This is a genomic window from Bradyrhizobium sp. 139 (genome assembly GCF_023074175.1).
Classification (GTDB): Bacteria; Pseudomonadota; Alphaproteobacteria; order Rhizobiales; family Xanthobacteraceae; genus Bradyrhizobium.
In genome coordinates, this window is sequence record NZ_JADPKS010000162.1 from 1 (window position 1) to 54,585 (window position 54,585).

The 54,585-nt window shown below is 64.5% G+C and carries 58 protein-coding genes and 1 pseudogene; 34 read left to right on the forward strand and 25 right to left on the reverse strand.

Annotation, left to right across the window (positions count from 1 at the left end; genetic code table 11):
- Window positions 1-128: 128 nt before the first annotated feature.
- From IVA80_RS34345 to IVA80_RS34370, 6 genes are all read right to left on the reverse strand, one after another.
- Complete coding sequence (locus IVA80_RS34345; protein ID WP_247439551.1) at window positions 129-1,082, reverse strand: ribose-phosphate pyrophosphokinase; 954 nt, start codon at window positions 1,080-1,082, stop codon at window positions 129-131.
- A 195-nt stretch (window positions 1,083-1,277) separates the two neighbouring features.
- Complete coding sequence (locus IVA80_RS34350) at window positions 1,278-1,913, reverse strand: hypothetical protein (protein WP_247439552.1); 636 nt, start codon at window positions 1,911-1,913, stop codon at window positions 1,278-1,280.
- A gap of 127 nt (window positions 1,914-2,040) precedes the next feature.
- The gene (gene pgeF / locus IVA80_RS34355; RefSeq protein ID WP_247439553.1) at window positions 2,041-2,808 is read right to left on the reverse strand and encodes a peptidoglycan editing factor PgeF; all 768 of its coding nucleotides are present in this window, start codon (window positions 2,806-2,808) and stop codon (window positions 2,041-2,043) included.
- A complete protein-coding gene (locus IVA80_RS34360) occupies window positions 2,805-3,923 on the reverse strand; it encodes an SAM-dependent methyltransferase (protein ID WP_247439554.1) in 1,119 nt (372 codons plus the stop codon). The genes pgeF and IVA80_RS34360 overlap by 4 nt, the downstream gene beginning before the upstream one ends.
- 21 nt (window positions 3,924-3,944) lie before the next feature.
- Window positions 3,945-4,790: a prolipoprotein diacylglyceryl transferase gene (gene lgt, locus IVA80_RS34365; protein WP_247439555.1), complete on the reverse strand. Its 846-nt coding sequence runs from the start codon at window positions 4,788-4,790 to the stop codon at window positions 3,945-3,947.
- Between the two features lie 8 nt (window positions 4,791-4,798).
- Window positions 4,799-5,536, reverse strand: coding sequence for a dienelactone hydrolase family protein (locus tag IVA80_RS34370; protein WP_247439556.1), 738 nt, complete (start codon window positions 5,534-5,536; stop codon window positions 4,799-4,801).
- Window positions 5,537-5,692: 156 nt separating this feature from the next.
- On the opposite strand from IVA80_RS34370, the gene IVA80_RS34375 reads away from it, so the two are divergent.
- The 4 genes from IVA80_RS34375 to ychF all read left to right on the forward strand — a co-directional run bounded on the left by IVA80_RS34375 (window position 5,693) and on the right by ychF (window position 8,684).
- The gene (locus tag IVA80_RS34375) at window positions 5,693-5,944 is read left to right on the forward strand and encodes an accessory factor UbiK family protein (protein WP_247439557.1); all 252 of its coding nucleotides are present in this window, start codon (window positions 5,693-5,695) and stop codon (window positions 5,942-5,944) included.
- 250 nt (window positions 5,945-6,194) lie between these two features.
- Window positions 6,195-6,917, forward strand: coding sequence for a 50S ribosomal protein L25/general stress protein Ctc (locus IVA80_RS34380; RefSeq protein ID WP_247439558.1), 723 nt, complete (start codon window positions 6,195-6,197; stop codon window positions 6,915-6,917).
- 58 nt (window positions 6,918-6,975) lie between these two features.
- The gene (gene pth / locus IVA80_RS34385) at window positions 6,976-7,581 is read left to right on the forward strand and encodes an aminoacyl-tRNA hydrolase (RefSeq protein WP_247353017.1); all 606 of its coding nucleotides are present in this window, start codon (window positions 6,976-6,978) and stop codon (window positions 7,579-7,581) included.
- Window positions 7,582-7,586: 5 nt separating this feature from the next.
- Complete coding sequence (gene ychF, locus IVA80_RS34390) at window positions 7,587-8,684, forward strand: redox-regulated ATPase YchF (protein ID WP_247439559.1); 1,098 nt, start codon at window positions 7,587-7,589, stop codon at window positions 8,682-8,684.
- 141 nt (window positions 8,685-8,825) lie between these two features.
- On the opposite strand, the gene IVA80_RS34395 is transcribed toward ychF, so the two are convergent.
- The gene (locus tag IVA80_RS34395; protein ID WP_247439560.1) at window positions 8,826-9,122 is read right to left on the reverse strand and encodes a DUF4282 domain-containing protein; all 297 of its coding nucleotides are present in this window, start codon (window positions 9,120-9,122) and stop codon (window positions 8,826-8,828) included.
- Window positions 9,123-9,336: 214 nt separating this feature from the next.
- Between IVA80_RS34395 and IVA80_RS34400 the strand changes: the two genes are divergently transcribed.
- The 3 genes from IVA80_RS34400 (at window position 9,337) to IVA80_RS34410 (ending at window position 10,617) form a co-directional block, all read left to right on the forward strand.
- Window positions 9,337-9,789, forward strand: a complete 453-nt coding sequence (locus IVA80_RS34400) for a MaoC family dehydratase (protein ID WP_247439561.1) — start codon at window positions 9,337-9,339, stop codon at window positions 9,787-9,789.
- On the forward strand, window positions 9,789-10,271 hold the full coding sequence (locus IVA80_RS34405; protein WP_247439562.1) for a MaoC family dehydratase: 483 nt from the start codon (window positions 9,789-9,791) through the stop codon (window positions 10,269-10,271). Before IVA80_RS34400 ends, IVA80_RS34405 begins: the two co-directional genes overlap by 1 nt.
- Before the next feature lie 199 nt (window positions 10,272-10,470).
- A complete protein-coding gene (locus tag IVA80_RS34410) occupies window positions 10,471-10,617 on the forward strand; it encodes a hypothetical protein (protein ID WP_045003736.1) in 147 nt (48 codons plus the stop codon).
- 38 nt (window positions 10,618-10,655) lie between these two features.
- On the opposite strand, the gene IVA80_RS34415 is transcribed toward IVA80_RS34410, so the two are convergent.
- The 4 genes from IVA80_RS34415 to IVA80_RS34430 all read right to left on the reverse strand — a co-directional run bounded on the left by IVA80_RS34415 (window position 10,656) and on the right by IVA80_RS34430 (window position 13,358).
- Window positions 10,656-10,793, reverse strand: a complete 138-nt coding sequence (locus IVA80_RS34415) for a hypothetical protein (protein ID WP_247439563.1) — start codon at window positions 10,791-10,793, stop codon at window positions 10,656-10,658.
- Between the two features lie 190 nt (window positions 10,794-10,983).
- Window positions 10,984-11,406 (reverse strand): hypothetical protein, encoded by a 423-nt coding sequence (locus IVA80_RS34420; RefSeq protein WP_247439564.1) that lies wholly within the window; start codon window positions 11,404-11,406, stop codon window positions 10,984-10,986.
- Between the two features lie 336 nt (window positions 11,407-11,742).
- On the reverse strand, window positions 11,743-12,645 hold the full coding sequence (locus IVA80_RS34425; RefSeq protein WP_247439565.1) for a hypothetical protein: 903 nt from the start codon (window positions 12,643-12,645) through the stop codon (window positions 11,743-11,745).
- A gap of 272 nt (window positions 12,646-12,917) precedes the next feature.
- A complete protein-coding gene (locus IVA80_RS34430) occupies window positions 12,918-13,358 on the reverse strand; it encodes a nuclear transport factor 2 family protein (protein WP_247439566.1) in 441 nt (146 codons plus the stop codon).
- 549 nt (window positions 13,359-13,907) lie between these two features.
- On the opposite strand from IVA80_RS34430, the gene IVA80_RS34435 reads away from it, so the two are divergent.
- Window positions 13,908-14,222 carry a hypothetical protein gene (locus IVA80_RS34435; RefSeq protein WP_247439567.1) on the forward strand — a complete coding sequence of 105 codons (315 nt, stop codon included), beginning with the start codon at window positions 13,908-13,910 and terminating at the stop codon, window positions 14,220-14,222.
- Between the two features lie 94 nt (window positions 14,223-14,316).
- Here the strand turns inward: IVA80_RS34435 and uvrB are convergent, their stop codons facing one another.
- The 4 genes from uvrB to IVA80_RS34455 form a co-directional block, all read right to left on the reverse strand.
- Window positions 14,317-17,283, reverse strand: coding sequence for an excinuclease ABC subunit UvrB (gene uvrB / locus IVA80_RS34440; RefSeq protein WP_247439568.1), 2,967 nt, complete (start codon window positions 17,281-17,283; stop codon window positions 14,317-14,319).
- 103 nt (window positions 17,284-17,386) lie between these two features.
- The gene (locus tag IVA80_RS34445) at window positions 17,387-17,617 is read right to left on the reverse strand and encodes a hypothetical protein (RefSeq protein ID WP_247439569.1); all 231 of its coding nucleotides are present in this window, start codon (window positions 17,615-17,617) and stop codon (window positions 17,387-17,389) included.
- Between the two features lie 109 nt (window positions 17,618-17,726).
- Window positions 17,727-17,954, reverse strand: coding sequence for a hypothetical protein (locus IVA80_RS34450; protein ID WP_247439570.1), 228 nt, complete (start codon window positions 17,952-17,954; stop codon window positions 17,727-17,729).
- Between the two features lie 123 nt (window positions 17,955-18,077).
- Window positions 18,078-18,995, reverse strand: a complete 918-nt coding sequence (locus IVA80_RS34455) for a LysR substrate-binding domain-containing protein (RefSeq protein ID WP_247439605.1) — start codon at window positions 18,993-18,995, stop codon at window positions 18,078-18,080.
- A 312-nt stretch (window positions 18,996-19,307) separates the two neighbouring features.
- On the opposite strand from IVA80_RS34455, the gene IVA80_RS34460 reads away from it, so the two are divergent.
- Both IVA80_RS34460 and IVA80_RS34465 read left to right on the forward strand, forming a co-directional pair.
- On the forward strand, window positions 19,308-20,087 hold the full coding sequence (locus IVA80_RS34460) for a sulfite exporter TauE/SafE family protein (RefSeq protein WP_247439571.1): 780 nt from the start codon (window positions 19,308-19,310) through the stop codon (window positions 20,085-20,087).
- The gene (locus tag IVA80_RS34465) at window positions 20,084-20,314 is read left to right on the forward strand and encodes a hypothetical protein (RefSeq protein ID WP_247439572.1); all 231 of its coding nucleotides are present in this window, start codon (window positions 20,084-20,086) and stop codon (window positions 20,312-20,314) included. Before IVA80_RS34460 ends, IVA80_RS34465 begins: the two co-directional genes overlap by 4 nt.
- A 53-nt stretch (window positions 20,315-20,367) precedes the next feature.
- Here the strand turns inward: IVA80_RS34465 and IVA80_RS34470 are convergent, their stop codons facing one another.
- Together IVA80_RS34470 and IVA80_RS34475 are read right to left on the reverse strand one after the other, a co-directional pair.
- On the reverse strand, window positions 20,368-20,979 hold the full coding sequence (locus IVA80_RS34470) for an SCO family protein (protein ID WP_247439573.1): 612 nt from the start codon (window positions 20,977-20,979) through the stop codon (window positions 20,368-20,370).
- Window positions 20,979-22,094 (reverse strand): MBL fold metallo-hydrolase, encoded by a 1,116-nt coding sequence (locus IVA80_RS34475; RefSeq protein ID WP_247439574.1) that lies wholly within the window; start codon window positions 22,092-22,094, stop codon window positions 20,979-20,981. Before IVA80_RS34475 ends, IVA80_RS34470 begins: the two co-directional genes overlap by 1 nt.
- 148 nt (window positions 22,095-22,242) lie before the next feature.
- Here IVA80_RS34475 and IVA80_RS34480 point away from each other — a divergent pair.
- Window positions 22,243-22,422: pseudogene (locus tag IVA80_RS34480) on the forward strand (thiol:disulfide oxidoreductase); the annotation flags it as partial.
- 117 nt (window positions 22,423-22,539) lie between these two features.
- The gene (locus IVA80_RS34485) at window positions 22,540-23,238 is read left to right on the forward strand and encodes a glutathione S-transferase family protein (protein ID WP_247439575.1); all 699 of its coding nucleotides are present in this window, start codon (window positions 22,540-22,542) and stop codon (window positions 23,236-23,238) included.
- Window positions 23,239-23,372: 134 nt separating this feature from the next.
- On the opposite strand, the gene IVA80_RS34490 is transcribed toward IVA80_RS34485, so the two are convergent.
- The gene (locus tag IVA80_RS34490; protein ID WP_247439576.1) at window positions 23,373-23,591 is read right to left on the reverse strand and encodes a cysteine-rich CWC family protein; all 219 of its coding nucleotides are present in this window, start codon (window positions 23,589-23,591) and stop codon (window positions 23,373-23,375) included.
- Window positions 23,592-23,705: 114 nt separating this feature from the next.
- Between IVA80_RS34490 and IVA80_RS34495 the strand changes: the two genes are divergently transcribed.
- From IVA80_RS34495 to IVA80_RS34505, 3 genes are all read left to right on the forward strand, one after another.
- Entirely contained in the window at window positions 23,706-25,262 is a 1,557-nt protein-coding gene (locus tag IVA80_RS34495) for a DUF1800 family protein (RefSeq protein ID WP_247439577.1), read from the forward strand.
- A gap of 2 nt (window positions 25,263-25,264) precedes the next feature.
- Window positions 25,265-26,482: a DUF1501 domain-containing protein gene (locus IVA80_RS34500; protein ID WP_247439578.1), complete on the forward strand. Its 1,218-nt coding sequence runs from the start codon at window positions 25,265-25,267 to the stop codon at window positions 26,480-26,482.
- Window positions 26,483-26,628: 146 nt separating this feature from the next.
- Window positions 26,629-26,952: an antibiotic biosynthesis monooxygenase gene (locus tag IVA80_RS34505; RefSeq protein WP_247439579.1), complete on the forward strand. Its 324-nt coding sequence runs from the start codon at window positions 26,629-26,631 to the stop codon at window positions 26,950-26,952.
- Between the two features lie 19 nt (window positions 26,953-26,971).
- On the opposite strand, the gene IVA80_RS34510 is transcribed toward IVA80_RS34505, so the two are convergent.
- The 5 genes from IVA80_RS34510 to IVA80_RS34530 all read right to left on the reverse strand — a co-directional run bounded on the left by IVA80_RS34510 (window position 26,972) and on the right by IVA80_RS34530 (window position 30,858).
- Window positions 26,972-27,913 (reverse strand): aldo/keto reductase, encoded by a 942-nt coding sequence (locus IVA80_RS34510; RefSeq protein WP_247439580.1) that lies wholly within the window; start codon window positions 27,911-27,913, stop codon window positions 26,972-26,974.
- A gap of 248 nt (window positions 27,914-28,161) precedes the next feature.
- The gene (locus IVA80_RS34515) at window positions 28,162-28,617 is read right to left on the reverse strand and encodes a GNAT family N-acetyltransferase (protein WP_247439581.1); all 456 of its coding nucleotides are present in this window, start codon (window positions 28,615-28,617) and stop codon (window positions 28,162-28,164) included.
- An 86-nt stretch (window positions 28,618-28,703) separates the two neighbouring features.
- On the reverse strand, window positions 28,704-29,516 hold the full coding sequence (locus tag IVA80_RS34520) for a PAS-domain containing protein (protein ID WP_247439582.1): 813 nt from the start codon (window positions 29,514-29,516) through the stop codon (window positions 28,704-28,706).
- Window positions 29,517-29,876: 360 nt separating this feature from the next.
- Window positions 29,877-30,053: a hypothetical protein gene (locus IVA80_RS34525; RefSeq protein ID WP_247439583.1), complete on the reverse strand. Its 177-nt coding sequence runs from the start codon at window positions 30,051-30,053 to the stop codon at window positions 29,877-29,879.
- Window positions 30,054-30,207: 154 nt separating this feature from the next.
- Complete coding sequence (locus tag IVA80_RS34530) at window positions 30,208-30,858, reverse strand: glutathione S-transferase family protein (protein ID WP_247439584.1); 651 nt, start codon at window positions 30,856-30,858, stop codon at window positions 30,208-30,210.
- A 523-nt stretch (window positions 30,859-31,381) separates the two neighbouring features.
- Between IVA80_RS34530 and IVA80_RS34535 the strand changes: the two genes are divergently transcribed.
- The 7 genes from IVA80_RS34535 to IVA80_RS34565 all read left to right on the forward strand — a co-directional run bounded on the left by IVA80_RS34535 (window position 31,382) and on the right by IVA80_RS34565 (window position 39,540).
- On the forward strand, window positions 31,382-32,584 hold the full coding sequence (locus tag IVA80_RS34535) for a pyridoxal phosphate-dependent aminotransferase (RefSeq protein WP_247439585.1): 1,203 nt from the start codon (window positions 31,382-31,384) through the stop codon (window positions 32,582-32,584).
- A gap of 156 nt (window positions 32,585-32,740) precedes the next feature.
- Window positions 32,741-33,223, forward strand: a complete 483-nt coding sequence (locus IVA80_RS34540) for a DUF992 domain-containing protein (RefSeq protein ID WP_247439586.1) — start codon at window positions 32,741-32,743, stop codon at window positions 33,221-33,223.
- Between the two features lie 153 nt (window positions 33,224-33,376).
- On the forward strand, window positions 33,377-35,425 hold the full coding sequence (locus IVA80_RS34545; RefSeq protein ID WP_247439587.1) for an elongation factor G: 2,049 nt from the start codon (window positions 33,377-33,379) through the stop codon (window positions 35,423-35,425).
- Between the two features lie 341 nt (window positions 35,426-35,766).
- Window positions 35,767-36,039, forward strand: coding sequence for a helix-turn-helix transcriptional regulator (locus IVA80_RS34550; RefSeq protein ID WP_247439588.1), 273 nt, complete (start codon window positions 35,767-35,769; stop codon window positions 36,037-36,039).
- Between the two features lie 89 nt (window positions 36,040-36,128).
- Window positions 36,129-37,871: a SulP family inorganic anion transporter gene (locus IVA80_RS34555; RefSeq protein WP_247439589.1), complete on the forward strand. Its 1,743-nt coding sequence runs from the start codon at window positions 36,129-36,131 to the stop codon at window positions 37,869-37,871.
- 146 nt (window positions 37,872-38,017) lie between these two features.
- Window positions 38,018-38,857: a shikimate dehydrogenase gene (locus IVA80_RS34560; protein WP_247439590.1), complete on the forward strand. Its 840-nt coding sequence runs from the start codon at window positions 38,018-38,020 to the stop codon at window positions 38,855-38,857.
- Window positions 38,858-38,913: 56 nt separating this feature from the next.
- Window positions 38,914-39,540, forward strand: a complete 627-nt coding sequence (locus IVA80_RS34565) for a hypothetical protein (protein ID WP_247439591.1) — start codon at window positions 38,914-38,916, stop codon at window positions 39,538-39,540.
- 129 nt (window positions 39,541-39,669) lie between these two features.
- Here IVA80_RS34565 and IVA80_RS34570 read toward each other — a convergent pair whose 3' ends face one another.
- Window positions 39,670-40,806 carry an alpha-hydroxy acid oxidase gene (locus tag IVA80_RS34570; protein ID WP_247439592.1) on the reverse strand — a complete coding sequence of 379 codons (1,137 nt, stop codon included), beginning with the start codon at window positions 40,804-40,806 and terminating at the stop codon, window positions 39,670-39,672.
- A 115-nt stretch (window positions 40,807-40,921) separates the two neighbouring features.
- Here IVA80_RS34570 and IVA80_RS34575 point away from each other — a divergent pair, with 115 nt between their 5' ends.
- The 12 genes from IVA80_RS34575 (at window position 40,922) to IVA80_RS34630 (ending at window position 53,615) form a co-directional block, all read left to right on the forward strand.
- A complete protein-coding gene (locus IVA80_RS34575; protein ID WP_247439593.1) occupies window positions 40,922-41,089 on the forward strand; it encodes a hypothetical protein in 168 nt (55 codons plus the stop codon).
- A gap of 218 nt (window positions 41,090-41,307) precedes the next feature.
- Entirely contained in the window at window positions 41,308-42,651 is a 1,344-nt protein-coding gene (gene glmM, locus IVA80_RS34580; protein ID WP_247439594.1) for a phosphoglucosamine mutase, read from the forward strand.
- A gap of 425 nt (window positions 42,652-43,076) precedes the next feature.
- Window positions 43,077-44,339, forward strand: a complete 1,263-nt coding sequence (locus IVA80_RS34585) for an MFS transporter (RefSeq protein WP_276008044.1) — start codon at window positions 43,077-43,079, stop codon at window positions 44,337-44,339.
- A 236-nt stretch (window positions 44,340-44,575) separates the two neighbouring features.
- On the forward strand, window positions 44,576-45,406 hold the full coding sequence (locus IVA80_RS34590; protein WP_247439595.1) for an outer membrane beta-barrel protein: 831 nt from the start codon (window positions 44,576-44,578) through the stop codon (window positions 45,404-45,406).
- Window positions 45,407-45,574: 168 nt separating this feature from the next.
- Window positions 45,575-46,435 carry an outer membrane beta-barrel protein gene (locus IVA80_RS34595; RefSeq protein ID WP_247439596.1) on the forward strand — a complete coding sequence of 287 codons (861 nt, stop codon included), beginning with the start codon at window positions 45,575-45,577 and terminating at the stop codon, window positions 46,433-46,435.
- A gap of 72 nt (window positions 46,436-46,507) precedes the next feature.
- A complete protein-coding gene (locus tag IVA80_RS34600; RefSeq protein ID WP_247439597.1) occupies window positions 46,508-47,098 on the forward strand; it encodes a glutathione S-transferase family protein in 591 nt (196 codons plus the stop codon).
- Between the two features lie 16 nt (window positions 47,099-47,114).
- The gene (locus IVA80_RS34605) at window positions 47,115-47,579 is read left to right on the forward strand and encodes a GNAT family N-acetyltransferase (protein ID WP_247439598.1); all 465 of its coding nucleotides are present in this window, start codon (window positions 47,115-47,117) and stop codon (window positions 47,577-47,579) included.
- A gap of 173 nt (window positions 47,580-47,752) precedes the next feature.
- Window positions 47,753-47,944 carry a hypothetical protein gene (locus IVA80_RS34610; protein ID WP_247439599.1) on the forward strand — a complete coding sequence of 64 codons (192 nt, stop codon included), beginning with the start codon at window positions 47,753-47,755 and terminating at the stop codon, window positions 47,942-47,944.
- A 79-nt stretch (window positions 47,945-48,023) separates the two neighbouring features.
- The gene (locus IVA80_RS34615; RefSeq protein ID WP_247439600.1) at window positions 48,024-49,196 is read left to right on the forward strand and encodes a phosphoserine transaminase; all 1,173 of its coding nucleotides are present in this window, start codon (window positions 48,024-48,026) and stop codon (window positions 49,194-49,196) included.
- 127 nt (window positions 49,197-49,323) lie between these two features.
- The gene (gene serA, locus IVA80_RS34620; RefSeq protein WP_247439601.1) at window positions 49,324-50,913 is read left to right on the forward strand and encodes a phosphoglycerate dehydrogenase; all 1,590 of its coding nucleotides are present in this window, start codon (window positions 49,324-49,326) and stop codon (window positions 50,911-50,913) included.
- Between the two features lie 290 nt (window positions 50,914-51,203).
- Complete coding sequence (locus tag IVA80_RS34625; protein ID WP_247439602.1) at window positions 51,204-52,376, forward strand: acetyl-CoA C-acyltransferase; 1,173 nt, start codon at window positions 51,204-51,206, stop codon at window positions 52,374-52,376.
- 366 nt (window positions 52,377-52,742) lie between these two features.
- Complete coding sequence (locus IVA80_RS34630) at window positions 52,743-53,615, forward strand: catalase (RefSeq protein ID WP_247439607.1); 873 nt, start codon at window positions 52,743-52,745, stop codon at window positions 53,613-53,615.
- 24 nt (window positions 53,616-53,639) lie between these two features.
- On the opposite strand, the gene IVA80_RS34635 is transcribed toward IVA80_RS34630, so the two are convergent.
- On the reverse strand, window positions 53,640-54,572 hold the full coding sequence (locus tag IVA80_RS34635; RefSeq protein ID WP_247439603.1) for an AraC family transcriptional regulator: 933 nt from the start codon (window positions 54,570-54,572) through the stop codon (window positions 53,640-53,642).
- Window positions 54,573-54,585: the final 13 nt, after the last annotated feature.

Sequence of the window (54,585 nt, forward strand, 5' to 3'; positions counted from 1 at the left end):
GTGCTCTCGATCGATGCTTGCATCAAACTCTCCGATGGTTCGAGTGTGGAAACCCAAACCTATCGGAAAGAGCCCGCTCACCGCCCCATGGAATCTACGGTCCCCGGTTGGGGCGAGGTAAGAGAAAATCAGTCGAACAGGCTGGACACCGACTCTTCCGCCGCCGTGCGCGCGATCGCGTTCGAGATCAGGCTGGCGATTGGAAGCGTACGGATGTTCGGAGCCTTGGTCACCGCATCCGTCGGCAGGATCGAGTCGGTGATCACGAGCTCTTTCAGCTTCGAGCCCGCGATGCGAGCAGCCGCGCCACCGGAGAGCACGCCGTGGGTGATATAGGCGTAGACGTCCTTGGCGCCCTTGGCGATCAGCGCGTCGGCTGCGTTCACCAGCGTGCCGCCGGAGTCCACGATATCGTCGATCAGGATGCAGGTGTAGCCGGCGACGTCGCCGATCACGTTCATGACCTCGGACTCGCCCGCCCTCTCGCGGCGCTTGTCGACAATCGCGAGCGGGGTGTTGATGCGCTTGGCAAGGCCACGCGCGCGCGCCACGCCGCCGACGTCAGGCGAGATCACCATCGTCTTGGAGAGGTCGAACTTGTCCTTGATGTCGCGCACCATCAGTGGCGCCGCGTAGAGATTGTCGGTCGGGATGTCGAAGAATCCCTGGATCTGGCCGGCATGCAGGTCGAGCGTCATGACGCGGTCGACGCCGGCCTGCGTGATCAGGTTGGCGACGAGCTTGGCCGAGATCGGCGTGCGCGAACCCGATTTGCGGTCCTGCCGGGCGTAGCCGAAATAGGGCAGCACCGCGGTGATGCGGCGCGCCGAGGAGCGGCGCAGCGCGTCGGTGATGATCAGCAATTCCATCAGATGGTCGTTTGCGGGGAACGAGGTCGACTGGATGACGAAGGCATCCGAGCCACGGACGTTCTCCTGGATCTCGACGAAGATCTCCATGTCGGCGAAGCGCCGTACCACCGCCTTGGTCAGCGGCAGGTCGAGGCCTTGCGCGATGGCCAGCGCGAGTGCCGGATTGGAGTTGCCGGCGACAAGCTTGATGGAGCCGTTCTTGGCCGACATGGACGCTTCCTCCCGCGCTTTGCTGGATACGACGTTCAACATCAGAGAATACCCACTGGAAGCACGGTTACGACGGGCGAGGAAATATCAGGCCGGGGGCTGCACTGGCAACCCGGGATGCTACGTTTTCCCTTCGAAAATCCCGAGTCGGGCCAACGGTTTGGCCGCAACTTCCCAAATATCTGGGGCCGTGGTTTAGTGGGGGTTATCGTCGGCATAGCCGAGCGCCGAGGCGGGCATTTCGGCGGCCGGAGCCTCCGGAATCACGCTGGCCACCGCCGGTCCCCGCAAGCCGGGAACAGCGCTCGGCGCGTCCGGCGCTCCGTTGATCATGTTGGAAAGTCCGCTGAATCCGGCCTGGGCAATCTTCCGCAGCACGAGGTCGTCGGCGGCCGACCAAGGATCTCGGGCAGCATCGCGGCCGCCCTTGGCTGCGGTCAGTTCCTCGCCGGAGAGGCGCAACGCCCGCTGCTGGTTGGCGTCGTAGACGTCCCAAACCCAGGCGATCACGGTCTTGCCGCGCACGATCTGGGCGGAGAGATAGCTGCGCACGCGATAGGCGGCGGTCCCCTCGCGGGAGACGACGGACAGGCTGCGCAACTTGGATTCGCTGTCGAGCACGCCGACCATGCGGTCGAACACCTGCGGCGGCGGCCCGTCGATCGATTCGAAGGCCACCGTCGCCCCGGAGCCGGCACTCGGCGCCATCGCATAGGAATTGTTCGCAGCACCCCCGCCGGCGCAGCCGCCAAGCGCGGTCGCCACCGCCAGCAGCATGATCGCCAGCACGCGCGAGCCCGCGCGGCGCGAGATGGATGACGCTTCCCTCATTATGGCGGGCAGCGATATCGTTAAAACGCATTAACGTCTAGGGCGGGGGCGCCACAAACAGATCTGTCAGCTTCGCGTCGCCCCGGAATGACAGCGTGTTGCCGTTGTGTTCATGCTTCCGACGTGTTCACGCTTCGAGCGCGATCGCGTGAATGTGGCGGCCGTAATCCGGCTCCTTGCGGTGTACCGAGCGGCGATAGCTGAAGAAGCGCTCGTCGGCGTAGGTATCCAGACCAAGATCATCGATCATCAGGATGCCGGCGACTTCCAGCCGCATCCGGAGGTAAGCGGCGAGGTCGAACATCGCGTGTCCCACACGCACCGACGGGATGAAGAACACGGCGTTGTCCGCGTCGGCCTCGATGAAGCGCGCCACGAACTCGTTGCCGACCTCATAGCTGTCCTGGCGGATCAAGGGGCCGATCGCGGCAATGATGCCGCTGCGCCTGGCGCCGAGCTTCTCCATCGCCGAGATCGTGGACTCCAGGACGCCGGTCAGCGCACCCTTCCAGCCGGCATGGGCGCCGCCGATCACGCCCGCGTCGGGGTCGACGAACAGCACCGGCCCGCAATCCGCGGTGGAGACGCCGAGCGCGATGCCGGGCGTCCTGGTGACGAGCGCATCGCCCTTCGGCCGCGGCCCGCTCGGCCACGGAGCGTCGGCCACGAGCACGTCGGGCGAATGGATCTGATGCAGGCTGAGAAAGCGTTCCGGTGCGACGCCGACATGCTCGGCCATGCGGCGGCGGTTCTCCGCGACAAGGGCCTGATCGTCGTTGGAGCCGAGCCCGCCGTTGAGCGCCGAATAAATCCCGCCTGAAACACCGCCCTCGCGGGTGAAGAAGGCATGGCGCAGGCCGGGCACGGCGGACAGCAGCGACGAAGCAAGCGTCATGAGGCGCCTCCGGCCTGTTCGAGATCGCTGAGGCCCGCAACCCTCGTCAGCCGCGGCTCGGAGATGCCGAGCACCTTGAACATCGAGCCCATGCCGCTACGTCCGGTATCGGTCAGGCGCCTGAGCGCGATCGAAATGTCGGTGGCGACATCAGGCGTCGCCTTCTGCATCAGCGCGGCGGCACGGGTGTCGATGCCGATGCGCTTGAGGAAATCTCCTTGCGTCACCGGGCCGTGCACGCGGGCGCCGACATCCTCGGCCGCGCGCGCCAGCGCCTGGAAGTCGACATGGGCGGTGACGTCGGCCTGGCCCGGCGCCTTCAGGGGATCGGTGAAAGTGTGGCGCGCGATCGCCTGGAAGGTGTCGCCGGCATCGCTGCGCAGATGGCCGTAATCGATGATCAGCGCCGCGCCGTCCTGGTCGCGAACGCGCGTGGCGAGCTTCATGATCTCGGAATCGGGCCGCCATTCGAACACGGCGCCGACGGGCGCCGCGCGCACCAAAGGCGGCAGCAGCACGTCGTAGCGCGGCGTCGGCTCGGCAGCCGCGCCGAAGACGAGCTTTCCATTGCCGTCGAACTCGATCACGCGCTCGTGCCAGCCGCTCTCGCGCTTCACCATCTGGTGGATCGGCAGCACGTCGAAATATTCGTTGGCGAGGATGATGCTCGGTCCCTCGGGCACGTCGTCGATGCTGTCGTGCCAGGCGAGGTTGCGCATGCCCGACAGCGTCGCATTCTGCCGCTCGCGCAGCACCGGATTGACCTCGACCATGTGGATATGAAGCGCCTGATACAGCGGCGGCAGCACGCGCAGCGCACGCAGCGCATCCGCCATCATGGTGCCGCGGCCGGGGCCGAGCTCGATCAGCCGCAGGAATTGCGGTGAGCCCATCTGTTTCCACACCGAGGCGGTCCACAGCCCCAGCAGTTCGCCGAACATCTGGCTGACCTCGGGCGCAGTGGTGAAGTCGCCTTCTCGTCCCAGGGGATCGCGCGAAACGTAATAGCCATAGCGCGGGTGCATCAGGCACAGTTCCATGTACCGCCAGACCGGCATGGGGCCCGAGGATTTGATCAGCGCCTTGATCGCGTTGAGTAACGGCTGGTCGGTCACGGCCTATCTTCTCAAAAGGAATTAACGAATAGCCCCTGCGGGCTCGGGCGCACCGCGCCTGATAGCCAATACGATAAGTATGCCGCCGACAATAAGCATCGGGATCGACAACAGCATGCCCATGGTTAATCCGCCCCAGAGGTAACCGAGCTGGACGTCGGGCTCGCGGAAGTGTTCGCCGGCAATCCGCGTCAGGCCGTAGATCAGGATGAAGGCGCCGAGGATCATGCCGGGCCGCTTCAGGGCGCCGAAGCGGATCATGATCGCAAGCACCGTGAACAGCAAAATGCCTTCCATTCCGGCCTCGTAGAGCTGGCTCGGATGGCGCGGCAGCTGCGAGGGATCGTTGGGGAAGATCATCGCCCAGGGCAGGGCGGGGTCGGTGGCGCGGCCCCACAATTCGCCATTGATGAAATTGGCGATGCGCCCGAGCAGCAGCCCGACCGGGGCGACTGCGGTGGTGATGTCGCCGAGCGACAGGATCGGGATGCGGTTGCGATAGGCAAACCACATCACCGCGACGACGCAGCCGAGAAAGCCGCCATGGAAGGACATGCCGCCCTCCCACAATTTGAGGATCGCGGCAGGATGCTCGATGAAGAAGGGCAGATTGTAGAACAGCACGTAGCCGGTGCGGCCGCCGAGGATGATGCCGAGCGTAACCCAGAGGATGAAGTCGTCGATCTGGAGCAGCGAGATCGGCGCGGGCCCGCCCCATAGCCGCTCGTTCTTCAGGAGCGAGCGCGCATAAAGCCAGCCGAACACGATGCCGCAGATATAGGCCAGGGCATACCAGCGGATCGCGAACGGACCGATCTCGAGTGCGATCGGCTTGAACGCGGGAAAGTCGATGAGCAGAAAGAGCATCAGGCCTTCTATGTCTGGACGAGATTGCGGCGATAGAGCGCCAGCAAGCGCTCCCAATGCCGCTCGGCGGCGTCGCGGTCATAGACCGGGCGCTTGGGGAAGGCGAAGCCGTGATGCGTGCCGGGATAGATCTCGACCTCGGCTTTCGCGCCGCTCATGCCCTGCTTGACCTTCTCGATGATCTCGGTGGGCGCGTAGATATCGGTCTCGGCGCAGGCGAAATAGAGCTCGGCCTTGGTCTTGCCGGCGGCGAGATGCGGGCTGTCGTCCTGCTCGGTCGCAAGCTGGGTGCCGTAGATCGAGGCAGCGGCCTTGACGCGATCAGGGAAATGCGTGGCGGCGTTGACGGCGTAGCGGCCGCTCATGCAATAGCCGACCGTGCCGATGATTTTAGTGTTCGCGGCGGTCTGGCCTTCGGCGTAGGTGAGCAGCGCCCTCGTGTCGTCCATGATCATGGGAATCGTGAGCGAGCCCATCAGCTGGAACATGCGCTTGCGCTCCGGCGCGTTCGGATCGGCCGGCAGCGCGCCGAGCTCCATCACGCCGGAGCGATAATAGAGGTTCGGCAGCATCACGTAATAGCCCGAAGTCGCGAGCCGGCGCGCCATGTCGCGCAGCTCTTCGCGGATCGCCGGCGCATCCATGTAGAACAGGATGACCGGAAACGGCCCGCCGCGTTCGGGGTGGGTGATGAAGGTTGCGGTGTGGCCGTCCTTGGTGGGAATCGCGATCTGCTGGTCGATCATCTCTTATCGCCTTGTGATTCTTCTTATGCAGGGACGTTGAATACGATTGCAAGGAAACCGGGGCATGACAAGGATACCGCTGCTCGGCCCTTGATCCCGCCTCTTCGGATTGCCATTGTCTCCTGCGAGTTCGCGCAAAGTTTATCGGAGGCCGAAATGACCCAGACCAACAACCGGTTTTTCGACGAGATCGGCCGCCTGATGAACGACGCCGCCGGTGCCGCCCAGGGCGTCAAGCGCGAGTTCGACACGGTGATGCGCACCCAGGCCGAGAAATTCCTGCGCGACATGGACCTGGTCAAGCGCGAGGAGTTCGAGGCGGTCAAGGATATGGCCCGCCTCGCCCGTGAGGAGAACGAGGCCCTGAAGGCGCGCATCGCGGCGCTGGAGACCAAGCTGGGCGGGTAACACCGGTCCCGTAGCCGGATGGACCGCCGCGCAATCCGAGAGCTGCGCCCCTGGACCAACCCGGATTGCGCGGGCGCTCCATTCGGGCTGCCCGGAACCGCCCGGCAGCCCATTCTCCTTGTCATTTCCGCGTCTTCCGGGTAAAAGCCCGCCACGTCCGCGGCCCCCGCACCCCTGGAGGCTTGCTGCGGCGACAGCCATGGGCCGCGTTGCGGCCCATTAACTTTTGCAAAAACAAGGACTTAACGTTATGGCGACCGTCAAGGAATTGAAGGCGACCGCACGTCCGAAGAGCGGCAAGGGGGCCGCCCGGGCTGAGCGTCGCGCCGGCAGAGTGCCCGGAGTAATCTACGGCAACAACCAGCCCCCGCTGACGATCTCGATTGAAGATCGTGAACTGCGCCAGCGCATCCTCGCCGGCCGGTTCCTGACCACGCTGGTCGACATCGATCTCGAGGGCAAGAAGCACCGCGTGATTCCGCGCGACTACCACCTCGATCCGGTCAAGGACTTCCCGATCCATGTCGATTTCATGCGTCTCGGTGAAGGCGCCACCATCCGCATCAGCGTGTCGCTGCATGTCGTGAAGGCGGAATCGTCCCCGGGCGTGAAGCGCGGCGGCACCGTCAACATCGTGGCCCACGCGATCGAGCTCGAATGCGGCGTCGAGAGCATTCCGCAATACATCGAGGCCGACGTCGGCTCGCTCGAAATCGGTCACTCGCTGCATCTGTCGGACGTCAAGCTGCCGCCCGGCGTGAAGGCGCTGGCCCGCGAGGACGCGACCCTCGTCACCATCGTGCCGCCGTCCGGCTACGCCGAAGAGCAGAAGGCTGCGGCTGCGGCTCCGGGCGCTGCTGCGGCTGCTCCGGCGGCTGGTGCTGCTGCGCCGGCTGCGGGTGCTGCTGCTCCGGCAGCGGCTGCCAAGGCTCCCGCTGCCAAGGCTCCCGCCGGCGGCGACAAGAAGAAGTAATCTCTCAAAGCCGGCGCGCGGTCTCTGATCGCGCGCCGAGCGAGGGGCGCGCCGCGTCATGCGACTGTTTGTTGGGCTCGGCAATCCCGGCCCGAAATTCGCACGTAACCGGCACAATGTCGGCTTCATGGCCGTCGACGAGATCGCGCGGCGTCACGGTTTCGCGCCATGGCGCCGCAGGTTTCAGGGCGAGACCTCGGAAGGCACGCTCGGTACTGAGCGCGTGATCCTGCTCAAGCCGGCGACTTACATGAACGATTCCGGCCGCAGCGTTCAGGAAGCGGCAAGCTTCTTCAAGATAGCACCGGGCGACGTCACCGTATTCCATGACGAGCTCGAACTGCCGCCGGGCAAGGTGCGGGTGAAGGTCGGCGGCGGCATCGCCGGCCACAACGGCCTGCGCTCGATCTCGGCGCATATCGGCAACGAGTACCGCCGGGTGCGGCTCGGCATCGGTCATCCCGGCGTCAAGGAATTGGTGCACGGCCACGTGCTGTCGGACTTCGCCAAGGCCGACAACGACTGGGTGGCGACGCTCTGCGACGCGGTGGCCGAGCACGCGGCATTGGTTGCCAAAGGCACGGACGCGACCTTCGCCAACAGGGTGCATCTTGCCATGCAGGCGAAGGGATTTTTGACCAAGGACGACAACGGCAAGGAATAACGCTCGTGGGATTTAAATGCGGGATCGTCGGGTTGCCCAATGTCGGCAAGTCGACCTTGTTCAATGCGCTGACCGAGACGGCCGCTGCGCAGGCGGCGAACTATCCGTTCTGCACGATCGAGCCGAATGTCGGCGAGGTCGCGGTGCCGGATCCGCGGCTCGACAAGCTGTCGGCGATCGCCAGATCGGCGCAGATCATCCCGACCCGGCTGACCTTCGTCGACATCGCCGGCCTCGTGCGCGGTGCGTCCAAGGGTGAAGGCCTCGGCAATCAATTTCTGGCCACCATCCGCGAGGTCGACGCCGTCGCGCATGTCGTGCGCTGCTTTGAAGACTCCGACATCACCCATGTCGAAGGCAAGATCGCCCCGCTCGCCGATATCGAGACCATCGAGACCGAGCTGATGCTCGCCGACCTCGACAGCCTCGAGAAGCGCGTCGACAATCTCACGAAGAAAGCCAAGGGCAACGACAAGGACGCCAAGGAGCAGCTCGATCTCGTCAACCGCACGCTGGTGCTGCTGCGCGAGGGCAAGCCCGCGCGCCTCGTCGAGCGCAAGGCGGAGGAGGAGCGCGCCTTCTCCATGCTCGGCCTGCTGTCGTCCAAGCCGGTGCTCTATGTCTGCAACGTCGAGGAAGGCTCCGCCGCCACCGGCAACGGCTTCTCCAAGGCCGTCGAAGAACAAGCTGCCAGGGAAGGCGCCGTTGCCGTCGTCATCTCCGCCAAGATCGAATCCGAGATCGCCACCATTTCACGCGAAGAACGCGCCGACTTCCTGGAGACGCTGGGTCTCGAAGAAGCCGGCCTCGATCGCCTGATCCGCGCCGGCTACACCCTGCTCGACCTCATCACCTATTTCACGGTGGGCCCGAAAGAGGCCCGCGCCTGGACCATCTATCGCGGCACCAAGGCGCCGGGGGCGGCCGGCGTGATCCACACCGACTTCGAGAAGGGTTTCATCCGCGCCGAGACCATCGCGTATGACGACTATATCGCGCTGAACGGCGAAGCCGGCGCCCGCGATGCAGGCAAGCTGCGGCTCGAAGGCAAGGAATACGTCGTCGCCGATGGCGATGTGATGCATTTCCGGTTTAATACGTAAGTTGAAGTTGTCATTCCGGGGCGCGCGCAGCGCTGTAGGGTAGGCAAAGCGAAGCGTGCCCACCACGTCTCCTCATCTCGTGGAAAGATGGTGGGCACGGCGCTTTGCGCCTTTGTCCACCCTACGGCGCCGGCGCCCGGCTCACCGCGTCCCGCCGCCCTGGTCCCGTATCGCGCCGAGATGCTCGTTGATGCGGAAGATGATCAGGATCAGCTCCGCGATGATGCGCGAGAACACAATGCCGACGACGACGCTCGCGATCGACGACAGCAGCACCAGGAAGCCGCCGAACGGGCTGATCGCCATCGCCGCGAGGCCGGAGAAGATGCCGGAGAGGCCGAACAGGCAGATCAGCGCAATCACCAGCCAGTAGAAGGTCTTGATGATCGTCGGCGTGATGAAGCGGTCCCATTGAAACAGGTCGCTGAATGAAAACATTGCTCTCCCCAAGTCAAATCCGGCCAAGCCAAGTCGGGCCAAGTCAAAATCGGGCCTTGTCAAATCGGGCCTTGCAAGTGGATCCTGGCCCTCGGTTGATCCGACTCAAGACCAACGCCGGCGCGTCGAATGTAGCACGAGCCATGCGGGCCGGCGGGTTGAGATTGCTGCAAAGTGCGGCCACAATCTGTCATTCCCTCAAAGCTTTCCAAAGATGACCCTGACCTTCGAAGATTTCCCGCCCGGCCGGTTCGGAACATTCGGCCCGCGCCACGTCACCCGCGACGAGATTTTGGCCTTCGCCGCCGAGTTCGATCCGCAGCCGATGCACCTCGACGAGGAGGCGGCGGCTAGTAGCATGCTGCGCGGCCTTTCGGGCTCGGGCTGGCATCTCTGCTCGCTGATGATGCGGATGATGGCCGATGGCTTCATCACCAGCGCCGCTTCGCTCGGCTCGCCCGGCGTCGACGAGGTGCGCTGGCTCTTGCCGCTCAGGCCCGGCGACGACCTCATGCTCGACGTCGATGTCGTGGAGGCGCGCAGCTCGAAGAGCCGGCCGGAACTCGGCATCGTCAAGTTCAAATGCACCGTGCGCAACGCGGCGGGTCAGGCGCTGTGCGAGATGACGTCGCCGATCCTGATCGAGCGGCGCGAGGGGGCGCTCTGATGCGGTTCTTCGAGGACATTGAGATCGGCCATCGCCGCGAGATCGGCGCCTACATTTTCACCGCGGAGTCCATCAAGGCGTTCGCTGCAAAGTTCGACCCCCAGCGTTTTCACCTCGACGAGGAGGAAGGCAAGAACTCGCTGTTCGGCGGGCTCGCGGCCTCGGGCTGGCATGTCGGCTCGGCCTGCATGAGCCTGCTTGTCGCGGATGGCCAGCGTCTGGCGCGTGAGGCCGCCTCGCGCGGCGAGGAGGCCGCTGTGTGGGGTCCGTCGCCGGGCTTTCGCGACCTGCGCTGGATCAGGCCGGTGCTCGCCGGCGACGCCGTCGCTTACGTCAACGAGGTCATCGACAAGCGTGCCTCCGGTTCACGTCCCGGCTGGGGGATTTTGACGGCCCGCACCACCGGCACCAATCAGCGCGGCGAGGACGTCTACGCCATCACCGCCAGCGCCTTCGTGCCGATGCGCACGAAGAGCGGTTAGACCCGTTTCAAGATGAACAGCCGAAATAAGCACGCAAGTGTTGCCCGCGCGCTATGGACGCGATTCGGGGTGGCTGCCATAAGCCTGCTCAACATGGTTGACCGGCGAAGCAGTTGGCGGAACCATCGAGTTGCTAACCAATTATGAACCTGTCGCTGTCTATTTGAACGAACTGGGCAGAGGACAGGGGACGAGGACCATGGCAGACCGCGGCGCACTCAAGCTGGTCGGATTTATCTTCGCTACCGCGACCTTGGCCGTGATGCTGGTCGCTGGCATGGTGGTGAAGGGCTATGCCGATGGTGGCTACACCCTGGAAGCCTCGACGATCGACGCGAGCCGGTAAGAGTTCGTTAACTCTTCGGGCCGGCGTCCGGCTTCCACTCAGCGGCTATAGACCAAAGCCAGCACCGCAATCGCGACAGCCAGTAGTCCAACGAAGCGCAGCATGATCGTGCCGAACTGGCTCGGCGCTGGTCGCAGCGGTATCGGGTCCGTATTGTCGGGCCGAATGCTTTCCATATGAAATGTCCCCCGGCCCAGCCGTAATACCGACGGGCGCTGGGCATTGGTCGGTGCGAGGGCACAGAAAGTTCAAAGTAGGGTTCTTCATCTCTCCCCGTAAGGACGGGGCGAGGGAGAACAGATCCCCAGAATCGAAACCGCCGCGCCCCTTTCGGAACGCGGCGGCGGGTGATGGCTGTGTTTGCGATCAGCTGTTGCGCAGGCCGTCGGCGGCGCGCTTCCACTGCGAGACGTTGTCGGCGATCATGCGGGTGGACTTCATCGCGGCCTGGCTGAGCTGGGCATAGCCGGAGATCTCGCGCTGGACGCGCTGGCCTTCGGCGTGGAGCAGGTCGCGCAGGCTCTCGAGCTCGGAGATCAGATTCTCGATCTCGGCAAGGGAGGTGCCGGCGACGCGCTGGATCAGCGAGTTGACGTTGGTGACGGTGGCTTCCGCGCTCGAGTCGAGCGGCGGCGCGTCGGTGGTCGTCGATGCCGGCCGGCGCAGATAGGCGATGTCGTTGCGGACGAAGTCGCGGATGCCGGCTTCGACTTCGGTCACTGCGGCGAGGTTGGTGTCGACCGTCTCGGTCTCGGTGGTTTCGGTCTTTTCCGGACGCATGGCGTTCATCGTTATTCCCCTGTTCGCGTTGAGCGCAGCGCGAGTGTCCCCCGCACGACGACGTCTATCAGTCGACTAGGGCGCCGGATTTTGGCCGCAACTTGGCCGAGGTGCGGCAAGGGCGGACCATTCGGGGGTTTTGCCGTGGCGTATGGTTACGAGAGTCTGAATGCTGCTGTAGCGCGGCGTGGTCGGTGCCGGACTACCTCGCCTCGCTTGCGGGGAGAGGGTGGGGTGAGGGGGACTCTCCGCGAGGACGGAGTGAATTGGACTCGCGGAGGCTCCCCCTCACCTGCCGCGCTCCGCGCGTCGACCTCTCCGCGCAAGCGGGGCGAGGTAAGCAACTCACCAGCTCTTCTTGAAGCCCGCCGTCAGGCTCTTGTTGATCACGCCTTGCGAGGTCTCGCCGACCGAGCCGGAGACCGTGACGTTGTCGAACAGCTTTTGCTCGGCGCCGACCTTGCGCAGCCATCTGTCGTCGGTGGTCGACAGCGTCTGGCCGGCGGTGATGCTGGTGCCGGTGTCGGTGATGGTGACCTTCGCGATCTGGTCGGTCTCGTAATTGCGCGTGATGTGACCGCCGATGCCGGGCACCGCGGTCGTGCCCTGCTGGTTGACGCTGTAGCCGTTCTGGAGCGTCAGCGAAGTGTCGTTCGACAGCGGCATCGACTTGATCAGCGACGCCCCGATCTTGCTCTGCTCGGCGCCGGGATCGACGCGGGCTTCCACCGCGGTCTTGTCCCAGATCGAGCCGGCGCCCGGCGCGGTCGCCGCCGCCCAGGCGCTGCCGGAGGATTGCGGCAGGCTGCCGCCATTGGCGGCCTTCTGCGCCAGCAGCTCGGACATCGTCCGCGGCTCGCTGGTCACGGTCATGTCGGCGCCGATGCGAGCGTCCCAGAACGAGAATACGGACTGCTTCACCGTCACTGCGGAAGAGCCGTTCCCATGGACGTTCGACGACCAGTTCAGGCCGTCCTTGGCCGCGGCCTGCGCGCGCTTCTTGGCGGCCATGACGTCGTTGCCAGTGCCGGCGTCGATCGCGAGCTGGCTCCAGTCAAGCTTGTCGACGTCGATACCCCTCAGCACGTCGGGATCGTTGACGTCGGGGGTCTCGGCGGCCTCGGCCTTGTCGTCAGGCGCCGCCGCGGGCGGGACGATCTGCGCCGAGACCGTCAGCACCGAGCCCAAGATGAATGCGGCCGCCAGCAGCGCCAGCCTGGTCCAGCCAAAACCTGTCGAGAATTTCATCGTCCTGCCCGCGAGCCCTGGCGCATGCTTGCTGCCACTATAGTGCGGCTATCCGTGATGACCATGCGCCATTCGGTCCGCACCATAAATGCTGATCTACCGTTGCGAAATTGTGGCGGCTCGCCTCGAAGACAAACCAACGGGCCGCGCGAAAGGCGCGCGCCCGATGACTAGCTTCTCCACGATGGCATCCGGCGGGGCTGGAGGCCAGGATGCGCGGCGTGCGAGCATCGATCATCGGTCCCGAACTGCGGGGCCCGTTGGTGTCCCTCTCAGCCGACGCGGGTCATCCTCGGCAGATGAATGGCGCGGCCGAGTGCTTGTTCGACGAGGTCAAAAGTGTCGACCAGCACGCGCATGCTGATGAGCTTGCCCGCCCTGAACTGGGCGAACTGCGCCACCCGCAGCGCGATCGGCTTGTCCGAGTCCAACGCCGTCAATGAATAGCGCAGCATCGAGGCGGCGGAATCGACGCCAAGCATGATGCTCTCGCGGTTAAAGCGGCGGACACGGAAGTTGTCGGCGAGCTGGCGGATGACGTCGAGCACGGCGTCCTTGCCCAGGCGCGCGCCGAGGAACGGAAACATGTCGATCGGGCCGTAGATCGCCCATTCGACGTCCTCGTCGATGAGGGCCTCGATATCCTCGAAATGCCGGTCGTTGATCGCGCGGTGCAACGCGCGCGAGAAACGCCAGAGGCTGTGCTCTGTCATTTTGGGCAGTCCTGAAGCTGGCTTGCAAAAAAACCGAAAACAACCCCATGCACCGTACCGTAAGGTGCCCAAAGGGTTGCCCAACTCATTTGTGTGCGAACAAATACGCGATTTCGGTCAAAACGCAATTCACGATTGCGCAATGCACAATTGAGCGCAGTTTGTGAGATTTACAATAGGACCCCGTAATTTCCCGGTCCGAATTCGACCTCTCCCCGCCGGCGACAAGGCAATCGCATATGCCAGCTGGGAGCTTGCCGGACGTGCTCGGCCTGCATGGTTCGAGACGCCCGCTTTGGCGGGCTCCCCACCATGAGGGTCTGATCTCTCGCCGAGAAACGCGACCTCATCCTGAGGGCCTGCCGTAGGCGGGCGTCTCGAAGGATGGCACTAGGCGTGCTGCCCGCCCGTTTCTCGTCAAATGCATTTGCGATAGGCCTGCCGCTTGCGGGGCGAGGTGAACACCGGCGCCGTGACCGCGTGACCCATCTCACATCACCCCCGCCCGGCGCGGCTATCGTCATCCGCATGTTCTCAGGCAGACGTGCCATGGCCGTGATCGCCGCCGCAAGAAAGTCCCGCCTGCACAACGCGCTCGAACGCATCGCGCTGACCGCGACCCTCCAGAGCTTCCCGACCTTCGTCGCCTTCGCCTCGCTCGCCCACGCGCTGCTCGCGGTGGCGTTCGGCCCGAGCTTGCCTTCCTTCTTCAAGACCGTTTACGAGCCAAAGTTCTTCGAGGCCCATTTGTCGCTTTCCGACAAGATCACGGCATGGCGCACCCAACCGGTCGCCTCGCTCCAGTTCGTGACGATCGTGCTGCTGCTGTCGGTGATGGCGGTGGTGACGGCGAGCCTGGGGTGAGGGGATGCCCCTCTCTCCGCTCGTCATTCCGGGGCGCCGCAAAGCGGCGAGCCCGGAATCATGGCACGACTGGCGCGCATGAGGCTGCGCCGCCCTACCTCTTCTTCCATCCACCCCGCCGTCCCGGCTGCCCACCCGTCGACTTCGGCGCCGGGCCGAACTCCGGGCCTGACTGCCGCGAGTCCGTCGGCTGGATGATCCGGCTCTCGCCGCCGAACGGCTTTGACGGCAGCGTCTGGTTGGCGCGGTAGGGCAGCGATTCCGGGCCGTGCATCTCGTCGAGATGTGGCTTGTGGACCTTCGAGCCGCCAGAGCCGCCGCTGGCTTTCAGCGCGGAGCCCACGGTCTTTTTCTTCATGGCGCTGACCGGCAAATTGGCGGCGTCGCCGTATTTCTTCGCGCCGGCATAGGCGCCGGCCTTGCCCTGTACCGTGCGCTGCTTGGCGGTGGGGTCGTCGACCACCGCGAGCTCGGTGGCGCGCAGGCGCTTGACTTCGTCGCGCAGGCGGGCGGCTTCCTCGAAGTTCAAATCGGCCGCGGCCTCGCGCATCCGCGTTTCGAGATCGCCGAGCACGGCTTCAAAGTTGTGGCCGATCGAGATGATGTCGTCGGTCATGTCGTGGCCGCCGATTTCGACCAGCACGTGGTCGCGCTCGTAGACGGAGTTCATGATGTCGCCGATCGACTTCTTGATGCTCTCCGGCGTGATGCCGTGCGCGGTGTTGTACTCGACCTGCTTTTCGCGGCGGCGGTCGGTTTCGGCGATGGCTCGCTCCATCGATCCCGTCACTTGGTCGGCATAGAGGATCACCTTGCCGTCGACGTTGCGCGCGGCGCGGCCGATGGTCTGGATCAGCGAGGTCTCGCTGCGCAGAAAACCTTCCTTGTCGGCGTCCAGAATTGCGACCAGCGCGCATTCGGGAATGTCGAGACCTTCGCGCAGCAGGTTGATGCCGACCAGCGCGTCGAATGCGCCGAGCCTGAGATCGCGGATGATCTCGATGCGCTCGATGGTGTCGATATCACTGTGCATGTAGCGCACGCGAATGCCCTGCTCATGCAGATACTCGGTGAGGTCCTCCGCCATGCGCTTGGTCAGCACCGTGATCAGCGAGCGGTAGCCGGCCTGCGCAGTGGCGCGGACCTCGCCGACGAGATCGTCGACCTGGGTGCGGGCCGGGCGAATATCGACGGGAGGATCGATCAGGCCGGTCGGGCGGATCACCTGCTCGACGAATACGCCGCCGCTCTCGTTCAGCTCCCAGCCGCTCGGCGTGGCCGACACCGCGACCGTCTGCGGCCGCATCATATTCCATTCCTCGAAGCGCAGCGGGCGGTTGTCCATGCAGGAGGGCAGGCGGAAGCCGTATTCGGCCAGCGTCGCCTTGCGGCGGAAGTCGCCTTTGAACATGGCGCCGACCTGGGGCACGGTGACGTGGCTCTCGTCGGCGAACACCAGTGCGTTGTCGGGCACGTATTCGAACAATGTCGGCGGCGGCTCGCCGGGCCGGCGTCCCGTGAGATAGCGCGAATAGTTCTCGATGCCGGCGCAGCTTCCGGTCGCCTCCATCATCTCGAGGTCGAAGGTGGTGCGTTGCTCCAGCCGTTGCGCTTCCAGCAGGCGGCCCTGGTCGTGGAGCTGGTCGAGCCGCTGCTTCAGTTCCGACTTGATCGACTTGATCGCCTGCACCAGCGTCGGGCGCGGCGTCACATAGTGCGAGTTGGCGTACATCTTGATGAATTCGAGCTCGTCCTGCTTGTGGCCGGTGAGCGGATCGAACTCCTCGATGTTCTCGATGGTGTCGCCGAACAGGTTCACGCGCCAGGCGCGGTCCTCATAGTGCGCCGGGAAGATGTCGATGACGTCGCCGCGCACGCGAAACGTGCCGCGGGTGAAATCGGCCTGGGTGCGCTTGTACTGCAGCGCGACGAGATCGGCGATGAGCTGGCGCTGGTCGATGCGCTCGCCCTTCTTCAGCGCGAATGTCATCGCGGTGTAGGTCTCGACCGAGCCGATACCGTAGATGCAGGACACCGAGGCGACGATGATGACGTCATCGCGCTCGAGCAGCGCGCGCGTCGCCGAGTGGCGCATGCGGTCGATCTGCTCGTTGATCGAGGAGTCTTTTTCTATGTAGGTGTCCGTGCGCGGAACATACGCTTCCGGCTGGTAGTAGTCGTAATAGCTGACAAAATACTCGACCGCGTTGTCGGGGAAGAAATTCTTGAACTCGCCATAGAGCTGCGCGGCGAGCGTCTTGTTCGGCGCCAGGATCAGCGCCGGACGCTGCGTCTTCTCGATGACCTGCGCCATCGTGTAGGTCTTGCCCGAGCCGGTGACGCCTAACAGCACCTGTGTGCGGTCGTTGCGCTGAATGCCTTCGACGAGCTCGGCGATCGCGGTCGGCTGGTCGCCCTTGGGCTGGTATTCCGACTTCAGCTCGAAGCGTACGCCGCCTTCGGACTTTTCCGGGCGCGGCGGCCGGTGCGGCGTCCACACCTGCACCGAGCCGTCGCCCCTGCGGAACTCGGGCCGGCCCTCGCGGATCAGCGACTCCAGCGCATCCGCGGTCGCCTTGACGCCAAGCGCCTCCAACTTGCTGCGGGGCGGACGCGCCAGCGCTTCCGCATCGTCCTCTTCAGTTGGGAGGCCAAGCTGACGCGCCAGTTCCGGATCGAGCGTCGGGATCGTCGCCGAGGTTCCGTAATTGGCCTGCGGCGCCTCGTCGAAGCCGCCGTCCTCGACCGGTGTGCGGGTGGCCGGCGGCTGCGGATGAGGCCGCAACGGCATCGGCCGCGCGGCGTCCTGCGGAAACTCCTTGGGCGTCGAGGCGCGCGCGCGATGCGCGGCGGCTTCGCCCCCGGACCGGCGGTCGCGCGAATTGTCCGGCGGCGGCTGCAGCCCGGTGCCCGAGCCAAGCCCGGCATCGCCGCGATTGATCGCAGGATTGAGCAGCTCGGCCAGCGCCGGCCCGATCGGCTGCACGTCAGGCCGATGTGCTTTCGAGTTGGGAGCCTTGGATTTCGGGGATTTCGCGGGGGGAGCAGGTTTCTTCGCCATGCCCTGAATATGGGACGACTCCGCCCCTCAGAAAAGGGCGAATGCTCGGCTATGCTCAGGCTGCTGACAGCAGGTTGGCAGCAGGGCAGCAGCAGATTTGCTCTCAAGCCGTCGGCATTGGTCCTTCGTCGTCCTCGGCCACCAGACGCGGCTCGAGGATGTCGAGATGGATCCCGCCGCAATCGGTGCAGCGCATGGTCCAGTACTCGCATCCGGCACGGCCGCCGATCACGCGGAGGACCGTGAGCTCGCCGTCGCATTCGGGGCAGTTCGACAGCACGTTGCGGGCGTAGATCCTCGGCCGCGGTGCCTCTTCGATTTCGATGACTGACATGACCGGTTCCCCCTTTTGCGCCGCCTGTCTTTATTGTTTATTGCTTGCGCATGATCTTTTCGGAAAACCGCTTCACGCTTTTCCGGGTCATGCTGTCAATCCCGCTCGCTTATTCGTCATCGCTCCCGTCGGTCCGCCGGCGGAAGCGATCGATGTGGTGCTTGGCATCGGCAATCGCAGCGTCGGGATCGGGCCAGGCGAAGCCGACTTCCATGGCCGGAAACAGCACGCCGTCGATGGCAACCGGGCTGAAATCGGCGCGCCGGATGCGGGCATGCCAGAGGCCCTTGCCGGCCTCGAAGGATTCGATGTCAAAACCGTCGTAGAGGGTCGTCATTGCAGTCCCCGAATGTCTCGTAAGTGTCTTGTCGGAGGGGCAGGGGACCACGTTTGCCGGGTTCAGTATGTGAAACCGTTCACAAGAGGACGGCTTTTTTGCCCAAGGCCTCGTTGAAGGGCGTCAGTTCCGTAGCGAGGCGCGGCTGCTCCGCTTCACCGGCCGGGCGGCAGGCTCGGATGCCGCGCGCATGATCCAGCGCCGGAACGCGGCGAAGTCGCGCTGCTCGGTTTGAAAACCGCGATAGAGCAGGTACCAGCGCATGCCCTTGGGCACCGAGAGATCGAACGGCGCGACCAGCCGGCCGGCGACGAGGTCATCGTCGATATAGGGCCGGATGCCCATGGCGATGCCGAGCCCGTCGGCGGCGGCCTGGAGCGCTTGGCCGTAGAACTGGAACTCCGGCCCGCGCGCGTTGATCCGGGGGAGGGCGGCGGCCTTCAGCCAGATCGGCCAGTCCTCAGTTGAATGCGTGACGCGGATCAGGCTCGGGCCCTTGAGATCGGCCGGGCGCTTCAGGCCGGAGGCAAGGCGGGGCACGCAGACCGGCGTGAGGTCTCCTGCGAACAGCGGCTCGGCGACCAGCCCCGGCCAGTCGCCGATGCCTAGCTTGATGCCGCAACTCCAGTCTTCGCCGAACGGGACCTCGGCGCCGCCGGTGGTGAAGCGCACCTCGATGTCGGGCTCCTCGTTGCGAAACTCCGACAGCCGCGGGATTAGCCAGCGCATTGCAAAGGTGTGGCCGACGCCGATGGTAAGCACGCGAACGCCGGAGGGCGCGGTCACCTGCGCGGTGAGGCTTGCCAGCGCATCGAAGATCGGCGTCAGCCCGCTCTGATAGGCGCGACCTGCTTGGGTCAGTATCAGGCGGTTGGCCTTGCGCTCGAACAGTGCGACGCCGAGCCGCTCTTCGAGCAGATGAACCATGCGGCTGACGGCAGCCGCCGACACGCTCAGCTCGAGCCCGGCCGCGGCAAAGCTGCCGGTCCGCGCCGCCGCCTCGAATGCCTTGATGCCGTTGAGAAACAGCAGCCGCCGCAAATGATCGACCCTCAGGAAAGCTGATGCCAGAGCAAGATAACTCAGTTTGCGCAAGGCGAGCAAGCCGGGCACAAGAATAGGCGTAATTCATGCTGATTTGTCGAGCAGAGGCGGTGCTCTTCGCCTCTCGCCGCGCGCGGGGAGAGGCCGGAATCCAAGCGCAGCTTGGATTCCGGGTGAGGGGGACTCTCCGCGAGTCCGACTGCCACCTCCCTCGCGGAGACTCCCCCTCACCCCGCCCTCTCCCCGCAAGCGGGGCGAGGGAGTGAAGCGGCTTGCGTCCCTGACGTGCCCACCACCGGAGACCCCCTCGTGACATCAATCATGATCGCTGCCCTTGGATTGCTGATGGTCGGCACCGCGTTCCTGTCGGGGCTGTTCGGCATGGCGGGCGGGCTGATCCTGATCGGCGTGCTGCTGGCCTTGATGCCGCTGCCGACGGCGATGGTGCTGCATGCGATCACGCAGATGGCCTCGAACGGCTGGCGCGCCTTGCTGTGGCGGGCGCATATCCGCTGGCGACCGGTTGCGAACTATTTGATCGGCTGCGCGGTCGCGCTCGCGGCCTGGTCGCTCACCCGCTACGTGCCGGACAAGCCGGTCGCGCTGCTGTTGCTCGGCATCACCCCGTTCATGGCGCGGCTCCTGCCCGCCAACATCAAGCCCAACCCTGACAGCGTCTGGCAGGGCAGCGTCTACGGCTCGATCTGTATGGGTTTGATGCTGATGACCGGCGTGTCGGGGCCGCTGCTCGACACCTTCTTTCTCGGCGGCGAGTTCGGCCGGCGCGAGAAGGTAGCGACCAAAGCGATGTGCCAGTTCGTCAGCCATTTCACCAAGCTCATTTATTTCGGCGGCGTCATCGACCAGGCGGCGACGCTCGATCCCGTGCTCGCCGGCGTTGCGATCGCAGCCTCGATGTTCGGCACCACGCTGGCGCGGCGCATCCTCGAAGCCATGACCGACCAGCAATTCGTGGCCTGGTCGATGAAGCTGATCACCACCATCGCGTGCTACTACATCGCCTATGGTGGCTGGCTGCTGGTCCGCACGCCGGTGCTGGCCGCCTTCGAGAAGGGAGGTTTGCAATGAGCGAGACTGCCGATCCGCTGGTGCTGGACTTCGTCGAATGGGTCGCGCGCGAGCCGCGCGCCTATGCCGAGGTGATCGCGACCTGGAAGACGTCCTGCCCGCGCCTCACCATCTGGGAAGACGCTGCCGATCACGGCTATGTCGCGCGCGAGACGCTGCCTGGTCTCGGCCTGATCATCGCGGTGACGGAAGGCGGCGAGAGGCTATTGCGAACGCACGGGCGGTGAGATGCAGAAGACGGAGATCCGTCACCTCATGGCGAGGGCCGTGTCGTGACGGCTTATCGCTGCGGCGCCGCGAGCCGCGGCCGGATAATTTCGAGCATGCGTTCGGCCGATGTGCCCGGTGGGAAAAATCCGAGATATTTTCCGTCGCGATCCATCAGGTAGATATAGGCGGTGTGATCGACGGTGTAGTTGGCGTCGCCCTTGCCGGTCGCAACTTTGGCAAAATAGACCTTGTAGGCATCTGCCGCCTCTCGGATCGCATCGAGACCGCCCGTCAGCCCGATCAGACGCGGATGGAACAGCGTCACGTAGTCAGCCAGATGCTCTGCCGTGTCACGCTCGGGATCTACCGTGATGAAGAGCGGTTGCACTTTCTCGGCGTCGGCTCCCAGTAAGTCCAGCGTCTGTCCGATCGCCATCAAGTCGGTCGGACAGACGTCGGGACAATAAGTGAAGCCGAAATAGACCAGCATCAGCTCGCCACGGAAGTCGCGGTCGGTGCGTGCCTTTCCGGTATGATCGGTGAGTGCGAACGGGCCGCCGACCGGCTCCCTGTTCCACATCAGAATGTCCATGGTCTCCGCGGCTGACCGCGCAGCAGCATGGCCCGCCCAAGCCGATGTGAGCGCCAGCCACAGGCCGAACCAGCGGCCGGCGCGTGACATCACAGACCAAAGCTGAGGCGGCTGCCCGTCGTCGTTACCACCGCCTTTTCGGGCATCTGCGCGCTTGCTTCCTGCACGAAATTGAGCCCGCTGCAATGCATGGGCACGACGACATCAGGGTTGAGTGCCTTGATCTCGCCGACGACCTGCGCGAGGTAGTCCTTCGGTGCCGGCCCGAGATGGAAGCCGCCGACGATGGCATGCACCTTCTGGATGCCGGAGACCTCCTGCGCCTGCTTCACCGAATTGACGATGCCGACATGGCCGCAGGACGAGATAACGACGAGGCCGAGATCCCTGACGTTGAAGCAGGTGGCGTGCTCGTGGATGTGTTCGTCAGGCACGATCTTGCCGTCCATCTCCGCCGGCAGGTAGTGCCCAACACTACAGCCAAGCCCGTCCTTCATGCCGAATTCGACCAGCGTGTTCGGCAGCACGCGCTCCGAGCTGCGGCGGGTGATCTTGCCTGTCGTGAAGGCGTGGCCTGCGATCACCGTCGGTGTTTCGCATAGCACGGTCGTCACCTTCTGCGCCGCGAGCTGACGGCGGTCGAGCGTTCCGAAATCGGAAAACTGTCCCTGCGTCGGTGTCGGATTGACGCGATGGCAAAAATTGTCTTCGCCGCCGGCGTAGAGCTTGACCTCGGACGGCAGCTTGTCGCGGAACTTGTCGAGGAAGCCATTGAGGCCGCCGAAATGATCGTAATGTCCGTGGCTGACGATCAGCGCGTCGAGCTTGCCGGGCTCGACGCCGATCAGCGCCATGTTGTTCAGCAGCACCTCGGGTGTATAGCCATAGTCCAACATCAGCGTGCGCTGATTGCCGCCGCCCTGCGACTCCAGCCACAGCGACAGGCCCCATTCATTGTGCAGCGATTTGCGGAAATCGGCCGATCGCGCCGCGGGTGCAATGGCGACGCCGTTGATCTGCTTGGGACGGAAAAACAGGTCGTAGCTGGAATCGACCAGCACCCGGATTGACAGCTTGTCGACCGTCGGCACCTCGATCGGCGCCGCGCTCGCGATCTCGACACAAGTGAAGGCGTTGGTCACGGCCGCGCCGGCCAGTGCCGCGGAGCTCAGAAGAAAGTCGCGTCGCGCAATGCTGCTCATCACAAACTCCCCAATGGTTCTTGAAAATGGCGGGAGCTTAGGTCCGATATGCGAGAGGCACAACGAGCGAAGCAACATTGCTCCGGGAAATTGTCATATCACCGCGGCGTGATGCCGGTCGATTGACAGGCGCAGTGAATGGCGCGATGTTCAGAACATCGACGACTTCCCGCATCTGAAACGCTGGTTAGAGGGCATCCGCGTCCGCCCCGCTACGGAGCGCGCCTATGCGCTGGCGAAAGAGGTCAACCCGAATTTCGGCAAGCCCGCGATCCGCACCGACGAGGAGCGCAAGATCCTGTTCGGGCAGACGGCGTCGGTGGTGCGGTAGAACTGTCCCCACATCATCATTGCGAGCGTGAGCGAAGCACTCCAGAATGTTGCTGCGGCGGCAGACTGGATTGCCTCGCTGCGCTCGCAATGACGGAGCATGTGGAGAGGCCTTGCCATGTCACTCAAACTCTACGAACTCGTCGGCACCGACGCCGCGCGCCCGTTCAGCCCGTATTGCTGGCGCACGCGGATGGCGCTGGCGCACAAGGGGCTGACGGCGGAATCGCTGCCCTGGCGCTTCACCGAGAAAGGGGCCATCGCGCCGCACGGCTCGGAGAAGGTCCCGGTGCTGCTGCATCACGACAAGCCCGTCGTCGATTCCTGGGCGATCGCGAATTATCTCGAAGACAATTTTCCGGATCGCCCGTCGCTGTTCGGCGGCGAGGGCGGCCGCGCCATGGCGCGCATGCTCAACGCGTGGGGCGACATTGCCATCGTCGGCGGTATCTTTCCGCTGATCATCGCGGACATCCCCAAAAATCTCGCCGAGGTCGACGCTGAATATTTCCGCAAGTCGCGCGAGGCGCGTTTCGGCGGCAAGACGTTGGAAGAGATCATGGCGAGCCGCGACGCCGGCGTGATCGCGTTCCGCAAGTCGCTCGAGATAATGCGGCAGACTCTGAAGAAGCAACCCTTCATTGGCGGCAGCGCGCCGAACTATGCCGACTACGTCGTGTTCGGCGGCTTCCAATGGGCGCGCGTGGTCAGCCCGTTCAAGCTGCTGGAAGCGATTGACCCGGTTTATGCCTGGCGCGAAAAGCTGCTGGATGCGTTCGACGGCATGTCGCGGAAATCGCCGGGGCATCCCGTCTAAGCTTCGTAGCCTGGTTGGAGCTTCGTAGGGTGGGCAAAGGCGCAACGCGCCGTGCCCACCATCTCCCTACACATGCAATGAAAATGGTGGGCACGCTTCGCTTTGCCCACCCTACGATACTGCCGTATCCCGGATTACGCCTGCGCTTCATCCGCACTGTGCGCGGCTTCGGCCGCCGCCTTGCGCAGGCACGCCCGGCACAGACAATCCTCGCCCTTGACCGGCATCGGCAGCCGCGCGGTCTCCTCCGCGCACCAGCACGATCCCGATAGGTCGCAACCGAACTCGGCGCCGCAGCGGGAGCAGGCGAGGCGGCGCGGTTCCTGCACGGGAATTTCTTGCGGATTTGTCATGATTTGCGCAAAAGCTGTGCTGTCATTTTCATGCCGGGTTCATCTCCCGCTGCGGTATATTATGCCTCGCGCACGGACTCGGAAAGCGGTTGGCAACGCGCGAAGGACACATCGATGGCCCGCGATTCGCAAGCCGCCCTCGTCGCGCTCAACCGGTTCGGCTTCGGGGCCCGCGGCGGGGCGTCCGGCGATTTCATCAATGCAGCGTCAGACCTGCGCGGCTTCGTCAAGGCGGAACTCGCCCGCCCCAATGGCGTGCTGCTGGAGGCGCCGGGGCTGCAATCCACGTCGCAGCTCGGGCAGGCCGTATTCGCCTATCAGGATCAGGTCAAGCAGGCGCGCGAGGCTGCGAAGGCCGCTGCGCCCGCTGAGGCGCCGCAGCAGGCGCCGGCCGATCAGAAGCCGGGGCTGCGCCGCAATCTCTCGCTGAATGCGGTCGCAACCGAGATCGCCGGCCAGATGGCGGAGGCCAAGCCCGCTGACAACGCGGCGAAACCCGAGAGCATGCAGCCAAACATCGCCGCGTCCCCTGCCGCAAAACCCGCGCCGCAGCCGCTCAACGTCATCCAGAAGACCTTTCGCGCCGAAGCGCTGGCGCGGTTGCAGCGCGCGACACTGGTCGAGTGCGGCTTCACCGAGCGGCTCGTCGTGTTCTGGTCCAACCATTTCTGCATCTCCGCGAGCAAGGGCGAGCTGGCGCGGATCTGGGCCGGCGCGTTCGAGCGCGAGGCGATCAGGCCGCATGTGCTCGGGCGCTTCGCCGACATGCTGAAGGCGGTCGAGCAGCACCCGGCGATGCTGTTCTTTCTCGACAATCAGCAATCGCGCGGACCGGACTCGCGCGCGGGCCAAAACCGCAAGCGCGGGCTGAACGAAAACCTCGCGCGCGAGATCATGGAGCTGCATACGCTCGGCGTCGGCGGCGGCTATACGCAGGAGGACGTCACTTCGCTCGCGCGCATCATCACGGGGTGGACCTTTGCCGGCCGGCAGGGCCAGCTCGGGGTGCCCGGCTCGTTCGTGTTCAACACCAATGCACACCAGCCCGGACCGCAAATGCTGCTCGGCAAGACCTATGAGCCGACCGGACTTGCGCAGGGCGAGGCCGCGCTCGCGGACATCGCGCGCCATCCCTCGACGGCGAATTTCATCGCGACCAAATTCGTCCGCCACTTCGTTGCCGACGATCCGCCGCCGGCGCTCGTTGCGCGCTTGCGCGACGTCTTCGTCAAGACCGACGGCGACCTCAAGGCACTTGCGACCGCGCTTGTCGACTCCGACGACGCCTGGCGAGCGCCGCTGACCAAGATGCGCTCGCCGTATGAGTTCCTGGTCGCAAGCGGCCGGCTGCTCGCGCGCGTGCCGGAGGATCCCGGCGCCTATCTCAACAGTCTCAATCTGCTCGGCCAGCCCTTGTGGACGCCGGCCGGCCCCAACGGCTTTCCGGACACCAACGCGGCCTGGGCCGCGCCGGAAGGCATCAAGCTCCGGCTCGACGTCGCAGCGCAGATGGGGGCGCGGCTCGGCAACAATATCGACCCGCTCGACCTCTTGGAATTCGCCGCAGCGGATGCGGCCTCGATCGAGACGCGGCGGACCATCGAGCGCGCGGAGTCGCGCCAGCAGGCGCTGGCGCTGCTGTTGATGTCGCCGGAAATACAGAGGAGATGATGATGATCGACTGCGTCGAGAACCGGCTCCTCACTTCGCGGCGCGGCCTGCTGCTCGGCGGCGCGTCGTTCGCGGCCTGGGCCTATTTGCCGAAATTCGCGCGTGCGGCGGACGGGCGCGATCCGCAATTGATCGTGGTGATTCTGCGCGGCGCGCTCGACGGGCTCTCGACCGTAGCGCCGGTCGGCGACCCCGACTATGCCGGCCTGCACGGATCGATCGCGCTCACCGCGGATGGTGCGCATCCCGCGATCATGCTCGACTCTTTCTTTGCGCTGCATCCGGCGATGCCGGAATTCGCGCGCATGTATCGCGATCGGCATGCCGCGGTCATCCATGCCGTGGCGACGCCCTACCGCGACCGTTCGCATTTCGACGGCCAGGACGTGCTCGAAAGCGGCTATGCCGGGCCCGGGCGCGTGCAGTCCGGCTGGCTTAACCGCGCGCTCGAAGCGCTGCCGCGCGGCGAGCGCGTGTCGAGCGGTCTTGCGGTCGGTCCCACCACGCCGCTGGTGCTGCGCGGCAATGCTCCGACCGTCGGCTGGGCGCCGGTCGCGCTGCCGCAGGCCGACGACGACACCGCGATGCGGCTGGTCGATCTCTATCGTCACCGCGATCCCGTGCTGGCATCAGTGCTGTCGCAAGGCCTGCAACTCGAGAAGGCTGCGAGCGGCGAGGACATGAAGCGGAAGGGAGGCAATGCGGTCGCGCAGATGCGCCAAGTCGCGCGCGGCGCCGCAAAACTGATGGCGGCCGATGACGGCCCGCGCATCGCCGCGCTCGCTTTCGACGGATGGGACACCCATGCCAATGAAGGCGGCCCGGTCGGTCGCCTCGCGTTCCTGCTCGGAGGCCTCGATGGCGCGCTCGCCGAATTCGAAAGCGGCCTCGGCGAGCGCTGGCGCGACACCGCAATCGTCGTCGCCACCGAGTTCGGCCGCACCGCGCGCATCAACGGCACCGACGGCACCGATCACGGCACGGCCACCATCGCACTGCTTGCCGGCGGCGCGGTGAAAGGCGGCCGCGTCATCTCCGACTGGCCCGGTCTCAAGCTCGCCAACCTCCACGAGGCCCGCGACCTCAAGCCCACCACCGGTCTGCGCTCGGTGATCAAGGGAGTGCTGCAAGGCCAGTTCGGCCTGTCCGATCGCGTGCTGGCGGAGACGGTGTTCCCGGACAGCGCGGGAGCACGGCCGATGAAGGGGCTGGTTGGTTAGCCAAAAACGGCCGTCATTCTCGGGCGCGCCTCTTGGCGCGAGCCCGGAATCCATACTCCCGATCGGGGTTATGGATTCCGGGCCTGCGCCTTGCGGCGCATCCCGGAATGACGAGATAATCCTCGGAACATCAGGAGACCACCCGCATGTACATCGCCATGAACCGCTTTCGCGTCGCCAAAGGCTCTGAAGCCGCCTTCGAGCAGGTCTGGCTCTCGCGCGATACCCATCTGGACAAGGTGCCTGGCTTCGTCGAGTTCCATCTGCTGCGGGGGCCCGAGCTCGAGGATCACACGCTCTATGCCTCGCACACGATCTGGGCGAATCATGCGGCGTTCGAGGCGTGGACCAAGTCGGACGCGTTTCGCGCGGCGCATCAGCGGGCGGGCGACAACAAGCCGCTTTATCTGGGCCATCCCCAGTTCGAAGGTTTTGAGGTGATGCAGACCGTCGGCCGCGGCGCGAAGTAACGCGCCCGCCCCTTCAGCGTCAGCCATTTGTGATCTTGTCGATCTCCGCCATCTCTTCCGCGCTGAGCTTCCACGCGATCGCCTTGACGTTCTCCTCGATCTGCTCGACGCGGGTAGCGCCGGCGATCACGCTCGATACCTGCGGGCGCGCGGCGAGCCAGGAGAAGGCGAGCTCGAGCATGCTGTGCCCGCGCGCCTTTGCGAAGGCTTGCAGCTTCTCGACGATTGCCTCGTTGCGCGGCGTGACGTAGCGGTCGCGTAGCCGCGGAGTTTGGCCGAAGCGGGTGTCGCCGGGGGCGGCCTCGCCCTTCTTGTATTTGCCGGTCAAAAGTCCGCTGGCGAGCGGGAAGAACGGCAACAGGCCGAGCTTGTATTCCGTTGCTGCCGGCAACAAATCCTTTTCGATGTCGCGCACGACGAGGGAATATTCGTCCTGGCAGGAGATAAAGCGGCTGACATTGATCGCGCGTGCGACGTACTCCGCCTCAGTGACCCGCCAGGCCGGAAAGTTCGAATTGCCGATGTAGCGGACCTTGCCCTGCCGGACGAGATCGTCGAGCGCGCGCAAGCTCTCCTCGATCGGCGTCAGTGGGTCATAATCGTGCTGCTGGTAGAGATCGATGTAATCGGTCTTCAGCCGCTTCAGGCTCGCTTCCACGGCGTCCATGATGTAGCGGCGCGAGGCGCCCTGCTTGGTTCCGTCCTCCGCCATCGGCTTGGAGTATTTCGTCGCCAGCACGATGTGCTTGCGGCGTTCGCCGAGCACGGCGCCGAGCACATTTTCCGAGCCGCCCATGTTCGAATAGATGTCGGCGGTGTCGAACAGCGTGATGCCGAGGTCGAGCGCGCGATGGATCACCTTGCGCGAGGTCTCCAGATCCGTACGCTGGCCGAAATTGTTGCAGCCGAGTCCGACCGCAGAAACGCGGAGGCTGGAGGCGCCGAGATTGCGAATTTCCATGGGAGATCCTGTCGGATGAGCAGCGGTGCATTGTGACCGCCGTGCGCTCTACCGGCAAGCCGCTCGCCGCGTTGCAGCCATGCAGGCAAAAAAATGCGGCCCCTGTCAGACGCGGCGACTGACGGGGACCGCTTTGGGGCGCTTGATCGGTGACGGGGGGCCTGATCAGACGCAGGTGCAGAATAGTCCCGCTATGTTACGCGCGGGTGACAGGCAAAGTTATCCACAGGTCCCCGCGGTCGCGAGGATCAGAAGATCCTGCGATAGACGATGAAGCCGGAGCGCTCGGCGACCTTGTCGTACAGGCGCTGCGCCGTGACGTTGGTCTCGTGCGTCTGCCAGTAGACCCGCGGCGATCCCGCCAGTTTCGCGCGCTCATACACGCCGTGGATCAGCGCCGAGCCGACGCCCTTGCCGCGTGCGGCCTCAGTCGTGAACAGGTCCTGCAAATAGCAGGACGGCTCGATCGCCGTGGTGCTGCGGTGGAAGAGATAGTGCGTAAGCCCGAGCAGGCGACCGTCGCTCTCGGCGACCAGCGCATGCACCGGTTCATAGGCATCGAAGAAGCGCTGCCACGTCATCCGCGTGATCTCGGGGGCGAGCGCGGTCGGGCCGGAGCGCCCGTAGAAGGCGTTATAGCCATCCCACAACGGCAGCCATTGATCGTAGTCCTGCTTCGTGACGGAGCGAATGGTGAGCGACATGTGAATTTCCGCGATCTCGGAGTACGCAAGGCGATGAAGGATCCTTCATAGTGATGATCGCACTGCCGATCAATCGCGCTGTCGCATCACTGCGCGACGCGCAAGGACCGGATCAGCCTGCGGTTCGCGGGATCGCGCAGCGAGAGGTAGTAGTCGGCACGCGCCGGTGCGTCGGTGTGGCGCACGAGGTCGGTCACGGGCGTGTAGCTCAGCATGCGTCCGCCGTCGGGCAGCGCGGCGCAGACGAAGCGCAGCACCTCGCCGTTGCGCAAGGCGATGTTGATCGGCGTGGCATCGCCGATCCGCACCATCTCCATCCGCTGCGCGATGAAGGTGCCGAGCTCATCCTCGGGCAGCTCGAACGCGCCGGTGTCGCGGCCGTGATACATCAGCGCGATGAAGGGCGGCTTGCCGTCGGCCACTTCGTCCGGCAGCGCAAAATAGTCGCGAAATGCGCGGTTGATGAATTCGGCACGCGTCTCGGCGTCGAGCAACACGATGCCGATATCGACCTGGTCGAGCGCGGCCGATAACCGCGCGGCGGTGGCGTGGCTCCGGCGCTCGTCGGCAAATGAGCCGAGCAGCCGCTCGCGCATCAGGCCGGTGATGGCGGCGGTGCCGGCGGCCGTCATCGCGAGCAGCCCGAGCCGGACCAGATCTGCCGTCGCATAGAATGGCCCGCCGCGGTGGTTGAGGAAGAACAGCGCTGCCCCGATCACCCCGATCGCCGCACTGGTATTGGCGGAAGCGAAGCCTGACAGTGCGCCGGCCAACGCCACGATGCAGACGAGCAGCGGCGCAGGCGAGGGAACAGAGACATAATTACCGAGCAGGATCGCCAGCAGCGCAATCGCTGCCGTCAGCACCGGACCAGAGATCGCACGCCATCCGAACGGCATGGGCTGTCTCGTCCCTTCCTGAACGAGGTAAGGCCGCAACACTGACTCATCGTTGCGCTGGTGCGGTGCGAATTAGTGCGGGACGCTTAAGGGGAGGTTGTGACGGCGCGCAAAGATTTTGGACGATTTTAAGCCAAATGCGCGTGCCTGAGGCGCTGTTGCAGCGTTGGTGCGTTCAGAGTCGAGGTCCCCGAGCTCTTGCGCACGCCGCTGAAAATCAACAGCGATGCTGCGACCAGGATGGCCGCAGTCAGGGTGATTGCAACGACTACCACAGGTGATTTCATCGATGTCCTGTCGCGATGCCGATCGGCGCGGGTCACGCGGCGCCTTGAAGGCGGGTCCAGGATGAAACGGGAATCAGACCGGCAGGCCCATCGCCATGGTCGCCTTGGTCGACAGCACCGTCAGGGTGACGATCAGGCACAGCGAGAGCGCGGCGACGGCGAGCGAGGCCGCGACCGCGTTGGTCAGCCGGGAAGACGAAACGGTAGCGGATTGGCCTTGAAAGCCTGCCGTGCCGGACGCCCGAATCATGGTCTAAATCCTTCAACGCGCGAGCGAATCACTCACGACATCGAACAATTTCACGGTTTCAACCGGCAATATTGCGGCGGCTTTCGCAGCGAAGATGGCGAGATTGCGGCACAGGCTGCCCTTATGCCCGCTATTCGCCAGAGCGGACGCTCCGTCAGGCGCTCGCGGCGATGCTGGCGGGCTCCTCGATGTCGGCCGGCCGCCAATCCATCGCCACGAAACCGGGTGCAGCTTCCACGCGCCTCAGCCAGTCCCGGATCGCCGGGAAGGTCGAGAGATCGAAGTCGCAGCGGTCGGCGAGGTGGGTGTAGCCGTACAGCGCGATGTCGGCGACCGTGAGCTGGCGGGCGGCGAAATAGGCGTTGGTCTTGAGGTGGTTCTCCATCACCTGGAGCGCGCCATAGCCGCGCTCCATCCAGTCTTCCAGGGAGTGGGTCTGAAGATCGCGGCCGCCCTTGACCAGCGACAGCCAGAAATAGGCGGCGCCAATGTTCGGCTCGAGCGCGTGCTGCTCGAAGAACATCCATTGCAGCGCTTCGGCGCGATCGATGCGGTTCTCCGGCGCGAGCGGCGTGCCGACAGCGACGTACCAGAGGATGGCGTTGGACTCGGCGAGATAGCGGTCGTCGCCGACCTCGAGCAACGGCACCTGGCCCGACGGGTTCTTGGTCAGAAAGTCCGGCGTGCGGCTCTCGCCGCGCAGAATGTCCACCTCGACCGCTTCGTAAGGCTCGTTCAGCAGCGCCAGCGCAAGGCGGACTTTGTAGCTGTTGCCGGAGCGTTGCATCGAATAGAGCTTGTACATTCTGGGAGTTTGTTCCGAGGACGGGAAGGCGCGGCGCCCGTTGCCCCGCACCGCGGCTAAACAATGATGCCGATGCGAATCCGCCGCAAGGGCCGCGCTATAGAAAAACTCAAAAACCCTACCGCACTGCAATGCCGCGGAAGATCATTTTCGTGCGACCGCACAACTCAGTTCACGCTTGCGTCAGCACGCGGACGCATCGCGCCGCGCGATCGTGCGCAATGGCGGCCGCGTAGATGTTGGGCCTTGGGACGCTAACCGGGACAAGCAAGGGCATGACGAGTCCTGTGGGGCCGACGGGCAAAATTGCTCCGAGGACAGACCTTGCCGGATATGAGGGATTCCGGCGGCAAAGTTACGGAAAATTGCGGGAAAGCGCGCCTTGCGACGCTCCTGCTCCGTAAACTTTTTTGAGATCGGGCCGAAGTTTCTTGCGGCGCAGCGGCGCACGTTTTAGGGTGGCTTATTCCCACAATCGGAGTCGTGAGGCCAAAGGGTTCACGACGCTTGTCAGGAGATGACGATGTCCTTCCTTGCCGCTGCGCTCGACCGTGTGAAGCCGTCCGCGACCATCGCGGTCACGGATAAAGCACGTGCGCTGAAAGCGGCGGGCCGCAACGTCATCGGCCTCGGCGCCGGCGAGCCCGACTTCGACACGCCCGCCAACATCAAGCTGGCGGCGATCCATGCCATCGAAGCCGGCAAAACCAAATACACGGCCGTCGACGGTATTCCCGAGTTGAAGGAAGCCATCATCGGCAAGTTTCAGCGCGAGAACGGCGTGGTCTACAAGCCGAACCAGATCATTGTCGGCACCGGCGGCAAGCAGGTGCTCTATAACGCGCTGATGGCGACCATCAATCCGGGCGACGAGGTGATCATCCCCGCGCCGTACTGGGTCAGCTATCCCGAGATGGTGGCGCTCGCCGGCGGCGAGCCGGTGCCGGTGGTCTGCACCGCCGCGACCGGCTTCAAGCTCCAGGCCGAGGCGCTCGAGCGCGCGATCACGCCGAAGACCAAATGGGTGATCCTGTGCTCGCCGTCGAATCCGACCGGCGCTGCTTACACCAAGGCCGAGCTGAAGGCGCTCACCGATGTGCTGGTCAAGCATCCGCATGTCTGGGTGATGACCGACGACATGTACGAGCACCTCGTCTATGACGACTTCCAGTTCACCACGGTCGCGCAGGTCGAGCCGAAACTCTACGACCGCACGCTCACCGTGAACGGCGTGTCGAAAGCCTATTGCATGACCGGCTGGCGCATCGGCTATGCCGGTGGCCCGGCGCAGCTCATCAAGGCGATGTCGACGATCCAGTCGCAGTCGACCTCGAACCCGTCGTCGATTGCGCAGTGGGCCGCGGTGGAAGCGCTGAACGGTCCGCAGGACTTCATCCCCGCCAACAACAAGGTATTCAAGGAGCGCCGCGACCTCGTGGTCTCCATGCTCAACCAGGCCAAGGGTATCGAATGCCCGCGTCCCGAGGGCGCCTTCTACGTCTATCCGTCCTGCGCCGGCACCATCGGCAAGACCGCGCCGTCGGGCAAAGTGATCGACAATGACGAGACGTTCGTCACCGAGTTGTTGGAGACCGAAGGCGTTGCCGTGGTGCAGGGTTCGGCCTTCGGCCTCGGACCTGCGTTCCGCATCTCCTATGCGACCAAGACCTCGGACCTCGAAGACGCCTGCAAGCGCATCCAGCGCTTCTGCGGCAATCTCCGCTGAGCTCGCAGAAATGATGTGACATCAAGGGGCTCGCGCAATGCGGCCCCTTTTTTCAGGCCTGCGCGATCTGGCGCCACCGGAACTGTTGTGGCATAGACCATCGCGCGCGTGTGCCGCGCCTCCATGCTGCATCACATTCTTCGCCGGGGATATTTCATGCGTCGCTCACTCCTCCTCGCCGGGCTTGCCGCCGCCAGCCTTGTTGCCTCGGTCGCGAACAGCAGTGCGCAGCAGCAGCGGATGGCGCGGGTCGGCGTGCTCGAATGCCGCGGCGGCGCCAGCGTCGGCTTCATCGTGGGATCGGTGACCCATCTCGGCTGCGTATTGCGCGCCGACGGCTTGCCGGATGACCGCTATGTCGCGACCATCCGCAAAGTCGGTCTCGACATCGGCATCACCCAGGAGACGGCTCTGGCGTGGGGCGTGTTCGCGCCTGTCGACCGTCTCGGCCCCGGCGACCTCTCGGGCAATTATGCGGGCGCGCAGGGCAGCGCCTCGATCGGCGTCGGTTTAGGCGGCAACGTACTGGTCGGCGGCTCTAACAATTCGATCGCGCTCCAGCCGCTCAGCGTGCAGGGCCAGATCGGCCTCAACGTCGCTGCGGGTCTGGAGAGCCTGGAACTCCGTCCGGGCCGTTAACAAGTTCGCGTGTGCGGATCGCGTCGCTCCGACGCGATTCCGGCAACGACGCACCGCAGCGACGTTTGATGCTTGCCAAATCTCGGGGACGGGCAGAGCATCGGCGCTTGCCGACCCAATCATGGGCCGAGCTCCACATCAAGGAGGCGGCGAATGGGACAAGACGTCAGAAGTCCCCGAGGTCCACGGTGCATCGCATTGGTGGGCCCTTTCCAAAGCGGTAAAACCACACTTCTCGAAGCAATTCTGGCGCGAACGGGCGCAATCCCGCGCGCCGGCAGCGTCGACGCCGGAACCTCCGTCGGCGACGCCACGCCCGAGGCCCGTCAGCACAAGATGACCGTCGCGCTGACTGCCGCCACCACGAGTTTCATGGGCGACAGCTACACGTTTCTCGATTGTCCCGGCTCCGTCGAGTTCGCCCACGACATGCGCGCTGCGCTGCCTGCGGTCGACGCCGCAATCGTGGTCTGCGAGGCCGACGAGAAGAAGCTGCCGCAGCTTCAAATCATCCTGCGCGAGCTGGAGGAGCTGAAGATCCCGCGTTTCCTGTTCCTCAACAAGATCGACCGTGCCAACAAGCGCATCCGCGACACGCTCGCAACGCTTCAGCCCGCCTCGCGCGTGCCGCTGGTGCTGCGCCAGATCCCGATCTGGAACGACGAGCTGATCGAAGGCTTTGTCGATCTCGCGCTGGAGCGCGCCTTCGTCTACCGCGAGCACAAGGCCTCCGAGGTGATCGCGCTCGAAGGCGGCGATCTCGATCGCGAGAAGGAGGCCCGCTTCTCGATGCTGGAGAAGCTCGCCGATCACGACGATGCGCTGATGGAGCAACTGCTCGAGGACATCCAGCCGCCGCGCGATGCCGTGTTCGACGATCTCGCGCGCGAATTGCGCGAGGGGCAGATCTGCCCCGTGCTGCTGGGTGCCGCCGCGCGCGAAAACGGCGTGCTGCGCCTGATGAAGGCTCTGCGCCACGAGGCGCCGGGCATCGAGGAAACTGCAAAGCGTCTCGGCGTGCCTGCCAGCAAGGACGCGCTCGGCTACGTCTTCAAGACGTTGCATTCGCAGCACGGCGGAAAGCTGTCGCTGACGCGATTGCTCGCCGGCCATCTCGACGACGGGGCCACGCTGCAATCCGCCTCCGGTGGGAGCGGCCGCATCTCCGGCATTCTCGCCGTCAACGGAGCCTATGATACCAAGCGTGCCGCGGCCGAAACCGGCGACACGGTCGCGCTAGCCAAGCTCGACCCGATCAGGACCGGCGACACGGTCTCGAGCGGCAAGACCCCCCCGGCTGCGCTGCCCGCTCTCGATCCGACGCCGCCGGTGCTCGCGATCTCGGTTGCCGCCACCGATCGCAAGGACGACGTCAAGCTCGGCCAGGCGCTTGCCCGGCTGCACGAGGAGGATGCTTCGCTCGGCATCGTGATGAACGCCCAGACCCACGATACCGTGCTGTGGGGCCAGGGCGAGATGCATCTGCGCGTGGCGAGCGAGCGGCTGCGCGACCGCTTCGGTATCAAGATCACCTCGCATCCACCCGCGATCGGCTACCAGGAGACCATCCGCAAGCCGATCGTTCAGCGCGGCCGACACAAGAAGCAGTCCGGTGGCCACGGCCAGTTCGGCGATGTCGTGCTCGACATCAGGCCGCTGTCGCGCGGCGAGGGATTCAAGTTCGCCGAAAAGGTCGTGGGCGGCGCGGTGCCGCGCAACTATATCGGCGCGGTGGAGGAGGGCGTCGTCGACGGATTGACGCGCGGTCCGCTCGGTTTTCCCGTCACCGATGTGCAGGTGACGCTGACCGACGGCTCCTATCACAGTGTCGACTCCTCCGACCTCGCCTTCCGCACGGCGGCGCGGGTCGGACTCAACGAAGGCCTGCCGCAATGCCAGTCCGTTTTGCTGGAGCCGATCCACGTGGTCGAGATCGTCTGCCCGACCGATGCCACCGCCAAGATCAACGCGATCCTGTCGGCGCGGCGCGGCCAGATCCTCGGCTTCGACACACGTGACGGCTGGAGCGGCTGGGACTGCGTCCGCGCCATGATGCCGGAAGCGGAGATCGGCGAGCTGATCGTCGAGCTGCGCTCGGCCACGGCAGGAGCCGGCAGCTTCACCCGTCAGTTCGACCACATGGCCGAGGTGACCGGCCGCGCTGCTGACCAGATCATTGCCGCGCATCAGCACGCGGCCTGATCCGTAAGGCTGGCACCAGCCTCTTCTCTCCCCGTTCTTACGGGGAGAGGGTGGGGTGAGGGGCTATCTCCATGAATGCGGACTGATTTGTGAGTCGAATACGTTCGACATGCTTACGAGTCGGATGTGGATTCGCTCATAGCAATAGCGTGCCTTGCCCCTCACCCGGATGGCACTGGACGATGCCTCGCATCGCGATGCTATCCGACCCCTCCGTTGAAGCACGGGGAGAGATCAAGACACGTCGTCACGCAACGCTTGCGTTTGCCTTCGAATGATGCATTCTACATCATTGTATATGTCTGAAATATCATTCATAAGTTCTGATACGTGAGGCCAAGGTGATCACGTCGTTCCAGATGCGGGCAGCCCGGGCGCTGCTCGGCATTGACCAGAGGACCTTGGCGGAACTCGCAGGCGTTTCGCTGCCGACCATTCAGCGGATGGAGGCGAGCACCGGCAACGTTCGCGGCGTGGTCGAGACCTTGATGAAGGTGGTCGAAGCCTTTGATCGGGCCGGCGTCGAACTGATCGGCGAACAGGCGCGCAGCGAAGGCGGCGGACGTGGGGTTCGGCTGAAGGAGCCGGGGCCACCGCGTCGGGTGGGAGCGTGATCCCGCAATGATCATGCTCGGGAGCAGGCTTAACTAACGCACCGTCGCGCCGAAGAACGGCCGCACGATGCATCGGAGCGTTGTGGGGCATGAGCATCACAGGCGAACACGCAGGCAAGCTGCACCAGCTTCGTCGGCCGACCTTTGCCGAACTTTATCTGCCGAAGCTCGTGACCGTCTGGCGCGAGGGCTATGGGCTTGCGGATTTCCGCGCCGATGTGTTCGCGGGCCTCACTGTTGCGATCGTCGCGCTGCCGCTGTCGATGGCGATCGCGATCGCCTCGGGCGTGACGCCCGACCGCGGCCTCTACACCGCCGTCGTCGGCGGCTTCATTGTGTCACTGCTCGGCGGCAGCCGGTTCCAGATCGGCGGCCCGGCCGGCGCCTTCATTGTGCTGGTTGCGGCGACCGCCGACCGTCACGGGATTGACGGCGTGATCCTCGCCACGCTGATGGCGGGCCTGTTCCTGATCGCCGCGGGCTTCCTGCGGATCGGCACCTACATCAAGTTCATTCCGTATCCGGTGACGGTCGGCTTCACCGCCGGCATCGCTGTCATCATCTTCGCAAGCCAGCTCCGCGATCTCGGCGGGATCACACTGGCGGCAAAGGAGCCCAGCGAGTTCGTCGCGAAACTCGTCGCGCTGGCCGGGGGCCTGCACACCGTCAATCCGTCCGCCGTCGCGGTCGCGATCGTCAGCATTGCCATCATCGCCGGCCTGCGGCGCTGGCGGCCGTCCTGGCCCGGCATCCTGATCGCGGTCGTGTTTGCTGCGGTCGCCACTGCCGTGCTGTCGCTGCCGGTCGAGACCATCGGTTCGCGCTTCGGCGGCATTCCGCGCGAATTGCCCTCGCCGGCCTTGCCTGCGTTCTCGCTTGCGAAGGCGACGGCTGTGCTGCCGGATGCGATCTCGTTCGCGCTGCTGGCCGCGATCGAATCGCTGCTGTCGGCGGTGGTGGCCGACGGCATGACCGGACGCCGTCACCGCTCCAATTGCGAGTTGGTGGCGCAAGGAGCGGCCAATATCGGCTCGGCGCTGTTCGGCGGCATCTGCGTCACCGGCCTGATCGCGCGCACCGCCACCAACATCCGCGCCGGCGGGCGCGGGCCGCTCGCCGGCATGCTGCATTCCGTTTTTCTGCTGCTGTTCATGCTGATCGCGGCGCCGCTCGCCAGCTACATCCCGCTGGCTGCGCTCGCCGCCGTGCTCGTGGTCGTTGCCTGGACGATGGCGGAGAAGCACGAGTTCGCGACGCTGCTGCGCTCGTCCTGGGGCGATGCCGTCGTGCTGCTCGCGACCTTCCTGCTCACCATCTTCCGCGACCTGACCGAAGGCATCCTGGTCGGCTTCGCGCTCGGCGCGGTGCTGTTCATCCACCGCATGGCGGAGATGACGGGCATCGAGGAGCGCTCCCTCCTGGTGGCCGCCGATCGTCCCGATGACGGCAATGGCGCGCGCGTTCCCTACGATCCCGCTCTCGCAGTCGATCGCGACGTACTGGTCTATCGCATCACCGGCGCGTTCTTCTTCGGCGCCGCGTCCGCAATCGGAGGCGTGCTCGACGGCATCGCCGGCCAGCGCAAGGGTCTTGTGGTCGATTTCGCCGCGGTGCCGTTCCTGGATTCGACCGCGGCCAACGTGCTCGGCCGCGTCGCCGCAAAAGCCCACCGCCAGGGCATCAGGCTGTTCATCACCGGGGCATCGGCCGCCGTCCGCCGCGCGCTGCTCACCCATGGCGTCACTCCGCCGCGCGCCCGCTATCGCGAGACCATCGCGCGGGCGGTCGCCGACATCAAGGGCGGCGCCATCAATGACGCGGGCACGACCTAGCGTCGCTCTCCAGCCGCGTGATTTGACCGGCACTGTCGCAGCGATCTGGTTTGCTGCGGTCGTGGCTGCGGCGATGCGGCGCCCGCGCGCTTGACAGAGCCGACGGGACGCGAAATGGATCGCCTCCGATACGCCCCGAGGCAAAGATGACCGCGCCCAAATCTCCCGCAGCCTGTTTGATCGGATGGCCGGCCGCGCATTCGCGCTCGCCGTTGATCCATCATTATTGGCTCCGCACGCTCGGGATCGAGGGAGGCTATGTCATCGAGGCGGTTCCGCCCGACGATCTGCGCGACTTCGTGCTGCGGCTGTCGCTGCGTGGCTTCGTCGGTGCCAACGTCACCATCCCGCACAAGGAAGGCGTGCTGGCGCTGTCGACGCCCGATGCGCACGCAAAGGCGGTCGGCGCCGCCAATACGCTGTGGTTCGCCGACGGCGAACTGCGTTCGACCAACACCGACGTCGAGGGCTTTATCAATAATCTCGACGCCAGCGCGCCCGGCTGGGACGACGCCGAAGAGGCGCTGGTGCTCGGGGCCGGCGGCTCCTCGCGTGCGGTCGTGTTCGGCCTGCTCGAGCGCGGTGTCAGTCGCGTGCATCTGGCCAACCGCACGATTGCACGGGCAGAGACACTGGCGGGACAGTTCGGGCCGAACGTGCAGCCCGTTACGTGGGACGCGATCAACGACGTCCTGCCGCGGGCAAAACTTCTCGTGAATACGACCTCGCTCGGCATGGACGGCCAGCCTTCACTCGATGTTGATGTGGCGCGATTGCCGCAAGCTTCCGTCGTCGCCGATCTCGTCTATGTCCCCCTGGTCACGCCGCTGCTTGCGGCGGCGCAGGCGCGTGGGTTGAGGACCGCCGACGGCCTCGGCATGCTCTTGCATCAGGCGGTGCGCGGCTTCGAGCTGTGGTTCGGCCAGCGGCCGGAGGTCACGGCGGAACTGCGCGCGCTGGTCGAGGCCGATCTCACAAAGACTTGAGAGAATAGCGCGCGATCTCCGGAGTTCTATGTCCGTGGGACAATCTGGAGACCGTCATGCCTCTACAACCTGTAACTTTCGCACGCCCGCTCCTCGCCGTCGCGATGGTGGCCCTCTCAACCTACTGCGCGATCGCGCAAAAGGCGCCAGTGCCGACGCGCGTGCGCGGCACCATCGAGAGCGTCGATGGCGACACCATGCAGGTCAAATCGCGCAGCGGGGAGGATGTCAAGCTTCACATTGCCTCCGACCTGCGCGTGGCCGGCATCACCAGGATTTCGCTTGCGGACATCAAGGTCGGCTCCTTCGTCGGCGCGACCACCGTGCCGGGACCGGACGGCGGCCAGAACGCGGTCGAGGTGCATGTGTTTCCGGAAAGCATGCGCGGCACCGGCGAGGGCTCGCGGCCCTATGACCTGAAACCAAATTCCACCATGACCAATGCCACGGTGTCCGAGAGCGTGGTCGGCAATGACGGTCACACGCTGCTGGTGAAGTACAAGGACGGCGAGAAGAAGGTATTCGTCTCCGACACGACGCCGGTCGTCACTTACGTGCCCGGCGAGAAGTCCGACCTCAAGGCCGGCGCCAAGGTCATCGCTTTCGTCAAGCAGCTGGGCGACGGTTCGCTCGAAGCCGATCGGGTCAGCGTCGGCCGCGACGGCCTGACACCGCCGATGTGAGGGCGAGCAAATTTAGCGCGCAGTTGAATTTGTGGGGTGGGCAAAGGCGCGCTTGCGCCGTGCCCACCACGTTTCAACAATCGGGAAAGAAGCGGTGGGCACGCTTCGCTTTGCCCACCCTACGGCAGTTCACACCGCGATGATATGATCGCCGATCTCGTCGATCCTGTTGACACCGCACAGGCCCATGGTCGTGAGCAGCTCTTTCTGGATGATGTCGATCGCCTTGGCGACGCCGGCCTGGCCGCCGGCACCCAGGCCATAGGCGTAGGCGCGGCCGATCATGCAGGATTTTGCGCCGAGCGCGAGCGCGCGCATCACGTCCTGGCCGGAGCGGATGCCGCCGTCGAACATGATCTCCATCTTCTCACCGACCGCGTCGGCGATCTCAGGCAGCACCTCGATCGAAGACGGTGCGCCGTCGAGCTGACGGCCGCCATGGTTGGAGACCACGATCGCCTGCGCGCCGGCTTTCGCGGCGAGCTCGGCGTCCTCGACGTCGAGAATGCCCTTCAGGATCAGCTTGCCCGGCCAGATGCTGCGGATCCAGTCGATGTCGTTCCAGTTCAGCGAGGTGTCGAATTGCGAGTTGATCCAGGTCGACAGCGACGTGATATCGTCGCTGACCTTCAGATGACCGGCGAGATTGCCGAAGGTGCGGCGCTTGCCTTGCAGCACGCCGGAGACCCAGGCGGGCTTGCTGGCGAAATCCAGGAGCTTCGACAGCGACCATTCCGGCGGCACCGTCATGCCGTTCTTGATGTCGGCGTGGCGCTGGCCGATCACCTGGAGATCGACGGTAAGCACGAGCGCGCTGCACTTCGCCGCCATCGCGCGCTGGATCAATTCCTTGATGAAGCCGCGGTCCTTCATCACGTAGAGCTGGAACCAGAAAGGCTTCTCGACATTGGCCGCGATGTCCTCGATCGAGCAGATCGACATCGTCGACTGCGTGAAGGGGATACCGGCGGCCTGCGCGGCGCGGCAGGCATGGATCTCGCCATCGCCATGCTGCATGCCCAGCAGGCCGACGGGGGCGAGCATCAGCGGCATGGTCGAGGGCTCGCTGAGGATCGTGGTCGAGCTGTCGCGTCTGGAGACGTCGACCAGGATGCGCTGGCGGAACTTGATCGCCTGCATGTCCTCGCGGTTGGCGCGCAGCGTCTCCTCGGCGTAGGAGCCGCGGTCGCAATAGTCGAAGAACGCCTTCGGCACGCGGCGCTGATGCAGCGTGCGAAGATCGTCGATACAGGTGATGTGCTTCATGAACGTTTCCCGGCCCGTCTTCTATCGGAAGTCTTGCATCAGAAGTCTTGCATCGGAAGATCGAGAGGTCATCTAGCATGGTTGGATGCACAGCCAAATCGTTTGAGAGGGCGCCATGACCAGACGGCACAGCGAGCCGACGCCGGAAGAGATCAAGGAGAAGCAGGATCTCGATGAAGCGCTGGAGGAGGGCCTGGAAGAGACCTTCCCGGGCTCCGATCCCGTCAACGTCACCCAGCCGCCGCCGAGCCTCGGCGACGGCCATGTGAAGCGCTCCGGCTAGAGGCGGGTTCCGTCCCGTTCCGCCAAACCAACCGGAAATATAACGTTAACAGCAAGTTACCGGGGAGCGTGTTCCCGGTTCCGTAATGATTCATCATATTTTTTGAAGCCAAATTAGCCGCGATGGCTCTATAAGAGCTCAGCAAATCAGGGATGCGGGGCCTGTTGGGGCACCCGGAAGTTGTTGTGGGGATTCCTGGTTGTTGCGTGGGGGACGATATGAGCCGCAAATATTTCGGGACGGACGGGATTCGGGGCCGCGCCAACGGACTGATCACGCCGGAGCTCGCGCTCAAGGTCGGCCAGGCCGCAGGCCTTGCGTTTCAGCGCGGTGACCACCGCCACCGGGTCGTGATCGGCAAGGACACGCGCCTGTCCGGCTACATGATCGAATACGCGATGGTCGCGGGCTTCACCTCGGTCGGTATGGATGTGCTGCTGGTCGGCCCGATGCCGACGCCGGCGGTCGCGATGCTGACCAAGTCGATGCGCGCCGATCTCGGCGTGATGATCTCGGCCTCGCACAATCTGTTCGAGGACAACGGCATCAAGCTGTTCGGCCCACAGGGCTTCAAGCTCTCCGACGACGTCGAGAAGCAGATCGAGCAGCTGCTCGACGAATCCCTGGACAAGCGTCTCGCACAGAGTGCGAGCTTGGGCCGTGCCCGCCGCATCGACGGCGTGCACGACCGCTACATCGAATTCGCCAAGCGCACGCTGCCGCGCGACCTGTCGCTGGACGGCCTGCGCGTCGTGGTCGATTGCGCCAACGGCGCCGCCTACAAGGTGGTGCCGGAAGCGCTGTGGGAGTTGGGCGCCGACGTCGTGCCGATCGGCGTCGAGCCCGACGGTTTCAACATCAACAAGGAATGCGGCTCGACCTCGCCGGAAGCGCTGTCGAAGAAGGTGCGCGAGATGCGCGCCGACATCGGCATTGCGCTCGACGGCGACGCCGACCGCGTCATCCTGGTCGACGAGCGCGGCCATCTTGTCGATGGCGACCAGCTGCTCGCGGTGATCGCGCAGAGCTGGAAGGAAGACGGGCGGCTGTCGCGGCCGGGCATCGTCGCCACCGTGATGTCCAATCTCGGGCTCGAGCGCTTCCTGAAAGCGCAGGGTCTCGATCTCGTGCGCACGCCGGTGGGCGACCGCTACGTGCTCGAGCAGATGCTGAATGGCGGCTATAATCTCGGCGGCGAGCAGTCCGGCCACATCATCCTGTCCGACTACGCCACCACCGGCGACGGTTTTGTTGCCGCACTGCAAGTGCTGGCCGTGGTGCAGAAGCTGCGTCGGCCGGTGTCGGAAGTCTGCCACCGCTTCGATCCGCTGCCGCAGATCCTCAAGAACGTCCGCCACAAGGGCGGCAAGCCGCTCGACGATACCGACGTCAAATCGGCGATCTCCGACGGCGAGCAGCGGCTCAACGGCCACGGCCGCCTCCTGATCCGCTCCTCCGGCACCGAGCCGGTGATCCGCGTCATGGCCGAGGGCGAGGACCGCATCCTGGTCGAGGATGTCGTCGACACCATCGTCTCCGCGCTCGGACAGGCGGCGGCTTGAGGCGAAAATTCCTTCTCCCCTTGTGGGAGAAGGTGGCGCGAAGCGCCGGATGAGGGGTTCTATCCCCGACTACAACTGCTAGAGCGATTCGCGGAGAGATACCCCTCACCCGTCTCGCCGCTGCGCGGCGATCCACCCTCTCCCACAAGGCTAAGGCATGCACACATCTTTCGGTCGTTGGTCAGCACCAATAGAAAGCGCGAGTCTTTTCAATGATAACTGACCGACCGCTCCTTGGGCGGTTCCGAAACCCGGGGTCATCTAAGTCCCTGTATTAGATTCCATTTTTGAGATGTGTGCATGCCTTAGCCCACAAGGGGAGAGGGGCACACGCGCATCCCAGCCATCGACGATTGGCGGTGGTTCGGCCGCCGCTTGCATCGTAACCAGCAGGTCGCGGCAATCTGCCGCGCCGGGATGCTGCATTGAATAAGCCTGTCGTCGTCTCCGAGGAAACGCTGACCGAGCCGGTCGTCGTCAGCGACGTGGCGCCCGCCGCCAAGACAGCTGCGAAGACAGCCGCGGGGCCGGCTTATGTCGTGCTTGCCGGCATCAGCGTCTCGCACTTCCTCAACGATACCATGCAGTCGCTGATCGCCTCGGTGTATCCGATCCTGAAGGATACCTACGCACTCGACTTCGCGCAGATCGGCATGATCACGCTGGCGTTCCAGTTCACGGCCTCGCTGCTCCAGCCGGTCGTCGGGCACTACACCGACAAGAAGGCGCAGCCCTATTCGCTCGCGATCGGCATGGCCTCGACCTTCTTCGGCCTGCTGCTGCTCAGCGCCGCACACCAATATCTCGTCATCCTCGTCGCCGCCGCGCTGGTCGGCCTCGGCTCGGCGGTGTTTCACCCGGAGTCGGCGCGCATCGCGCGGCTTGCCTCGGGCGGCCGCTACGGTTTTGCGCAATCGGTGTTCCAGCTCGGCGGCAGCTTCGGCACCTCGATGGGGCCATTGCTGGCCGCGCTCATCGTGGTGCCGTTCGGGCAGGGCAGTATCGCCTGGTTCTCCTCGATCGCCTTCCTCGCGATTCTCATCCTCTGGCGCATCGGCCGCTGGTACGAGCCGCAGATCAAGGCGAAGAAGACGGTGGCGGCTCAGGCCCATCCCGACGCGCCGAGTTCGCGCCGCGTCGCGGTCGCGCTTGCCGTGCTGGTGGCGCTGCTGTTCTCAAAGCAGCTCTACGTCTCGAGCCTGTCGAGCTACTACATCTTCTATCTGATCGATCGTTTCGGCGTGTCGACCCAGGCCGCCCAGATCTATCTCTTCATCTTCCTCGCGGCGAACGCTGTCGGCGCGTTTCTCGGTGGTCCCTTGGGCGATCGCTTCGGCCGCAAGATCGTGATCTGGATCTCGATTCTGGGCGCGCTGCCGTTCACGCTGGCGCTGCCTTATGCCGGGCTCTACGCCAGCGCGGTGCTCAGCGTCATCATCGGTCTCATCATCTCCTCGACGACGTCGTCGATCATCGTGTTCGCGCAGGAGCTGGTGCCGCACCGCTTCGGCATGATCTCAGGCGTGTTCTTCGGCGTCGCCTTCGGCATCGGGGGCCTCGGCGCCGCCGTGCTCGGCAAGCTCGCCGATCACACATCGATCGAGTTCGTCTACCAGGTCTGTGCCTATTTGCCGGCGATCGGGCTGCTCGCGGTGTTTCTGCCCAAGCTGCCGCGGCACGTGCGTTAACGCATCCTCTCTTGCGGCATCGCGGCTTCACACATCGTTAGGAAAGGCGGTGCCAGGAACCAGCTTGCCGCTGCATTTTTGCAACGCTCGCGCGGCGCACGCGTGTGCAGTCAGAAAAAATCAACCTTAAAAATTAGGGTTAAGTGGCGCTTAAACATTTGCTGCCATCGTCCTCCCGTGAGTTTCCAGAACGTGAGGCCTGCGTATTTGCCTCACCGGCCAAAAGGACGAAGCCAATGCGTAGCGTTAAGTCTCTCCTTGCCGCGGGTGCGGCAACCCTGATCTCGTCGATGGCGTTCGCCGCCGATATGCCGATCGCGGCGCCCCCTCCCATGTACGCGCCAGCCCCGCCCGCCGACTTCGGCGGCTGGTATCTGCGCGGCGATATTGGCATGACCAACCAGAGCGCCAAGCGCATCGACAGCGCGACCGCCCAGACGTTCCCGACCACGACGACGGGCCTTGGTTTCGATTCTTCGCCGCTGTTCGACCTCGGCGTCGGCTATCGCTTCAACAACTGGTTCCGCGCCGACGTGATCGGCCAGTATCGCGGCAAGGCCAATCTGCACGGTTCGGACAGCGTCATCCTCGGTGCGGCCGACGTCGAAGCCAACAACTACTACGGCAGCAAGTCCGAGTGGGTTGTGATGGCCAACGCCTATGTCGACCTCGGCACCTGGTGGTGCATCACCCCGTTCATCGGCGCCGGTGTCGGCGGCTCCTACAACAAGCTCAGCGGCTTCCAGGATAACGGCGTCCGCTACACCGCCGGCGCGCTGTCCAACAGCGTCACCTACTTCGGCGACAACGGGAAGTGGAACTTCGCCTGGGCCGCGCATGCGGGTCTGGCTTACAAGGTCAACCCCGGCTTCACCGTCGAACTGGCCTACAGCTACATGAACCTCGGCGATGCAGCCCCCGGCAACTTCCGTGCGTTCGACGGCAGCATCTCGGGCCCGTCCACGATCAAGGTCAAGGACATCACCTCGCACGACGTCAAGCTCGGCGTGCGCTGGGAGCTCTCCAGCCCGCCGGCCTACATGCCGCCGCTCGTCACCAAGGGCTGATCGCCAGCCTCATCGCTTAACACCTCTTAACGGCGCGGGATCATCCTGCGCCGTTTTGCTTTGCGTATTTTTCATGGCGCGCGGCGATGAAAGCGCCCGGCGCAACCATTGGTTAAGGTTAACGAGCCATGATCACCAGCGAAAGTTCGAGTTCGATGGAGCGTTGCAATGCGTAGGCTGATGTTGACGGCGGTGATGTTGGGGACGGTGTCTGCCGCGCAAGCGGCCGACATGCCGGATCTGCCCGTCCTGCGCGGCAGCTTCACCGACGGTCTGTCGAAGACCTCCCATAATTGGGACGGCTTCTATGTCGGCGGCCAGTTCGGCTTTGCCACGACCGAAATCGATTTCAGTCACGCTCCGAAATCGATGACGGATTTCATGCTTCGCGACAGCATCCTCCAGGCGCCGGTCGGTGGGTGGTCGCTGCTGCCGAAAAATCACGTTCAGGCGACTGGCTTTGGTGCCTATGTCGGCCGGAATTGGCAGTATTACGATGCCGTGATGGGCGTTGAGGCCAACTACAGCTACATGAACAATCTCGCGAGCAGTGCAAGCGATTCCATGACGAGATTGATCCCCGGCGAAACAGCCCCCACGAATCACCTCTATACTTACAATACGACGCTCGGCGGCGGCGCGGCGTTGCAGCTCAAGGACTATGCGACTTTCCGAGGTCGTGTTGGATGGTCCGGTGGGGACTTTATGCCTTATGCGTTTGGCGGCCTTGCGATCGGACGTGCCGACGTGTCGAGGTTTGCGACCGTGTCGTACGTGAAGTACGACGACTTCACGGACCCCATCAGCGGCGTCACGACTCGCTCGACCGCCGGCATCGCTACGATGACGCAGTCCGAGCGGCGCGCGAACAGTTTTATCTTCGGATGGACTGGGGGCATCGGAATCGAATACGCGTTGTTCGACTGTGTGATCCTGCGCGGCGAATGGGAACACGTCGGGTTCTCGAACGCCAAGGATATCTCCGTCAGCTTGAACAATTTTCGCTTGGGTGCTGGCTACAAGTTCTAGACCGGCGTTTGCAGCCGGTTGACACGGCTGCGTCGTCCTGATGCTCTGTCGCCCGAAAGCGGGACGGCGGCGATGAAGATCTACGGCGACACCAATTCCGGCAATTGTCTGAAGGTGAAGTGGGTCTGCGACAAGCTCGCGCTGCCTTACCAGTGGATCGAGATCGACACCCGCAAGGGCGAGACGCGCACACCGCAATTCCTGAAAATGAACGGCGCCGGCCAGGTGCCCGCCGTCGCATTCGACGACGGCCGCACGCTGGCGCAGTCCAATGCCATCATCCGCTATCTCGCCCGCGACAGCGCGCTCGTTCCGCGCGATGACTTCACTGCTGCCAAGATGGACGAATGGCTGTTCTGGGAGCAGTACAGCCATGAGCCCTATATCGCGGTGTGCCGCTTCCAGCTGGTCTATCTCGGCAAGGACTCATCCGAGCTAGACCCTGAAAAGGTCAAGCGCGGCTATGCGGCGCTCGACCGCATGGAGCAGCATCTTGCGGCAAGCCGCTTCTTCGCCGGCGAGCAAGTTTCGCTCGCCGATATCGCGCTGCTCGCCTATACCCGTCTCGCGCATGAAGGCGGCTTCGATCTCGGCCGTTATGCCGCCATTCGCCGCTGGATCGGCGAGGTCGAGGCCTGGCTCGGCCTGCGGCCAGTGCGCTGAGTCCGGAGTTTCCTGCATGAATGCCAAATCCGTCTCCATCCGTCGCGCACGCCGCGAGGACGTCCCTGCGATGATCGCAATGCTCGCCGATGATCATCTCGGGCGCGCCCGCGAGCGCCTGGAGGATCCGCTGCCTGCGGTCTATTACGAGGCATTCGAGCGGGTCGCGCGCGATGCGAATCTCACGCTCGTTGTTGCCGAGAGCGAGGGCAGGGTGGTCGGCTGCCTGCAACTCGCGGTCTTGCCCGGCATCAGCTCGCAAGGCGGGCTACGTGGACTGCTCGAAGACGTGCGCGTTGCCACTGATTGCCGCAGCCGCGGCATCGGCGAGCAATTGGTGCAATGGGCGGTGGCGGAGGCGAAAGCGCGCGGCTGCAATCTGGTCGAATTGCTGACGCATGCGAGCCGCGTCGATGCGCAGCGCTTCTACAAGCGGCTCGGATTCGCTGCGAGTCACGTCGGCATGACTGTCCGCTTTTGAGGCAGCGCGTCGCGAGCGTTGCGCGATCAGCATAAACAGATCGCGCATTCGTTCATCTTAAGAGCCGGTAAACTACGCAGCTGTCGTTCACGTTGTTCCAGGAACGAACGGTGCTACGGCAGCGTCTGCAACCGGGCTCGGTCGGTTCGGGGATTTCGATGACAAGCTATTCGATGATCAAGGTCGGCAACGCCTACGTTGTGCAGGCCAATGACAAATGCATTTTGAAAGTCGGCAGCCGCCGCCGTGCTGCGCAATTGATCAGCGAGGCGACGGACCTGCTGAACGCGCTCGCCGCAGTGGAATCCCCGGATCTCGCACCGGAGGGGCCATCACCCCACCGTGAGGTGCCGGAACTTCCTTGACTGCTCTACCCGATTCCCGTATCAGCCGCGGCGGGACACCTCCCCCCAACGGGAGGCTTACTATCTGGAAGGGTAGACCATGACTGTAGCGAAGCCCGCTTCGCGGCCGAACGTGCCGCATTTCTCCTCCGGCCCCTGCGCCAAGCGCCCCGGCTGGAACGCCCAAAATCTCAAGGACGCAGCGCTCGGCCGTTCGCATCGCGCGAAGGTCGGCAAGACCAAGCTCAAGCTCGCGATCGATTTGACACGCGAAGTGCTCGAGGTGCCCGCCGATTATCGCATCGGCATCGTGCCGGCCTCCGATACCGGCGCGGTCGAGATGGCGCTGTGGTCGCTGCTCGGAGCAAAGCCCGTCACCACGATGGCGTGGGAATCCTTCGGCGAGGGCTGGGTCAGCGACATCGTCAAGGAATTGAAGCTCAAGGACGTCACCAAGTTCAACGCGGCTTATGGCGAGATCCCCGATCTCTCCAAGGCCGATCCCAAGAGCGATATCGTCTTCACCTGGAACGGCACCACGTCAGGCGTGCGCGTGCCGAACGCCGACTGGATCAAGGCGGATCGCGAGGGTCTGACGATCTGCGACGCGACGTCGGCCGCCTTCGCGCAAGCTCTCGACTGGGCCAAGCTCGACGTCGTCACCTTCTCCTGGCAGAAGGCGCTCGGCGGCGAAGCCGCGCACGGCATGCTGATCCTCTCGCCCCGCGCGGTGGAGCGGCTCGAGACCTACAAGCCGGCCTGGCCGCTGCCAAAAATCTTCCGCATGACCAAGGGCGGCAAGATCAACGAAGGCATCTTCGTCGGCGAGACCATCAACACGCCGTCGATGCTCTGCGTCGAGGATTATCTCGACGCGCTCAACTGGGCCAAGTCGATCGGCGGCCTCAAGGCCCTGATCGCGCGTGCGGACGCCAACACCAAGGTGCTCGCCGACTGGAAGGCGAAGACGCCCTGGATCGACTTCCTGGCCAAGGATGCCTCGATCCGCTCCAACACCTCGGTGTGCCTGAAGTTCACCGACCCCGCGATCACCTCGCTTTCCGAGGATGCGCAAGCCGAGTTCAGCAAGAAGCTGGTCGCGCTGGTCGAGAAGGAAGGCGCCGGCTACGACTTCGCATACTACCGCGATGCGCCGGCCGGCCTGCGCATCTGGTGCGGCGCCACCGTCGAGGCCAGGGACGTCGAACTGCTGACCCAGTGGATCGACTGGGCCTTCGCCGAGACCAGGGCCGCGCTGGCCAAGGCAGCGTAACGCATTCCAACCCACTGTCGTCATGGCCGGGCTTGACCCGGCTATCCATCAATCGAGAGAGATGGACCCGCGGGTTAGGCCCGCGGGCGACGTTCCGTAAATGCAGCTCGCACCACGGATCATCCCCATGACCAAACCCAAAGTTCTCATTTCCGACGCGCTCTCTCCCGCTGCCGTGCAGATCTTCAGGGATCGCGGCATCGAGGTCGACTTCCAGCCCAATCTCGGCAAGGACAAGGACAAGCTCGCCGAGATCATCGGCAATTACGACGGCCTCGCGATCCGCTCGGCGACCAAGGCGACCGCCAAGATCCTCGAGAAGGCGACCAAGCTCAAAGTGATCGGCCGCGCCGGCATCGGCGTCGACAACGTCGAGATTCCAGCTGCGACGGCGAAGGGCATCATCGTGATGAACACGCCGTTCGGCAATTCGATCACGACGGCCGAGCACGCCATCACGCTGATGCTGGCCTTGGCCCGCGAGATTCCGCAGGCCGACGCCTCGACCCAGGCCGGCAAGTGGGAGAAGAACCGCTTCATGGGCGTCGAGATCACCGGCAAGGTGCTCGGCGTCGTCGGCTGCGGCAACATCGGCTCGATCGTCGCCGACCGCGCGCTCGGCCTGCGCATGAAGGTCGTCGCCTTCGATCCGTTCCTGTCGCCGGAGCGCGCCAAGGACATCGGCGTCGAGAAGGTCGATCTCGACGATTTGCTCAAGCGCGCCGACTTCATCACGCTGCACACGCCGCTCACCGAGAAGACCAAAAACATCATCGACGCGGCCGCGATCGCCAGGATGAAGAAGGGCGTGCGCCTGATCAACTGCGCCCGCGGCGGCCTGGTCGACGAGCAGGCCGTGGTCGATGCGCTCAACGCCAAGCACATTGCCGGCGCCGCCTTCGACGTCTTCGTCGAGGAGCCGGCGAATGCGAACGTGCTGTTCGGCCATCCCAACGTGATCTGCACGCCGCATCTCGGCGCCTCCACCACCGAAGCGCAGGAGAACGTCGCGCTCCAGGTCGCCGAGCAGATGTCGGACTATTTGCTGACCGGCGCGATCTCGAATGCGGTCAATTTCCCCTCGATCACCGCGGAAGAAGCGCCGAAGCTGAAGCCGTTCATCACGCTCGCCGAGAAGCTCGGCTCGTTTGCCGGCCAGCTCACCGAGAGCGGCATCCTTAAGGTGCAGATCACCTATGAGGGCCACGTCGCCGAGATGAAGATTAAGGCGATCACCTCCGCGGTGCTGTCCGGCCTGCTGCGGCCGATGCTGGGCGAGGTCAACGTGGTGTCCGCCCCCGTCGTCGCCAAGGAGCGCGGCATGGTGGTGGACGAGATCGTGCGCGCCGCCCAGAGCGACTATGAGAGCCTGATCACCGTCACCGTCACCACCGAGCGGCAGGAGCGGTCGGTCTCGGGCACCGTCTATGCCGACGGCAAGCCGCGCCTGGTCGACATCAAGGGCATCCGCGTCGACGCTGAATTTGGCAAGTCGATGATCTACGTCACCAACGAGGACAAGCCGGGCTTCATCGGCAAGTTCGCGAGCCTTTTGGGCGATGCCAAGATCAACATCGCGACGTTCCATCTCGGCCGCGTCGCCCCCGGCAGCGACGCCATCGCGCTGATCGAGGTCGACGGCGCGGTGCCGGTCGATCTGCTCGCCAAGGTGCAGGCCCTGCCGCAGGTCAAGCAGGTCAAGGCACTGACGTTCTGATACGAGCGCCAACGACTTGCGTCATGGCCGGGCTTGTCCCGGCCATCCACGCGCTTCTGCGAGTGCCGCAAGACGTGGATGCCCGGGACAAGCCCGGGCATGACGTGTGGATGTGGATAGAGTGACGCCAACATAGATATTCCGACGTGCGGAACAATGCCGCCTCCATCACCGGAGGCGGCGTTTTTGTTTGACCCCGCGCCGCGCTTTATTCTCCCGCGCCTGCCAAAGTTTGTGTACCAATGGCGCCCAGGACGCTCCGTACCAATCGTTCGAAAAGGGAGAAAACAATGCGTGAAGCCGTCATCGTTTCCTATGCCCGCACGGGCCTCGCAAAATCCGGCCGCGGCGGGTTCAACATCACGCCGCCGATGTCGCTCGCAGCCCACGCCATCCACCATGCGGTCGACCGCGCCGGTGTCGCGAAGGACTATGTCGAGGACTGCTATCTCGGCAATTGCGCCCATGGCGCGCCGAATATCGGCCGTCAGGCCGCGCTGCTCGCAGGACTTCCCAAGTCGACCGGCGGTGTGTCGGTGAACCGCTTCTGCTCCTCGGGCCTTCAAACCATCGCGATGGCCGCGAACTCGATCCGCTCGGACGGCTCTGACTGCATCGTCGCGGGCGGCGTCGAGAGCATCTCGATTCCGGGCGGCGGTTCGCCGAAGGAATGGGTCGATCCGGAACTGCTCAAGACCGCGCCTGATATCTTCATGGCGATGATCGACACGGCCGACATCGTCGCGGAGCGCTACAAGCTCAGCCGCGAATATCAGGACGAATATTCGCTGGAGTCGCAGCGCCGCATGGCCGCTGCGCAGCAGGCGGGCAAGTTCAAGGACGAGATCGTCCCGATGAAGACCAGGATGAAGGTGGTCGACAAGGCGACCAAGGCCGAGTCGATCGTCGACTACGTCGTCGACCGCGACGAGTGCAACCGCCCCGAGACCACGCTCGAAGGTCTCGCCAAGCTCGAGCCCGTTAGGGGGCCCGGCAAGTACGTCACCGCCGGCAATGCCAGCCAGCTGTCGGATGGTGCCGCGGCCGTGGTGCTGATGGAAGCCAAGGATGCGGAGAAGCGCGGCCTCAATCCGATGGGGCGTTTCGTCGCCTGGGCGGCGGCGGGTTGCGAGCCGGACGAGATGGGCATCGGTCCGATCTTTGCCGTGCCGAAGCTGTTGAAGCGCCATGGCCTCAAGATCGACGACATCGATCTGTGGGAGCTCAACGAGGCCTTCGCCAGCCAGTGCCTCTACTCGCGCGACAAGCTCGGCATCGATCCCGCCAAGTACAACGTCAACGGCGGCTCGATCGCGATCGGTCATCCCTTCGGCATGACCGGCGCGCGTCTCACCGGCCATATCCTCCAGGAAGGCGCGCGTCGCAAGGCCAAGTGGGGCGTCGTGACCATGTGCATCGGCGGCGGTCAGGGCGGCGCCGGTTTGTTCGAGATTTATAGCTGAGGCGAATGTTCGCCTTCGCTGAAACGACAAGAGCACGGCGTGTCGAGCGCCGTGCTCTTTTTTGGCCCGGCTGCGCACGCTGGCGTGCTCGGGTCAGCAACATCCTCGACCCGGTGCGGACTCAAAGGCTTATGGGGCGGACTGGTGGCTCTACAAGCTCATCATGCCCGGGCTTGTCCCGGGCATCCACGTCCTGCTTTCCGAGAGTTGCGGAATTTGTCGCAGAATCGGACAAGGCATCGCCGCTTTGGGTAAGACGTTCGATCTGCCCTGCGCAATAAACGAGACCCCTTCGTTCGAACCCAGGCTTCCGTTCTGCCCCAGTTCCCGAGCGGTGCTGCCACGCCAGCCTCCATCGCCGACGCCCTGAAGGAGGCTAACGGCCCTCCGCCAAAAGCGCGCGCGAGCTTTGCCCGGGGCCGATGGGTTCGCGGCGTCTATGCCCCGTCTGATCAGGCAAAGGAGATCACCAAATCCCACAGCTTCACCAAGCCCTCCCGGGTGCTGGCGCGCTTCTCAGCGGATGACGGCAGCCCGGACGCGGTGAACACTGGGCGGCCTTCGCTGGGCGGCTTCAGTTTCCGCCTCGGCAACGACGGCGAGCGCTCGGAGATTTTGACCCAGAGTGCACCAGTTCATTTCGCCAGAACGCTCGACCAGATGCTGGCTTTCCTGCAGGTGCGCATGCCGGGTCCGGACGGCAAGCCGGACATGGCGCAAGTCGAGGCATTCTCTGCCGCCAATCCTGAAACGCTGCGTCAGGCATGCTACCTTGCTGCGCATCCGCCCGCCGCAAGCCTTGCCTGCACGACCTATTGGGGCGTGCATGCCTTTCCCGCAACGAATGCCAAGGGCGAGATACGGTTCATCAAGTTCAAGGTCGCGCCGGTCGGCGAACACAGCCGGCCGGCCAAGAGTGCGGACACGGCGAACTCCACCGATTTGCTGCACGACCTCGAACTCCGGATCGCAGCACACGACGTCAGGTTCAGCGTGATGGCGCTGCTGGACCGTCCCGGCGATCCCGTCATGGACGTGACCATCCGTTGGCCCGATGAGGACGGGCGCGAAGCGGTACGTCTCGGAACGATCGTGATAACAGGGACTGAATCGAACGAGGCGTGTGACGGGACCGCGTTCAATCCGGCCAATCTTGCCGAAGGCATTGGCCATCCGCCGGACGAGATGTTTGCGGCGCAGCGCGCCGTTTACGCCATCTCGCAGACAATGCGCCGCTGAGCGGAACGACGTCCCACCCCCCGATCAGGTTTCGCTTTCCGGCGCGTGCTGCGTCTCCCGGCGCCACATCCCCGGGCTGATGCCGATCACCGAGGAAAACACCCGGGTGAAGTGGCTTTGATTGGCGAACCCGGCCGCTATCGCAATCTCCGACAGCGACAGGTCGCGCACCCCCATCAATTGCTTTGCCGTATTCACACGTTGGCGAAGCAGCCATTGGTGCGGGGGCAGGCCGGTGGAAACGCGAAATGCGCGAGAAAAATGACTGACGGAGAGATCGAACTCGGCCGCGATCTTTTGCAGCGAAAGCTTTCCGCGGAGATCGGACTCCAGCCTTTCGCAGGCGCGCTTGACCTGCCATGGGGCAAGGCCGCCGCGCATCGCCTCGGCAGCGTGCCGCAGCCCGCCGTAGGTTTTGGCAACATGTGCGGTGAGTGCGAGCATCATGTGGTCGATGAAGAGCTGGTTGGCCTCGTCGGGCTGCTGCAACGCCGCCAGGAACGACGCACCGAGATGACGGACGATCGCATCGTCATGGCCGACGCCGGGCTGATAGGCGAGTTCACCGATCCGCGGCGCGCCGCCTTGCCTCGCCATGTCGTCCAGCGCCGAACGGGGCAGATAGAAAAGCAGAGAATGGAAAGGCTTGTCGATGACGTAGCGCGGATCGCGTTTCAGGTCGTACAGATAGGTGGCGCCGGCGCGGATATCGCTCTTGATCACGCATCGGCCGCGCTCCCAGCACTCGCAATCACCGAAATCGCGAAATTTGAGGCTGACGAGATAGGCGTCCTCTGAGGGCATCGAATCGGAAAGGCGGGGGAGGGGATGGTCATCCCGGTTTTCGGTGACAGCGAGTTCAGCGCTGCGCAGCGAACGCGTGACCAGCGTCGGCGGCGCATCCTTCAGATGCAGAAACCGTGCGACCTTCTGCGCGAAGGCACCCACCTGTGTCATGGACGTAGATCTC

What these genes read in the sequence shown, in the direction of transcription:
- IVA80_RS34345 (WP_247439551.1), bottom strand. Translation starts at nt 1,082, where the DNA reads ATGTCGGCCAAGAACGGCTCCATCAAGCTTGTCGCCGGCAACTCCAAT.
- IVA80_RS34350 (WP_247439552.1), bottom strand. Translation starts at nt 1,913, where the DNA reads ATGAGGGAAGCGTCATCCATCTCGCGCCGCGCGGGCTCGCGCGTGCTG.
- pgeF (WP_247439553.1), bottom strand. Translation starts at nt 2,808, where the DNA reads ATGACGCTTGCTTCGTCGCTGCTGTCCGCCGTGCCCGGCCTGCGCCAT.
- lgt (WP_247439555.1), bottom strand. Translation starts at nt 4,790, where the DNA reads ATGCTCTTTCTGCTCATCGACTTTCCCGCGTTCAAGCCGATCGCACTC.
- IVA80_RS34370 (WP_247439556.1), bottom strand. Translation starts at nt 5,536, where the DNA reads ATGATCGACCAGCAGATCGCGATTCCCACCAAGGACGGCCACACCGCA.
- IVA80_RS34375 (WP_247439557.1), top strand. Translation starts at nt 5,693, where the DNA reads ATGACCCAGACCAACAACCGGTTTTTCGACGAGATCGGCCGCCTGATG.
- IVA80_RS34380 (WP_247439558.1), top strand. Translation starts at nt 6,195, where the DNA reads ATGGCGACCGTCAAGGAATTGAAGGCGACCGCACGTCCGAAGAGCGGC.
- pth (WP_247353017.1), top strand. Translation starts at nt 6,976, where the DNA reads ATGCGACTGTTTGTTGGGCTCGGCAATCCCGGCCCGAAATTCGCACGT.
- IVA80_RS34395 (WP_247439560.1), bottom strand. Translation starts at nt 9,122, where the DNA reads ATGTTTTCATTCAGCGACCTGTTTCAATGGGACCGCTTCATCACGCCG.
- IVA80_RS34400 (WP_247439561.1), top strand. Translation starts at nt 9,337, where the DNA reads ATGACCCTGACCTTCGAAGATTTCCCGCCCGGCCGGTTCGGAACATTC.
- IVA80_RS34405 (WP_247439562.1), top strand. Translation starts at nt 9,789, where the DNA reads ATGCGGTTCTTCGAGGACATTGAGATCGGCCATCGCCGCGAGATCGGC.
- IVA80_RS34410 (WP_045003736.1), top strand. Translation starts at nt 10,471, where the DNA reads ATGGCAGACCGCGGCGCACTCAAGCTGGTCGGATTTATCTTCGCTACC.
- IVA80_RS34415 (WP_247439563.1), bottom strand. Translation starts at nt 10,793, where the DNA reads ATGGAAAGCATTCGGCCCGACAATACGGACCCGATACCGCTGCGACCA.
- IVA80_RS34420 (WP_247439564.1), bottom strand. Translation starts at nt 11,406, where the DNA reads ATGAACGCCATGCGTCCGGAAAAGACCGAAACCACCGAGACCGAGACG.
- IVA80_RS34425 (WP_247439565.1), bottom strand. Translation starts at nt 12,645, where the DNA reads ATGAAATTCTCGACAGGTTTTGGCTGGACCAGGCTGGCGCTGCTGGCG.
- IVA80_RS34430 (WP_247439566.1), bottom strand. Translation starts at nt 13,358, where the DNA reads ATGACAGAGCACAGCCTCTGGCGTTTCTCGCGCGCGTTGCACCGCGCG.
- IVA80_RS34435 (WP_247439567.1), top strand. Translation starts at nt 13,908, where the DNA reads ATGGCCGTGATCGCCGCCGCAAGAAAGTCCCGCCTGCACAACGCGCTC.
- uvrB (WP_247439568.1), bottom strand. Translation starts at nt 17,283, where the DNA reads ATGGCGAAGAAACCTGCTCCCCCCGCGAAATCCCCGAAATCCAAGGCT.
- IVA80_RS34445 (WP_247439569.1), bottom strand. Translation starts at nt 17,617, where the DNA reads ATGTCAGTCATCGAAATCGAAGAGGCACCGCGGCCGAGGATCTACGCC.
- IVA80_RS34450 (WP_247439570.1), bottom strand. Translation starts at nt 17,954, where the DNA reads ATGACGACCCTCTACGACGGTTTTGACATCGAATCCTTCGAGGCCGGC.
- IVA80_RS34465 (WP_247439572.1), top strand. Translation starts at nt 20,084, where the DNA reads ATGAGCGAGACTGCCGATCCGCTGGTGCTGGACTTCGTCGAATGGGTC.
- IVA80_RS34470 (WP_247439573.1), bottom strand. Translation starts at nt 20,979, where the DNA reads ATGTCACGCGCCGGCCGCTGGTTCGGCCTGTGGCTGGCGCTCACATCG.
- IVA80_RS34485 (WP_247439575.1), top strand. Translation starts at nt 22,540, where the DNA reads ATGTCACTCAAACTCTACGAACTCGTCGGCACCGACGCCGCGCGCCCG.
- IVA80_RS34490 (WP_247439576.1), bottom strand. Translation starts at nt 23,591, where the DNA reads ATGACAAATCCGCAAGAAATTCCCGTGCAGGAACCGCGCCGCCTCGCC.
- IVA80_RS34495 (WP_247439577.1), top strand. Translation starts at nt 23,706, where the DNA reads ATGGCCCGCGATTCGCAAGCCGCCCTCGTCGCGCTCAACCGGTTCGGC.
- IVA80_RS34500 (WP_247439578.1), top strand. Translation starts at nt 25,265, where the DNA reads ATGATCGACTGCGTCGAGAACCGGCTCCTCACTTCGCGGCGCGGCCTG.
- IVA80_RS34505 (WP_247439579.1), top strand. Translation starts at nt 26,629, where the DNA reads ATGTACATCGCCATGAACCGCTTTCGCGTCGCCAAAGGCTCTGAAGCC.
- IVA80_RS34510 (WP_247439580.1), bottom strand. Translation starts at nt 27,913, where the DNA reads ATGGAAATTCGCAATCTCGGCGCCTCCAGCCTCCGCGTTTCTGCGGTC.
- IVA80_RS34515 (WP_247439581.1), bottom strand. Translation starts at nt 28,617, where the DNA reads ATGTCGCTCACCATTCGCTCCGTCACGAAGCAGGACTACGATCAATGG.
- IVA80_RS34520 (WP_247439582.1), bottom strand. Translation starts at nt 29,516, where the DNA reads ATGCCGTTCGGATGGCGTGCGATCTCTGGTCCGGTGCTGACGGCAGCG.
- IVA80_RS34525 (WP_247439583.1), bottom strand. Translation starts at nt 30,053, where the DNA reads ATGATTCGGGCGTCCGGCACGGCAGGCTTTCAAGGCCAATCCGCTACC.
- IVA80_RS34530 (WP_247439584.1), bottom strand. Translation starts at nt 30,858, where the DNA reads ATGTACAAGCTCTATTCGATGCAACGCTCCGGCAACAGCTACAAAGTC.
- IVA80_RS34535 (WP_247439585.1), top strand. Translation starts at nt 31,382, where the DNA reads ATGTCCTTCCTTGCCGCTGCGCTCGACCGTGTGAAGCCGTCCGCGACC.
- IVA80_RS34540 (WP_247439586.1), top strand. Translation starts at nt 32,741, where the DNA reads ATGCGTCGCTCACTCCTCCTCGCCGGGCTTGCCGCCGCCAGCCTTGTT.
- IVA80_RS34545 (WP_247439587.1), top strand. Translation starts at nt 33,377, where the DNA reads ATGGGACAAGACGTCAGAAGTCCCCGAGGTCCACGGTGCATCGCATTG.
- IVA80_RS34555 (WP_247439589.1), top strand. Translation starts at nt 36,129, where the DNA reads ATGAGCATCACAGGCGAACACGCAGGCAAGCTGCACCAGCTTCGTCGG.
- IVA80_RS34560 (WP_247439590.1), top strand. Translation starts at nt 38,018, where the DNA reads ATGACCGCGCCCAAATCTCCCGCAGCCTGTTTGATCGGATGGCCGGCC.
- IVA80_RS34565 (WP_247439591.1), top strand. Translation starts at nt 38,914, where the DNA reads ATGCCTCTACAACCTGTAACTTTCGCACGCCCGCTCCTCGCCGTCGCG.
- IVA80_RS34570 (WP_247439592.1), bottom strand. Translation starts at nt 40,806, where the DNA reads ATGAAGCACATCACCTGTATCGACGATCTTCGCACGCTGCATCAGCGC.
- IVA80_RS34575 (WP_247439593.1), top strand. Translation starts at nt 40,922, where the DNA reads ATGACCAGACGGCACAGCGAGCCGACGCCGGAAGAGATCAAGGAGAAG.
- glmM (WP_247439594.1), top strand. Translation starts at nt 41,308, where the DNA reads ATGAGCCGCAAATATTTCGGGACGGACGGGATTCGGGGCCGCGCCAAC.
- IVA80_RS34590 (WP_247439595.1), top strand. Translation starts at nt 44,576, where the DNA reads ATGCGTAGCGTTAAGTCTCTCCTTGCCGCGGGTGCGGCAACCCTGATC.
- IVA80_RS34595 (WP_247439596.1), top strand. Translation starts at nt 45,575, where the DNA reads ATGCGTAGGCTGATGTTGACGGCGGTGATGTTGGGGACGGTGTCTGCC.
- IVA80_RS34600 (WP_247439597.1), top strand. Translation starts at nt 46,508, where the DNA reads ATGAAGATCTACGGCGACACCAATTCCGGCAATTGTCTGAAGGTGAAG.
- IVA80_RS34605 (WP_247439598.1), top strand. Translation starts at nt 47,115, where the DNA reads ATGAATGCCAAATCCGTCTCCATCCGTCGCGCACGCCGCGAGGACGTC.
- IVA80_RS34610 (WP_247439599.1), top strand. Translation starts at nt 47,753, where the DNA reads ATGATCAAGGTCGGCAACGCCTACGTTGTGCAGGCCAATGACAAATGC.
- IVA80_RS34615 (WP_247439600.1), top strand. Translation starts at nt 48,024, where the DNA reads ATGACTGTAGCGAAGCCCGCTTCGCGGCCGAACGTGCCGCATTTCTCC.
- serA (WP_247439601.1), top strand. Translation starts at nt 49,324, where the DNA reads ATGACCAAACCCAAAGTTCTCATTTCCGACGCGCTCTCTCCCGCTGCC.
- IVA80_RS34625 (WP_247439602.1), top strand. Translation starts at nt 51,204, where the DNA reads ATGCGTGAAGCCGTCATCGTTTCCTATGCCCGCACGGGCCTCGCAAAA.
- IVA80_RS34635 (WP_247439603.1), bottom strand. Translation starts at nt 54,572, where the DNA reads ATGACACAGGTGGGTGCCTTCGCGCAGAAGGTCGCACGGTTTCTGCAT.